Raw genomic sequence first — 50,343 nt, 5'->3', positions numbered from 1 at the left:
GGATGGACCCACCCACCTCCGCCGTTGCGGATCTCCCACAGGTTGAAGCTGTTCTTCGGCTGGGACGCCAGCGGCGTCTTGCCCGCCGGGTTCTTCAGGCTGGTGGACACCGTGGCCGGCTCGAACGGCTTGCCGTTGATGAGCCACTCCACGTCCGCGCCGGCGCTGCCGCGCTCGACCTCGAAGATGAGCCGGTTGTCCATCATCGACTGCCAGTTGCTCGGTAGCGGCGGCAGTGCCCGCATCAGTCGGTTCGGGGGCGGCATGATGCTGTTGTCGGGCACGGTGTCGCCGATGACGAACTTCAGCACCGGCACCTTGTAGGCCGGGTCCGACCCGAAGCGCGAGGAGTTGGCCCACTTGCGCCCGTCGGGCATCTTCATGACGTCCGTGAGGTAGATGACGTCGCCCTTGGTCGTCGGCGTCCCGTCGGCGTACTTCGTGAAGTCGATGATGACCTCGCGGCGCTTGGCCGGCCACAGCTCGAAGGAGCTGCGCGTGATCGGGAACGGCAGCAGGCCGCCGTCGGAGGCGATCTGCACGAACTTCATGCACTCCTGGCCGTCCGGGATGCGGTACTGCCCCTGCAGCTCGTCGCCCGAGTAGCCCAGCGACACAGACGACTTCGGTCCCTTGGTCGAGCTCATCAGCTTGAACTCGTAGATGCGCGAGACCGAGCAGTCCAGGAACCGGAACCGGTACTTGCGCCGCTTGACGTTGAGCACCGGGAAGGCCGTGCCGTTGACGGTGAAGATGTCACCGACGAAGCCGTGCGACGGGAAGTGCTTGAAGAACGTCTTGCCCCACCACTCCGGATGCGTCGCCGGGTTGTGGGCTGCCGGGTACTCGCCGAGCCCGTCGTGCACGTCCTTGTGGGTCGTGACACCGTCGTCCAGGCGCGCGTCGTAGAAGGCCAGCGGGATGTCGTAGTCGACGTCGAACGACCCGTCCGCGTGGTTCCGACGCACCCCGGGCAGCCGCAGGCCGTAGCGCTCGTCGCCCATGTCGAGGTTGTTCTTCGGGTCGTAGATCGGGTAGAGCCCGACCAGGCCCTTGTAGACGTTGGCGCCCGTGTGGTCCATCCGGTGGTCGTGGAACCAGAAGAAGCTCTGCTTCTCACGGTCGTCGTTGCCGGCCGGCCAGTTGAGGTAGAGGTTGTCGCACCACGTCTGCGGCAGGTACCCGTGGGTCTTCGGCCCGTAGTTCATCGAGTAGTGCGGGTTGCCGTCACTCTCCGGCGCGGTGTGCGCGTTGTGCAGGTGGGTCAGGAACGACCAGTCAGGGGCGCCGAAGTCCTGGCGGTCCAGGCCCAGCTCGTTCTCGTCGAGCCGGTTGATGAAGCGCACGAGCGCCGGCTTGCCGTACTCCGCGTTGATCATCGGTCCCGGGAACACCCCGTTGAAGCCGTAGATCGTGCTCGGCGGCAGGTCGCGGATCATTCCGGCGGCGTAGCTCTTGCCGGTGGCGTCGAACGAGACGGTCGGCTTGCCGGCTGCGTTGATGGGCAGCACCTTGGAGGTCGTGAACGAGTGCGGCCGCACCATCAGCTCGATCTTGTAGATGATCGGGTCAGGAGCGTTGATCGTCTTGGACCAGATCTGGTGCTGCTCATTGCTCATCGAGTTCTGTTGTCCCACACCGGGTCCGGGCGGCGATGCCCACGAGGTGAACTCGGACGCGGGCGTCGGCCGCAGTGCCTGCGGCACCGGCAAGTAGTCCTTGAACGGCGACATGATCAGCGGGCTCGTCGGATACGTCTCGACGTAGAAGAGCAGGTCGCTCAGCGCCGTCGACGTGCCGGCGAACGCACCGTCCGCGTTGAGCAGCCCACCCTTTTCAAGCCCTGGAACGGCAAAGACCTTCGTGCCGACAAATGCGGCCGTCAGCCCCCCGGCTGCCCCCAGCCTCAGCAGTGTCCTGCGCCCCAGTCCCCCTGCGTCTGCAGATGTTTGTGTGTCCATGACACAGATCCCCTCTTACCTGGTCGTGCGGTGGAACCTCCCCGCGCACAACGATGACGGCAGGACCTAGGGGTCTTCTGGGGTTCTTGAAAACTGGGGGCCGCGCGCGTCACGAATGTCCTGATGCGTGCCAAATGTCGTCCGAATTGCGTAGTGACACAATGGGGTCCGAGGGGGTACACGACACCCCCGGGGGTGTCGCGCCGACGCGCAGAGGGCTGCGCTCAGGCGTCGGGGCTCGAGGTCGCGTCGCTCGTCGCCCCAGGTTCGGGAGGCATCAGGCCAACCTCAGGTCCGTCGCTGCGGGTCGAGGCGTCGGCGATCAGCTCCTCGGGGCGCGGTGGCACCGTCTGGTCGTCTTCCAGGACCTCGAACTCGTGGTCGTGTGCCGCTGTATCGGACATCTGGGCCTCCTCGACCCGAGTCTAGGACGGAACGCCACCGCGGGCGCGGGCGAGGGCAACAGCGCACCGGCGCACACGACCACGTCGGCTCACGTGGTTTCGGGGCCCGACGATGTGGGGCTCAGAACCCCAGCCGCTGGAGCTGCTTGGGATCGCGCTGCCAGTCCTTGGCGACCTTGACGTGGAGGTCGAGGAAAACCTTCTGGCCCAGCAGCGCCTCGATGCCCTTGCGCGCGTTGGTGCCGACCTCGCGCAGGCGCGAGCCGCCACGACCGATGACGATGGCCTTCTGGCTGGAGCGCTCCACGAAGACGTTCACTCGCACGTCGAGCAGGGGCCGGTCGTCGGGACGGCCCTCGCGGGGCACCATCTCCTCGACGACGACCGCGAGCGAGTGGGGCAGCTCGTCGCGCACTCCCTCGAGCGCGGCCTCACGCACGAGCTCGGCGATCATGACCATCTCGGGCTCGTCGGTGAGCACGCCGTCGGGGTAGAGCTGCGGCGATCGCGGCAGGAACGACGCGAGCAGGTCGCGCACCTGCTCGACCTGCTCGCCAGACACGGCTGAGCACGGGATGATGGCGTCCCACGAGCCGAGCTGGTCGATCGCGATGAGGTGCTCGGCGAGACGCTCACGGTCGACGGCATCGGCCTTGGTGGCGATGGCCACGACGGGCCGGCGGCGCACCGTCCGCAGCTCGGTGAGCTCGTTGGCGATGAAGGCGTCACCGGGACCGATGCGCTGGTCGGACGGCAGGCAGAAGCCGATGACGTCGACCTCGAGCAGGGTCGCGCGCACCAGGTCGTTGAGCCGCTCGCCGAGCAGGGTGCGCGGCTTGTGCAGGCCGGGGGTGTCGACGAGGATCACCTGTGCCGTGGGCGTCGTCGCCACGCCACGGATCGTGTGCCGCGTGGTCTGCGGCTTCGAGCTCGTGATCGCGACCTTCTGGCCCACGAGGGCGTTCGTGAGGGTGGACTTGCCGGCGTTGGGCCGGCCCACGAGACAGGCGAACCCGGCGCGGTAGTCAGCACCGCCGGCGTCGATTTCGGCGGACCGCCCCGGGTCAGCGTCCTTGGTGCCCATGGGCGTCCTCCGTCTGGTGGTGTTCGGGTGCGGGTTCCGGTTCGGCGGCGCGGTGCACGATGACGGACGCGACGCGGTGCCGGCGTCCGGCCATGCGCTCGGCCGTCAGCTCCAGGCCAGCGACGGTACCGGAGGACCCGACGATGGGCACGCGGCCGATGACCTTCGTCAGCAGGCCGCCCACCGTGTCGACGTCCTCCTCGTCGATGGTCACGTCGAACAGCTCGGCCAGGTCGTCGATGTCCATGGTGGCCGGCACGCGCAGCGTGCCGTCCTCGAGCCTCTCGATGCCCGGCCCCTCACGGTCGTGCTCGTCGGCGATCTCGCCGACGATCTCCTCGATGATGTCCTCGATGGTGATGAGCCCGGCGGTGCCGCCGTACTCGTCGACGACGATGGCGAAGTGGGTCTGGTCGCGTTGCATCTCGCGCAGGAGGTCGTCGACCGGCTTGCTCTCGGGCACGAAGTGCATCGGCCGCATCACCTCGGTGGCCGGGTGGCGTCCGTCCTCGGGCGCCGCGTTGAGCCGGCGGGCGACGTCCTTGAAGTAGAGCAGTCCGCGCACGTCGTCGCTGTCCTCGCCGACGACGGGGATGCGGGAGAAGCCGGAGCGCAGGAAGAGCGACATCGCGCTGCGCAGCGTCTTGTCGGCGTCGAGGACGACCATGTCGGTGCGCGGCACCATGACGCCCCGCGCCAGGGTGTCGCCGAGCTCGAAGACGGAGTGGATCATCTCCCGTTCGTCCGCCTCGATGACCTCGGACTCTCCGGCCATGTCGACGAGGTCGCGCAGCTCGGACTCGGTCTGGAACGGCCCGTCGGTGTAGCCCTTGCCGGGCGTCACGGCGTTGCCGAGCACCACGAGCAGCTTGGCGACCGGCCCGAGCACCCGGCGCAGTCCCACGGCGAACGGGGCGCTCCACAGCGCCACCGTGTCGTAGTTCTGGCGGCCGAGCGTGCGCGGTGACACGCCGACGACGACGAACGAGACGATCGCCATGATCGCGATGCTGATGAGGGCACGGCTCCAGGTCGACTCGACCTGGCCCGCGACCGCGAGAGTCACGAGCACGGCGGCGGTGGCCTCGGCCACGACTCGCAGGAAGGCGATCACCGAGAGGTAGGCCGGCGAGTCGCCGACCACGGTCATCAGCGACTTCGCGCCGGACCGCCCCTCGTCGAAGAGCTCCTGGGCGCGCACCCGGGACATGCGGAAGATGGCGGCCTCGGCGGCCGACAGCAGGAACGCGGCGACGATGCTGACGAGGGCCGGGAGGGCGAACTGCGGGAACATCTCTGTCTCTCGCCCTCGCTCAGGCGCTGGGTCGGTTGCGGGTGGCGAGGAAGGTGAGGAGCAGCTGTCGCTGCAGCTCGAACATCTCTCGCTCCTCGTCGGGCTCGGCGTGGTCGTAGCCGAGCAGGTGCAGGATGCCGTGCGTCGTCAGCAACAGCATCTCCTCGATCGGCGCGTGACCGGCCTCGACGGCCTGCTTCGTCGCGACGGACGGGCAGAGCACGATGTCGCCGAGGGTGCCCTCCTCGGGCTCCTGGCCCTCACGGCCGGGGCGCAGCTCGTCCATCGGGAAGCTCATCACGTCGGTGGGCCCGGGCAGGTCCATCCACTGCACGTGGAGCACCTCCATCGCTGCCTCGTCGACGAGCTTGATGCAGAGGTCAGCCTGCGGGTGCACCCGCATCTGCTCCATGACGTAGCCGGCGCAGGCGAGCAGCTCGAGCTCGTCGACGTCGTGGTCGGTCTCGTTGAGGACGTCGATGCTCATGCCGGGTCCTCCTGTGCGACAGGCGAATCGACGACCGGGGGCGTATGCCGCTGGGCACCGTCGCGCTGGCCGACCGCACCGGTGGGGCTGTCCTTGTGGCGCTTGGCGCGCTTGCTGCCGCGGGCGTCGTCACGCTCGTAGGCGTCGACGATGGCGCTGACGAGGCGGTGCCGGACGACGTCGTGCGAGGTGAGCTCGGCGAAGTGGATGTCGTCGACGTCGCCGAGGATGTCGCGCACGATCTTCAGGCCAGAGCGCGTGCCCCCCGGAAGGTCGACCTGCGTGATGTCGCCGGTGACGACCATCTTGGAGCCGAACCCGAGACGGGTGAGGAACATCTTCATCTGCTCGCTCGAGGTGTTCTGGGCCTCGTCGAGGATGATGAACGCGTCGTTGAGCGACCGGCCACGCATGTACGCGAGCGGCGCGACCTCGATCGTGCCGGCGGCCATGAGCTTCGGGATGGTCTCGGGAGAGACCATGTCGTGCAGCGCGTCGTAGAGCGGGCGCAGGTAGGGGTCGATCTTGTCGTTGAGGGTGCCGGGAAGGAAGCCGAGACGCTCCCCCGCCTCGACGGCCGGACGGGTCAGGATGATGCGGTTGACCTGCTTTGCCTGCAGCGCGGCGACGGCCTTGGCCATGGCGAGGTAGGTCTTGCCGGTGCCGGCGGGACCGATGCCGAAGACGATGGTGTGCTGGTCGATGGCGTCGACGTAGCGCTTCTGGTTGAGCGTCTTCGGGCGGATCGTGCGGCCGCGGTTGCTGACGATGTTCATCGTCAGCACGTCGGCCGGACGCTCGAGGGTCTGGCTGCGCAGCATCGAGATGGAGCGCTCGACGGCATCGCGGTTGAGCGGCTGCCCGGTCTCGACGATGACGAGCAGCTCGTCGAGCAGCGAGTCGATGATCTCGAGCTCGCCCGCCGGGCCCGCGAACGTCATCTCGTTGCCGCGCACGTGGGTGTCGACGAGCGGGAACTGCCGTTCCATGGTGCGCAGCAGCTCGTCACGGGGACCGAGAAGAGTGACCATCTCGATCGGGGGCGGGATCTGCCGGGTCAGGACCGGGGCGTCCGCGCCGGAGCGGGCTCCACGGGAGCGCTCGGGCCGGTCGGTGCCGGCAGTGGTGGCGGTGCCGTCGGATGGTCGAGGTTGCGCGTCATTCATCGTGCTGCCGAGTCTACGTGTCGCCGACGGAGCTCCTCACCACGAATTCTGCGAGGTCCTTGCTCTGCTGCACCCGCGACGGCTCATGGACGTACATCATGTGCCCCGCTTCGTAGTAGGCGTGCTCGATGTTCGCCAGGAGTCCGTCCGGCAGCTGCAGGTGGGCGACGACGTCCTCGGCGGCGAAGTGCGGCGTGGCGCCGTCGTAGTAGCCGTAGGCGATGTGCACCTTGAGGTGCGGGTTCTGCCGCATCGCGCGCTCGAGCTTCGGTGACACGTCGATCGGCCTGCCCTCGAAGTCCTTGAACGACCAGGGGTGCACGAGGCGTGAGATCTGCTCGTAGTGCAGGTCGCTGCCATAGCCGAGCTCGTCGCGCACGTAGTGGTTCCAGGCTGCGGCATACGGACCGGTGATGGCGTCGTGCGACGGGTCGGCGTCCATGTTCTCGGCGAACCCGGTGGCGGCCGGCCCGGTGAACCGGGAGTCGAGGCGGCCCACCGAGAGGCGCTCGTCGCGGAGCAGCTCGGTGAAGTAGCGCCAGTGCTCGATGCGCAGGTCGACCCGGTCGACGTAGTCCTCCGTCAGCCCCGACAGCCTGGCCAGAGTCGCGACCGCCTCGGCGCGTTCGCCGGGACTCAGCCGGCTGCCGCGGGAGAGCACCCACGGGTAGTCGCGGGCGGCATACGCCTCCGCCTCGTCGAGGACGGTCCGCAGGGACTTCCGCCCGTGCTTGCCGTGGTAGTGGGCCACGGCGGCATACGTCGGCAGGTAGAGGGCATGCGCGCGGTCGTTGCGCTGGTTCTCGAAGTCGACCGAGCTGAGGTCGAGGACGCTGCTGATGAGGATGAGCCCGTTGAGGTACATCCCGTAGCGGGACTGGAGGTGCTCGGCGAGCGCCGCGCCGCGCAGCGTGCCGTAGGACTCGCCGGCGACGAGCTTCGGTGACATCCACCGCCCGTGGCGTGAGGTCCAGAGACGGATCAGCTCACCGACGGACTCGATGTCCTTCTGGTAGCCGTGGTACTCCCCCGGCTTGCCGCCTTCGACCGCGCGCGAGTAGCCGGTCGACATGGGGTCGATGAAGACGAGGTCGCTGACGGCGAGCAGGGACTCCGGGTTGTCGACGAGGTCGTACGGCGGCGGTTGGAGCGCGCCGACGTCGCCGCTGACCACACGACGCGGCCCGAGCAGGCCGAGGTGCAGCCAGACGCTCGAGCTGCCGGGGCCGCCGTTGAAGGCGAAGGTGACGGGGCGGGTGCGTGGGTCGGCGCCGTCGAGGACGTAGCTCGTCATGGAGAGCTCGGCGCGTGCCTTGTGTCCGCCGAAGGTGCCGTCCTTGTGCTGCTCTTCACGGAGCACGACGCGGCCGGTGGTCGCGGTGTAGGCGAGCCGGCGGCGCCCGACCTTGAGCACGTGCTGGGTCGTGACGAGGTCGTCGACGGGGTCGGGCTTCTCGTCCTTGCCCGGCGCGGTGGGGGTGGTCGGCTTGGCGTCGGCTGTGGCGGCGTGGCCCTCGTCTGTCTCTACGGCCGAGGCTGCTTCTGGGCTCTGGCTCACACCATCCGCCCCTCGGTGAAGGTGGCCCCCGCGAGCACGTGCACGTGCGCGTGGAAGACCGTCTGGCCCGCTGCGCTGCCGGTGTTGACGATCATCCGGTACGCGTCGGGAACGCCCTCCTGGTCGGCCACCTGGGCGGCGAGTCGGAAGACGTCTGCGAGATCCTCGTCCGAGGCGACGGCAAGCGCCCCGACCGTCGGCTCGTGCCGGCGGGGCACGACGAGCACGTGGACGGGCGCGGCCGGGTTGATGTCGCGGAACGCGATCGACCGGTCGGACTCGGCCACGCGGTCGCCGGGGATCTCGCCCGCGACGATCTTGCAGAAGAGGCAGTCACTGGGGGTCTGCGAGGTCATGTCTGCACCCTAGGCATGTCAACCTCCACGTGCACGTGTGCGTCATTTGTCCGTGAGAACGTTGGGTATGCCGACAGGCGAGGTGAGCGAGCCGAGGTCCGTGCGCGACGGTGGGGGCCCAGCACCCGCAGCGTCGCCGAGGGCGTATGCCGCCGCGGAGCTCCCGACTGACCCCGACGTCGCGATCACCGAGCTCTACCACGCGCACTGGCACCGGCTCGTGCGTCTGGCCTGGCTGCTGCTCCGTGACCAGCTGGCGGCCGAGGACGTCGTGCAGGACGCCTTCGTCGCCACGCACCGCAGCTGGGCGTCCATCCGCGACGGCGGACGCGTGGTCGGCTACCTGCAGACGGCGGTCGTCAACGGCTGCAGGTCGGTGCAGCGGCACAACGTGGTCGTCGACCGGCAGAACGCCCGCGACGCCGCAGCCGCGGACGCACCGGGCCGCGACGCCCTGGGCAGCGCCGAGACGCACGTGCTGCACGGCGCCGACCGCGACACCCTCGTCGACGCCTTGCGCACCCTGCCGACCCGCCAACGCGAGGTCCTCGTCCTGCGCTACTACGGCGGCCTGTCGGAGGCGCAGATCGCCCAGTCGCTCGAGATCTCTCCCGGCGCCGTCAAGACGCACGCCCACCGCGGGCTCACGTCCCTGCGGCACACCATCGACCCCATGGAGCTGTCATGAACACCGACCCGAGGCGCCCGGGTGGCCAGCAGCCCGACGACGAGCCGGTCGTCATCGGCTCTGGCCTGCGACCGGTCGAGGAGCGTCTGCGGCGTGCCCTCGACTCCGAGGCGCGGTCGATCACCCCCGGCGACCGGCTCGGTGCGATCCTCGCCGAGGCGCACAGCTCCGACCTGGGCGGCACGGGCCGGCACCACCGGTGGCTCGTGCCGGCGGTTGCCGCGGCGGCAGCGGTGCTCCTCGCCGGAACGGTCTGGGCGGTCAACCGCCCGACAGGCTCCACGCCGCCTGCCGCGGCGACGTCCAGCACGGCCGGCACCCCGTCGGCGAGCGCCACGAGCGGCACGAGCGGCACGCCCTCCACCGCACCCTCGAGCGTGCCCACCCAGACAGCCACCGGTCCGACCACCCCGGCCACCACCCCACCGACGAGCGCGGTCCCGCCCGTGACGATCCCGACATCGGCGCCCGTCTACTACCTCGGCCCCGTGCGCTCGGGGAGCGACCAGGTGCGGCTCTTCCGCGAGTTCGTCTCGGCTCCGGTCGTCGCGCCCGTCACCCCTGAAGGCAAGGCCCTCGCCGCCCTGCGGCTCGCGATGGGGTCGACGCCGAAGGGCTCGCAGTACGTCTCGGCCTGGACGGGTGTGACCCCGCAGTCCGTGACGGTCGCCGCCGACTCCATCCGAGTGCGTCTCTCATCGGGCAGCAGCGACAGCGCCACTCTCGCGACCGAGCAGCTGGTCTGGACGGTGCAGGCCGCGCTCGGCAGGTCGCTGCCGGTGCGCTTCGAGCTCGCCGACGGAGGTCAGGAGGTGTCGCCAGGACACCCTGCGTCGTCGACCTTCAACCGACCTACTGACCAGCTCGCCGTGCTCGAGCAGGTCGCCCCGATCTGGGTCGACGCCCCCGGCCGCGACGCGGTCGTCAAGGCCGGCTCGACGGTGACGGCCAAGGGTGTGGCCAGCACGTTCGAGGCCAACCTCGAGTGGGAGCTGCTCCGCGACGGCGTCTGGTTCGAGAAGGGTTTCACGACTGCGTCCGCAGGCGCCCCGGCCCGTGGCAACTACACCTTCTCGACGAAGAAGGCCCTGACGGCGGGCTCGTACGTGCTCCGGGTCTTCGAGAGCAGCGCCAAGGACGGATCGGTCGCGGCGGAGCAGCGCGTCCCCTTCACCGCCCGCTGAGAACCCTCGAGAAAGCAATCCGCCCGCCCAAACACCATCGAGAAAGCGATCCGTCCGCGCGCAAACACCATCGAGAAAGCGATCCGTCCGGCCGGATTGCTTTCTCGATCGGAGCGCGTGACGGAGCGTTCTTTCGATCGGGTTCTTCGAATGGGCTCTTCAATCGAGAGAACAGTCCGTCAGCCGCCCCGAGACACCGAGCGCGTGACGGAGTGTTCTCTCGATTGGTCGGGGAGGGTCAGAGCCAGCGGGTGCGGGCGCTGAGCACGGCGAGGGCTGCGGGACCGGCCGAGGACGCACGGAGGATCGTCGAGCCGAGCCGAACGGGCCGGGCACCTGCGGCGCGCAGGGCCTCGACCTCACGCTCGGTGATGCCGCCCTCCGGGCCGACGACGAGGAGCACGTCGCCCTCCGCCGGCAGCTCGACGGCCGCGAGCGCGTCGGTGGCGTCCTCGTGGAGCACGAGCGCGAGGGCCGACCGGCCCACCCGCTCGACGAGCGGCGCGAGCCCGACAGCKGGCGACGTCACCGGCATACGCGACCGGCGGGACTGCTTGGTCGCCCGAGCCACCACGGCCGCCCACTTGGCGAGGGACTTCGCGGCACGTTCGCCGCGCCAGACGACCACGGAGCGCTCGGCCTGCCAGGGGACGACCTCGTCGACCCCGAGCTCGGTCGCGGCCTCGATGGCCTGCTCGTCGCGGTCACCCTTGGCCAGGGCCTGCACGAGGACGAACCGCGTAGGTGGCGCCGGTTCGTCGGTGACCGACAGCACGGTGCCCCGCACCGACGACCGGTCGACCTCGGTGGCCTCGAGCAGCACGCGCCGCCCCGTGCCGTCGGCGACGAAGTAGCGCTCTCCCACGCGCAGGCGCACGACGGCGCCGGCGTGGCGGCCCTCGTCGCCGTCGAGCAGCAGCGACGCACCCTCGGTCGCCTCGGCGACAGCGGACGGCTCGCCGAGGAAGAGCTGGTGCGTCACCGGGCGCTCACGTGCGGGTCACTTCTCCTTGAAGGCGTCGCGCAGCTTGCCGAAGAGCCCTTTGTTCGCCGGGGCCAGGCGGCCCTCGGGCCGCTCCTCGCCACGCAGCGCCGCGAACTGGCGGAGCAGCTCCTGCTGCTCGTCGGTGAGACGCGTCGGCGTCATGACCGTGGCGTGGATGAGCAGGTCACCGCGCCCACCGTGGCGCAGGTGCGTCACCCCGAGCCCCCGCAGTGTCAGCACGTCGCCGCTCTGGGTGCCGGGCTTGATCTCGAGGTCCTGCATGCCGTCGAACGTCGAGAGCTTGAAGCTCGTGCCGAGCGCGGCGGCGGCCATCGGCAGCTCGACGCTGCAGTGCAGGTCGTCGCCTCGGCGGGTGTAGGTCTCGTGGTTGACGACGCGGATCTCGACGTAGAGGTCGGCAGCGGGACCGTTGCCGGGGCCGACCTCACCCTCGCCGGTGAGCTGGATGCGGGTGCCGGTGTCGACGCCGGCCGGCACCTTGAGCTTGAGCGAGCGCCGGGTGCGCACGCGGCCGTCGCCGGAGCAGTCGTGGCAGGGGTCGGTGAGGGTCGAGCCGAAGCCCTGGCAGTTGACGCAAGGGCGGGAGGTCATGACCTGGCCGAGGAAGCTGCGCTGGACCTGCTGCACCTCACCGGCGCCCTTGCAGATCGGGCAGGTCTGGCGGCCGGTGCCGGGCTCGGCGCCGTCGCCGTCGCAGCGGGTGCAGCCCACGGCGGTGTCGAGGGTCAGCTCCTCCTCGGAGCCGAAGACGGCCTTGGCCAGGTCGAGGTCGAGGCGCACGAGGGCGTCCTGCCCGCGCTGCATGCGCGGACGGGGGCCGCGCGTGCCGGCCGTCGCCCCTGCCCCGAAGAAGGCGTCCATGACGTCGCTGAACGAGAAGCCTTGTCCGGCACCGAAGCCGGCACCGCCACCGCTGGCGAACGGGTCGGCGCCCATGTCGAAGGACTGGCGCTTCTGCGGGTCGGACAGCACGTCGTAGGCCTGCGACACCCGCTTGAACTCCTCCTCCGCCTCGGCGCCGGGGTTCACGTCTGGGTGCAGCTTGCGGGCGAGTCGACGGTAGGCCTTCTTGATCTCCTCCTGGCTCGCGTCGCGCGAGACACCGAGGACGGCGTAGTAGTCGTTCAAGCTGGGATTCCTTCGGTACGTGGTGATTTGGGTTCGGCGCAGCGGTGCACCGGCAGCTGGTCGCGGGATCTGCAGGCCGGAACGGTCAGGTGGCCTTGTTGTCGTCGAGGATCTCGGAGACGTAGCGGGCGACCGCACGCACCGACGCCATCGTCGTGGGGTAGTCCATGCGGGTGGGGCCGAGCACCCCGAGGCTGGCCACGCGCTCGGAGCCGGACCCGTAGCCGACGGACACGAGTGACGTGCTCTGCAGGCCCGTCACGGGGTTCTCGGAGCCGATGCGCACCGAGACGAGGTCGGGGTCGTCGCCCAGCTGGCCGAGCAGGCGCAGCAGGGTCACGTGCTCCTCGAGTGCCTCGAGGATGGGCCCGATGGTGCGGGGGAAGTCGGCGCCGGCCCGGGCGAGGTTGGCCTGGCCGGCCAGCACGACGCGCTCCTCGCGCTCCTCGACGAGCGCGTCGCCGAGGGCAGAGACCACGGCTCGCATCGCGGCGCGGTCGGCCTCGTCGGTGTCGTCGACGAGGCGCCGCAGCTGCGCCGCGGCGACCGTGAACGGAACTCCGGCGGCGACGTCGTTGATGCGGGTGCGGATCGAGGACACGAGCGCCTCACCGTCGGGGTCCGACAGCACCCGGCCCGTGTCGACGACGCGCTGCTCGACGCGGCCGGTGTTGACGATGAGGACGATCATGAGGTGCGACGAGCCCAGCGGGACGAGCTCGATGTGGCGCACGGTCGACCGGGTCAGCGACGGGTACTGCACGACGGCGACCTGCCGCGTCAGGCTCGCGAGGAGGCGCACGGTGCGGTCGACCACGTCGTCGAGGTCGACGGCGCCCTCGAGGAACTGGCTGATCGCGCGCCGCTCGCCCGAGCTCAGCGGCTTGACCGCGCTGAGCCGGTCGACGAAGACGCGGTAGCCGGCGTCGGTGGGCACCCGGCCGGCCGAGGTGTGCGGCGCGTGGATGAGGCCCTCCTCCTCGAGCAGGGCCATGTCGTTGCGGACCGTCGCCGCGCTCACCCCGAGGTGGTGCCTCTCGACGAGCGCTTTGCTACCGACCGGCTCGGAGGTGTGCACGTAGTCCTGCACGATGGCGCGGAGCACCATCAGCCTGCGGTCCTCGCTCATCACGTACCTCCTTCACGGTTTCGGCCACCCGCGCGGCCCGGTGGGCCGGTGGTGGGCCACGGGCCTGCCACGGGTCTCTGCACCGGCGCCTCGTCTGGCACTCTCGCGCAGCGAGTGCCAAGTCTACGACGTGGCGCGCGGATCTCCGATTTCATCCAACCGCATGCCGCCCTGCCACCGTCTCGCCGCCCTCCGCGTGGCGCACGCGCCGCGGCCCACCCGGCGGCATACGCTCGCTTGTCGTGTCCCCCAACAACCGTTACGGATCCGACGTGCTGAGCGGCGACTGGCGCGCCCCGAAGCGTGGTCGGTCGACACCGACCCCCGCCGAGCCCGACCTTGTCGTCGAGGACGTCGAGACAGGCTGGGTGGGCGCTGTCGTGCGGGTCGAGAAGGCCGGCGGCATGCACGTCGTGCACCTCGAGGACCGGCGGGGCCGCACCAAGGCCTTCCCCCTCGGCCCCGGCTTCCTCGTCGACGGCTCCCCCGTCACCCTGACGCCACCGGTGGCCGCCTCGGGAGCAGCCCTGGCCGAGGCGCGCCGGGCTGCGTCGCGCACGGCGAGCGGCTCGGTGGCCGTGGCCGGCGCTCGAGCGAAGGTCGCCAGCGGCTCGCGCATCTACGTCGAGGGGCGCCACGACGCCGAGCTGGTCGAGAAGGTGTGGGGCGACGACCTGCGCGTCGAGGGCGTCGTCGTCGAGCTCATGGACGGCGTCGACGACCTGGCCGGCATCATCGCGGAGTTCCGGCCCGGCCCCGGGCACCGCCTCGGGGTGCTCGTCGACCACCTCGTGCCGGGCACCAAGGAGGCCCGCATCGTCGAGCAGGCCCGAGCCCTTCCGGGCCTCGCCCAGCACGTGAAGATCCTTGGCCACCCCTACGTCGACGTGTGGCAGTCGGTGCGTCCCGAACGGCTGGGCTGGCAGCGGTGGCCGGTCATCCCGCGCGGCACGTCGTGGAAGCACGGCATCTGCGCCGAGCTGGGCTGGGCACACGCGAGCCAGGCCGACATCGCGAACGCGTGGAAGCGGATCCTCGGCACCGTGCGCACGTACGCCGACCTCGAGCCCACCCTGCTCGCGAGCGTCGAGGAGCTCATCGACTTCGTGACGGAACCCGGCGCCTGACACCGGGTGCCCAGCCGCCGTTCACCAGCGCACGTACCCCTGGACGTCGACCTTCACGTATGCGGCCGCTGACGTCTTGACCCGGACGGCACCGTCGAGCCCCACGGGCACGACGACGGTGTTGGTGGCGGTACGGCCCGAGCCGTACTTGACCGTTGCGTAGGGCGTCTCGGCCGACCCGCTCGGGTAGGCAGTGAGATATCCGGCGGCCGTCGGTGAGACGACAGTGAGGGTGAGGACGGCCGCACGGACGCCCGTCGTCGGCACACCGCCCTTCCCGACGACGGTGACGACGGGGGCACTGCCGGCCGCGACGCGTCCGGCGACCGACCCGGCGGCGAGGCTGAGCCCGGTCTCGGTGTCGAGGACGCGCGTCGGACCCAGAGCGACCTGGTCCGCGCTCGTCGGCAGCCAGCCGAGGACGTCCACGAGCACGTCGGTCTGCGCCGTCGAGTGCAGCGTCACGGCTCCGTTCGCGCCGACCCGCGCCTCCACGAGGCCCGTGGCAGCGCCTGCCGCCTCGTAGTGCACCTGGGGTGCGGCCGGACGCGACGCGCCGCTCGGCCACGCGGTGAGCCAACCCGCCGCCGAGGGGGTCGTGGCACTGACGTCGAGCAGGACTGCGCCGACGCCGGTGGCGGGGATCCCGGCCCTGCCGGCGAGCGGCACGGTCAGCGCGCCCCCCGCTGGCACCCGCGCCCTGGGGGCGCCGACGCCCGACCGGGTGTCGACGACCCGCACGGGCGCGCCCCCTGACACGTAGCCCCCGGTCGGTGACCAGCCGACGATGTCTGCCGACAGGTCTGTCGTGGCCGAGGAGTAGAGCCGCACCTTGCCGTTCGAGCCGAGGCGGGCGAGCACGAGCGTCGTCGTGACGCCGCCCGCGGCGTACGAGAGGGCCCGCGAGGAGGGCTGGGTCGTGAGGTCGGCGTGGGCGGTGACGTAGCCGGCCGCGGCAGGGGCGGTCGCGTTGACGTTGAGCAGCACGGCGTCGACCCCGGAGGAGGGCACGCCGCCGCGACCGGCCACCTGCACCGTGACGGCCGTCCCCGCCTGGACCTTCGCGACGGGCGCACCCACGCCGGCCTTCGTGTCGAGGAGCCGCGCCGGGGCGGTGACCTGCCAGGCACGGGTGTCGCTGGCGACGGTCGGGCCATGGTCCTTGAGGTGGATGAACCCCTTGGGCCACCGGCCGCCGGTGAGCGTCACACGGCGCCAACGGAACTCGCCGCCCCAGTTGTCCTCGGAGATGATGATGTCGGATGCCGAGAGCACCTGCTCGACGTATGCGACGTGCCCAGTCGCCGAGAACGACGTGTCCCACCATGCGATGGACCCGACGGCCGGACTCGTGTTGGTCTGGGCCGGGAACGACGGCCCCCAGTTGGATGCGTTGCCGCTCAGGCTCGTCGGCTTGGTGTTGGGCAGTCCGTCCTGCACGAGCCGGTAGGCGACGTAGTTGGTGCAGTTGTGCCCGGTGGACTGGCGCCACCAGCTGGCCGTGGCGTTCGTCTTGTAGCCGGAGTTCGAGTGGCCGGCCGCCTGGCACGGGTCGTAGCCGGTGCACAGCACGATCCACTCGGCGGAGCGGGCCGGGCCGGCGAGCCCCACCGTCGCGATGACCAGCGAGACGACCGCGACGATCAGCGCCGCCGCCCTGGTCCGGGCGCTGCTCCGCGGCGTCGACGGGCGGCCGCCCTGGTCATGGAGGTGGCGCGCCAGTCGCATGTGGTCTCCCGTGATCGCCGTGGGTGCTCACGGAAATCTAGGACATTCGGGCTACACGATCACTGGTTTCCCAGAAATCCCTCGCGACACGCGGGGCGCGTTCCGCCACACGTCGAGATCGCTGTGCTAACGACACCGCTGTGATTCAGGGCCGACGGCTCGGTCAACGACGCCGACGACCCGGGGACACGACCCGGTCGATGACCTGCTCCTTGAACCGGGTGAACGGCGGCCGGATCCAGGTCGTCGTGTCGGGGCGCGTCGGCATCGTCAGCACGGCCTTGGCGTGGGAGAAGACCTCGACGGACCGCTCCCCGTGGTAGGCACCCATGCCGCTGGCGCCCACACCGCCGAAGGGCAGCTCGGGCACGGCCAGGTGCGCCAGGGGGATGTTGAAGCCGATCGCCCCCGAGGAGGTCTCGCGCACGAACCGCTCGCGCACCGTCGTGGAGGGGGTGAAGACGTAGAGCGCGAGCGGCTTGTCGCGCCGGTTCACCAAGGCGATCGCGGCGTCGAGGTCGGCCACCGTGACCAGCGGCAGGACCGGCCCGAAGACCTCGTCGCGCATGACGGCCTCGTCGGGGTCGTCCGGGTCGGCGACGTCGACGAGAGTGGGCTCCAGGTAGCGCGTGGCCGCGTCGGACCGACCGCCGGACACGATGCGGCCGTCATCGAGGAGGCCGGTGAGCCGCTCGAAGTGCCGCGAGTCGACGATGCGGCCGTAGTCGGGCGAGGTTGCCGGGTCGTCACCGAACGTCTCGCGAATCGCCTCCACGAGAAGGGGTTTCAGCTTCTCGTGGGTCTCTGCGCTCGCGATGACGTAGTCGGGGGCGACACAGGTCTGCCCGGCGTTGGTGAACTTGCCCCAGACCAGGCGCCGCGCCGTGACCGCCAGATCGGCGTCGTCGGCGACGTATGCCGGCGACTTGCCCCCGAGCTCGAGCGTGACGGGGGTGAGGTGCGCCGCGGCCGCCTCCAGGACGATGCGACCGACGGTGCCGTTGCCGGTGTAGAAGATGTGGTCGAACCGCTCGGCGAGCAGCGCGGTCGTCTCGGGCACCGCGCCCTCGACGACGTGCACCGCCTCCGGGTCGAGGTGCTGGGGCACGAGCCGCGCGAGCAGGGCGGACGTCGCCGGCGCGAGCTCGCTCGGCTTGAGCACCACGGCGTTGCCCGCGGCGAGGGCTCCGACGAGCGGCGCGAGGGACAGCTGCAGGGGATAGTTCCACGGGGCGATGACGAGCACCACGCCGAGCGGCTCACGCACCACCCCGGCCCGCCCCGGGGCGAGGGACAGCGGCACCGGGACGCGCCGGGGCGCGGTCCACGCCCTCAGGTGGCGCAGCGTGTGGTCGATCTCGCGGACGAGGAACCCGGTCTCGGTCACCCAGGCCTCGGTGGCGCTCTTGCCGAGGTCGGCGTGCAGGGCGCCCGCGATCTCGGCCTCGTGGTCGACGAGGAGCACGCGCAGGGCCTTGAGCTGGGCGGCTCGCCAGACCCGCGCCTTGGTGCGCCCGGTGTCGAACGCCCGGCGGGCGGTCGCCACCACCTCGTGCGGGGCGACCGGCTGTGCCTGGGACGGCGGGGTGACGTCTCGCTCGGTGGCAGAGGTCGCCACCGTCGCCTGCCCCGCCGCGGACGTTCCGGTGCTCTCGGTGGTGTCGCTGCTCGAGATGCTTCCGGCGCCGGCGGTGCCGCTCGTCGTCGTCGACATGGTCTCGCTCATCGTGCCCTTCCGGTCGGTGCTCCTGAGGACGCGAGGAGCCGGTGCACCACCGTGTCGGCGAGCAGGCGTCCCCGCAGGGTGAGGACGAGCCGAGAGTCCCGCAGGGCGGCCGGGCCGTCGAGCAGGCCGTCGGCGATCAGACCGGCCACGGCGGTGCGCCCTGATCCTTGCAGATCCGCGAGCGGAAGGCCGTCGACGAGGCGTGTGCCGAGCAGCACACGCTCGTCGTAGCGCTGCTCGTCGGTGAGCTCCTCCCGCGCGTGGGCCGGCGACTGCCCCGCACCCAGCCGGGCGGCATACGCGCTCGGGTGCTTGACGTTCCACCAGCGCACCCCGCCCACGTGGCTGTGCGCCCCCGGGCCGACGCCCCACCAGTTCGTCCCCGACCAGTAGGCGACGTTGTGCCGGCACCGCGCCTGCTCGGACCGCGCCCAGTTGCTCACCTCGTACCACCCGAAGCCAGCGGCCGACAGCAGCTCGTCGGCGAGCTCGTACTTGTCGGCCTCGTCGTCGTCCTCCGGCGCCGGCACGACACCGCGCCGCACCTGCGCGGCCAGCTTCGTGCCCTCCTCGACGACGAGGGCGTAGGCGGAGACGTGGTCGGGCTCGAGGGCGACGGCGGCCTCGAGGCTGCGCCGCCAGTCGGCCAGCGTCTCGCCCGGCGTGCCGTAGATGAGGTCGACGCTCACCTGCATGCCGGCGTCCCGCGTGGCCCTCACCGCTCGCGCCACGTTCTCGGGGTCGTGCGTGCGCTCGAGGGTGTGCAGCACGTGGGGCACCGCCGACTGCATGCCGACCGACACGCGCGTGAAGCCCCCGTCGGCGAGCTCGCGCAGCGACTCGGGCGTCACCGAGTCGGGGTTGGCCTCGGTCGTGGCCTCCGCATCAGGCGCCAGGCCGAACCGATCACGTATGCCGTCGAGCATCGCCACGAGGTCACGCGACCTCAGCATCGTCGGGGTTCCGCCACCGACGAAGACGGTCGAGACGGCAGGCGCCTCGGCACCGAGGACGGCGCGCGCCAGGTCGAGCTCGCGCAGGGCGGCGTCGGCGTAGGACTCGACGCCGATGCTCGCGCCCGGCCCTCCGAGCTCGGTCAGCGTGTAGGTGTTGAAGTCGCAGTAGCCGCAGCGGACCGTGCAGAAGGGCACGTGCACGTAGACGCCGAGGTCGGTCGTCGCCAGGTCGGAGAGCGCCGAAGCCGGCAGCTCTCCCGTGCTGGGAGCGGGGTCGCCGTCGGGAAGGGCGGAGGGCGGCATACGCCCATTGTCCCAGCCCGAAAGGGATGGCCGGTCCACGCCGGTGGGTGGGTGCAACGGGACGCCGGGCAGTCACCTAGGGTGCAAGGGTGTACCGCCCCAACTGGATCGAGCTCGACGGCGTCGTCAACATGAGAGACCTCGGGGGGATGGTGACCAGCGCAGGAGACGAGGTGCTCCCCCACCGACTGCTGCGCTCCGACAACCTCCAGGACCTCACGCCGCAGGCCGTCGAGGCGCTCGTGGGCACCTACGAGGTCTCCGACATCGTCGACCTGCGCACGCACGTCGAGGTCGCCAAGGAGGGGGAAGGTCCGCTGCTCGCCGTCGACGGCGTCACGCACCACCACCACACCCTGTACCGCGAGGACACCACCGAGTCGGGCATCCCGGCCGCCGAGCGCGCGCTGCCCTGGGAGACCGATGAGCGGCGCGAGGCCGCTGCGGCTGCGGCGGTGGAGGAGGAGCACCGGCGCAGCCACGAGCAGTTCTGGTCGGAGCACTACCTCGGCTACCTCGCGCAGCGCCCCGACTCGGTCGTGGCCGCGCTGCGCGCCATCGCCTCGAGCCGCGGAGCCGCGGTCGTGCACTGCGCGGCGGGCAAGGACCGCACCGGCACCGTCGTGGGGCTCGCCCTCAAGGTGGCCGACGTTCCCGACGAGCTCGTCATCGCCGACTTCGCCGCCTCGGCCGAGCGGGTCGCGGCGATCATGGGGCGCCTGCGGGCCAAGCCGGCCTATGCCGACAACCTCAAGGACAAGACGGTGGCGCAGCAGTCGCCGACCACCGAGACGATGCGGATGCTGCTCGCCACGCTCGACGAGCGCTACGACGGCCCGCTGGGATGGCTGGCCGCGCAGGGCTGGACCGCTGCCGACACCGACCGGCTGCGCCGCAAGCTGCTCTCGGCCTGACACTCAGGAGCGGGGGCCCTGTGAGCTTCGCGGGCTCACGTAGAGGTGGATCGTCCCCTCGACCGTGACGACGCCGTCTGCCCGTGTGGCCGTCACCGTGACAGGCACCTCGGACGGCGCGTCATCCGTGGCCGGCGACCAGGCCCCGGGCTCGGTCACCGCCGTGCAGGTGAGGTCGGTCGTCGACTTCGCGAGGTAGCGCACGTCCATCCCCCGCGGGATCCACCGGTGCGTGGGCGCGATGCTCGCCTCCGCCAGCAGGCCCATGGCCGCCTCCAGCCCGTTGCAAGCGGCGATGGCGTGCACGGTGCCGATGTGGTTCTGCACCCGTCGCCGCTTGGGCACGACGACTACGGCACGGTTGGGCGCCACCTCGACGACCCGGGGCCGCACGGACCGGAAGTACGGCGCCGCCGCGGTGAACGCGAGCCCGAAGACGCGCTTTCCCAGCGGCACGTGCTCGAGGCGACGGTAGAGCGCGTAGGCGTCGATCATGCCGTCAGGTTACCGGCCGGTAACCCGGCGTGCCACGCGGCCGTCCGGACGACGGTCGGATCGCTGCCCAGACGGCCACGCGTACGACGCACCCACACTCCGGCCGTGGTATCACGGTACGACCGTGAGCTGCCTTGTGCGCGTTACTTCTTCGTCTTGCCCGAGTCGCCGTCGCTCGAGAGGGCAGCCACGAAGGCCTCCTGCGGCACCTCGACCCGTCCGACCATCTTCATGCGCTTCTTGCCCTCCTTCTGCTTCTCGAGGAGTTTGCGCTTGCGGCTGATGTCGCCGCCGTAGCACTTGGCGAGGACGTCCTTGCGGATCGCGCGGATGTTCTCGCGGGCGATGATGCGCGAGCCGATGGCGGCCTGGATCGGCACCTCGAACTGCTGGCGCGGGATGAGGTCCTTGAGCTTGCTCGCCATCATCACGCCGTACGCGTACGCCTTGTCCTTGTGGACGATCGCCGAGAAGGCGTCGACGGTCTCGCCCTGGAGGAGGATCTCGACCTTGACGAGGTCGGCCACCTGCTCGCCGTCGGGCTCGTAGTCGAGCGAGGCGTAGCCGCGGGTGCGTGACTTCAGCTGGTCGAAGAAGTCGAAGACGATCTCGGCGAGCGGCAACGTGTAGCGCATCTCGACACGGTCCTCGGAGAGGTAGTCCATGCCTCGGAGGTTGCCGCGCTTCTGCTGGCACAGCTCCATGATCGCGCCGACGAACTCCGACGGCGCGAGGATCGTGGCGCGCACGACCGGCTCGCTCACCTCGCGGATCTTGCCGTCGGGGTACTCGCTCGGGTTGGTGACGTGGACGGCCTTGCCGTCGTCCATCATCACGTCGTAGACGACGTTCGGCTGGGTCGAGATGAGGTCGAGACCGAACTCTCGCTCGAGCCGCTCGCGGACGATCTCGAGGTGGAGCAGTCCGAGGAACCCGACGCGGAAGCCGAAGCCGAGCGCCGCGGACGTCTCGGGCTCGTAGACGAGTGCGGCGTCGTTGAGCTTGAGCTTGTCGAGCGCCTCGCGCAGGTCGGGGTAGTCGGACCCGTCGATGGGATAGAGGCCCGAGAAGACCATCGGCTTGGGGTCGCGGTAGCCGCCGAGGTCCTTCGTGGCGGGCTTGCTCGCGTTGGTGACGGTGTCGCCCACGCGAGACTGGCGCACGTCCTTCACGCCGGTGATGAGGTAGCCGACCTCCCCCACGCCCAGACCCTTGCTCGGCACCGGCTCGGGGCTGATGACGCCGATCTCGAGCAGCTCGTGCGTGGCCTTGGTCGACATCATGACGATGCGCTCGCGCGGGTTGAGGTTGCCGTCGACGACGCGGACGTAGGTGACGACGCCCCGGTAGGTGTCGTAGACGGAGTCGAAGATCATCGCGCGGGCCGGGGCGTTCGCGTCGCCCGTCGGCGCGGGCAGCTGGCGCACGATCGTGTCGAGCAGCGGCTCGACGCCCTCGCCGGTCTTGCCCGACACCCTGAGGCAGTCCTCGGGCTCGCCGCCGATGAGCTTGGCGAGCTCCTCGGCGTACTTCTCCGGCTGTGCGGCCGGCAGGTCGATCTTGTTGAGCACCGGAATGATCGTGAGGTCGTTCTCCATCGCGAGGTAGAGGTTCGCGAGGGTCTGCGCCTCGATGCCCTGGGCGGCGTCGACGAGCAGGACGGCGCCCTCGCACGCGGCCAGGGAGCGCGACACCTCGTAGGTGAAGTCGACGTGGCCCGGTGTGTCGATCATGTTCAGGGCGTAGGTCGTAGACGTTCCACCTTCGTCCTCCACAGCCCACGGCATGCGGACCGCCTGGCTCTTGATCGTGATGCCGCGCTCGCGCTCGATGTCCATGCGGTCGAGGTACTGGGCCCGCATCGCACGCGGGTCGACGACGCCGGTGAGCTGCAGCATGCGGTCGGCCAGCGTCGACTTGCCGTGGTCGATGTGCGCGATGATGCAGAAGTTGCGGATCAGGTCCGGCGGCGTTGCGTTGGGTGCCAACGCGGAGCGGGCCATGGGCGACACGTGGGACGAACCTCGCAAGAGTCAGGGGTCAGGTCAGGCGGAACGGTGGTGCTGAGTCGGGCACGACCGAGCGCGCGGTCGGTTCGCGGCACACCGCCGAGATCAGCACAGTCTCCCATGCTTTGCCGGTCCACCGCTCACACCCCTCGCGTGGAGGTGACGGACAATGGCGCCCATGCGTGCCCAACCCATGCAGGTCCTTCCCGTCGCCCCCGGATCCCACCTGCCCCTGCGGCGGCACGTGCGCCACCCGCGCGAGATCCTCACTCTCGTCGTCGCCTGCGTCATGTCGTTGCTGCTGCTCCTTGCGGCTTTCACCGAGGTGCTCGTGGCGTTCGACGAGGGCCGCACACCCGACGTGTACGCCCTGGCCCTGATCTTCGCGCCGGTGCTGGTGTGGTTCGCCCGCGGCCAGCTGTGGGCCATGCAGCGCCTCGGCGGGATCAGGCTCACGCCCGAGCAGTTCCCGGAGGCGTACGCGATGCTCCTCGACGCTGCGGGCCGCAGCGGGCTCTCGTTCGTTCCCGACGCGTACGTGGTTCTCGGCAACGGGGTGATCAACGCGGCCGCGTCGGGGCACGGCTACCGCCGGTTCGTCATCATCAACAGCGACCTGCTCGAGGTCGGCGGCGCTGCCCGCGAGCCCGACGCGCTGAGGTTCGTCATCGCGCACGAGGTGGGGCACATCGCGGCCGGCCACACGAGCTACTGGCGCATCCTCGGAACCTTCGCCTCGCAGTGGATCCCGTTGGTGGGCTCGACCCTGAGCCGAGCCCAGGAGTACACGGCCGACAACTACGGCCACGCCCTCGTGCCGCAGGGGGCTCGCTCGGCCATGGCGACGCTCGCCGGCGGCAAGTACCTGGGCCGGTCCGTCGACGTCGACGCGATGGCCGACCGGGCCGTGACCGAGCCGGGCTTCTTCGTCTGGGTCACCAACGCCGCTGCCAGCCACCCCGTGCTGCTCTGGCGCATGCACGCCCTGCGTGACCGGCGCCGGCCGGGCAGGCTGCTCTGGCGTCCACGTGAACCCTGGCTCTGGGGCCAGCCGGCAGCCCCCGGCACGTACGCGCTGCCGGCGCGGGTCGGCTTCACGCCGACGAGCCTCCCGGCTCCCCCCGAGCCGGCCGTCACGGGCGCGTACGCCTACGCCGCGATGTCGGACGACGGGATGTCGGACGACGGGATGTCGAAGGACGGGATGTCGCAGGACGGGATGTCGAACGACGGGATGTCGAACGAGGGGGCGGCGGTTCGACGTGAGGTCGGGGCGAGCGAACCGCTCCCGACCGACCCGACCAGAGAGGACGACCGGTGGAGACCCTGATCAGCCGCGCCGACGGGCGCGAGGACGGCGAGGACTGGACCGAGAACTACGAAGAGCTGCCCGGCGGCGCGGGCATCAGCATCATCCTCGAGTCGACGTCGCAGGAGGGCGTGGGCCCGCGGCTGCACCAGCACCCGTACGCCGAGACGTTCATCATCCGGCGCGGGTCGGCGACCTTCACGGTCGGCGCCGCCGACGAGGCCCGTGTCGTCGTCGGACGGGCCGGTCAGGTGCTGGTCGTCCCGGCCGGGACGCCGCACCGGTTCCGCACCGGGCCCGAGGGCTACGAGGCGGTGCACATCCACGCCAACGAGCGCTTCGTCACCGAGTGGCTGGAGTGACGGGAACCCGCTGGCCTGCCGGCGACGCGGCGCCGGCGCGGTCTCGACGCTCGAGGAGCGCCGACGCGACGGCCACCCCGACACCGAGCACCGCGAGGCCCGCCCCGACGAGGCTCGGCGCGCCGTAGCCCCAGCCTGCCGCGAGCACGAGCGAGCCGAGCCAGGCCCCGAGCGCGTTGGCGGTGTTGAGGGTCGAGTGGTTGAGCGCCGCAGCGAGCGACTGCCCCTCGTGGGCCACGTCCATCAGACGCGTCTGCAGGAGCGGCACGACGATCGAGGGCAGCAGGCCCAGCACGAAGACGAGGATCACCGCGAGCGACAGCGTGCGAGCGGCGAAGCCGAAGACGGCGAGCAGGACGGCGATGAGGCCGAGGGCGCCGATGATGCCCTTCAGCACGCCGACCCGGTTGGCGACCCGACCGCTCAGCACCATGCCCGCCACCATGCCGAAGCCGTAGGCCGCGAGCACCCAGGGGATGTAGCGCTCATCGAGGCCCGCGAGCTCGGTCATCGTCGGCGTGATGAAGGAGTACATCGCGAACATGCCGCCGAAGCCCACGACGCCGATCAACAGGGCGAGCCAGACCTGCACGCGTCGCAGCGCCCGCATCTCGGTGCGCATGGACTCCTCGCCGCTGGGCGGCTGGTGGGGCAGCCAGAGCGCGATCGCGCCGACGGTGAGGGCGGCGACGAGGCCGACGAGCAGGTAGGGCAGGTGCCACGAGAAGCGCTGTCCGAGCAGCGTCGCAACGGGCACGCCCACCACGTTCGCGACGCCGAGGCCGCCGAGGATCGCGGCGACAGCGGCGGTGCGGCGCTGGTGTGAGACCAGCGAGGCGGCCACGACGGAGCCGATGCCGAAGAACGCACCGTGCGGCACGCCGGCGAGGAACCTCGCGGCCATCACCGAGGGATACGTGTCGGCGGCGACGATCGCGACGTGTGCGACGGCGAAGAAGGCCATCAGCCCCATCAGCAGACCCTTGCGCGGCACCTTCGCGAAGCCGACGGCGATCAGGGGCGCACCCACGACCACGCCGAGGGCGTAGGCGGAGACGTAGTGGCCGGAGGTCGCGATGTCGACGCCGGTCCCCTCGGCGATCTGCGGCAGCAGGCCCATCGTCACGAACTCGGTGGTGCCGATGGCGAAGCCCCCGACGGCGAGGGCGAGGATGGCGAGGGTGGTGCGGCGGGCGGCGGGGCTCAAAGGGTGGTCTCCGGGTCTCGGCAAGTGGCGTCCAGCTCGGGCGCGGATGGGTGCGGATGGGCGCGCTCGACGCGGTCGTGCCCGGCGCCGGCGTGCTGGTCTGCTGTCCTGCTGGTGGTTGCGGATCGCCGTCGACCCGGTCGGACCCCAACGGTAACGGCCTCGCGGCTACGGTGATTCCCATGCCCACGACCTTCGAGCGTCTCCTCGGCCGGCTGCGCGGCCTGGTGCGCGGCACGTCGACGACCATGCCCACCCGGCCCGGCGGCACACCGACGGCCCGGCCACACGCCACGCCGCAGGAGCAGCCAAGGCCGTCCGCGGCCGACTATCCCGGCGACGCCACACGGGTGCCCGACACGACCTACGCTCCGAGGCCCGACGGACGACCCGACCCCGGCGAGATCGTGTGGACCTGGGTCCCCTACGAGGAGGACCACGCCCAGGGCAAGGACCGGCCGGTGCTGATCGTCGGGCGGGAGGGCGACTGGCTCGTCGGCCTCCCGCTGACGAGCAAGGACCACGACCGGGACGAGCAGCAGGAGCGTCGCTCAGGACGCGAGTGGGTCGACATCGGCTCGGGCGCCTGGGACCGGCAGGGCCGGCCGAGCGAGGTGCGCGTCAACCGGCTCGTGCGGGTCGATCCCGACGGCGTCCGCCGCGAGGGCGCGGTGCTCCCCCGCGATCGTTACGACGAGGTGGTCGCCGCCGTCCGCGCGCACCATCACGGCTGAGGCCAGGGCGCACAGCACTCCCAGGCGGCACGGAGGCGGCCCCGAGAGACACGACGGCCCGCCGGGACCCAACCCAGACTCGACCGAGGTGCAGATCGGGCCCGTCACCGTGGTGACGGGCCCGATCACGCGTTGGGTGGTGGCGTCAGAGCGCCGCGACCTTCTTCGCCAGCGCCGACTTCTTGTTGGCGGCCTGGTTCTCGTGGATGACACCCTTGGAGACAGCCTTGTCGAGCTTCTTCGAGGCGGTCTTGAGGGCGTCGGCAGCGGCGTCCTTGTCGCCGGAGGCGGTGGCCTCGCGGACCTTGCGGACCCAGGTGCGGAGCTCGCTCTTGACGGCCTTGTTGCGCTCGGTGCGCGTGCGGTTCGTCTTGATGCGCTTGAGCTGCGACTTGATGTTTGCCACGTGTGTGTACTTTCGTTCGGTCGGATGGTTGCCGTTAGAGGGCGGCAAAGCTGCTCGGGACCGGGCGTGGGGACACCCTGCGTGAGCAGCTCTGGGTGCTGCAGACGTGCGCGCACGACCTGAGCGCGCACGCGACGTCCAAAGTTACCAGCGGCGGGCGTGCTCGACCAAACCGGCCGTATGCCGCCCGGCCGTAACGCTCATCCCCTTGTCAGCGCGCGGCGCGGGCCCGCGCGATCGTCAGGATGGCGCGCTCGACGGCGTACACCGGGTCGCGCCCGCCACCCTTGACCTCGAAGTCGGCAGCCGCGACGGCCTGGACGGCGACCGCGAGGCCGTCGGCGCTCCAGTGGCCGACGGCGCGCCGCGCCTTGTCGATCTGCCACGGCGCCATGCCCAGGCTCTTGGCGAGCTGGCCCGAGCTGCCGCGCCCGGCCGCGCCGACCTTGATGAGCTGGCGCAGCTGCGAGGCGATCACGGCGACGATCGGCACCGGGTCGACACCGGTGGCTATGGCGTGCCGCAGCAGCCGCAGGGCCTCCCCGGAGTGCCCGGCGATCGTCGCATCGGCGACCCGGAAGCCCGTGGCCTCGACCTTGCCCCCGTGGTAGGTGTCGACGACGGTGTCGTCGATGGTGCCCTCGGTGTCGGACACCAGCTGGGAGCAGGCCGCGGCGAGCTCGCGGACGTCCTTGCCGACGGCCTCGACGAGGGCACGCACCCCCTCGCTCGTGATCTTTCGGCGCGCGGCCGCGAACTCCTTCATCACGAAGTCGGTCTTGTCGCGGTCGGTCTTGACGGCCGGGCAGTCGATGACCCGGGCGCCCGCCTTCTTCATCGTGTCGAGGACCTTCTTGCCCTTCATGCCCCCGCCGTGGGCGACGACGAGACCGACGTCCGGGTCGGGCGCGGCGAGGAGCGAGAGCAGGTCGAGCTGCAGCTCGTCGGGCGACTCGTGCAGGTCGCGCACGACGATGGTCTTGGCGCCGCCGAAGAGGGACGGGCTGGCGTGCATCTGGAGCGCCCCGGACTCGTAGGTCGAGGGGTCGATGCGGATGACCTCGGCGTCGGCCTCGCGGGCCGCGGCGAGCACCGAGGCGACGGCGCGCTCGACGAGAACGCCCTCCGGGCCGGTCACGAGCACGAAGGGCGGAACGGCCGGGTCGGTCATGGCGTCAACTGTGCCATGCGGGCCCGACAGCCGGGCCGCCCGTCCCCGTGGAAGTGAAGGTCATGTTCGCCCTCGTCCTCGCCCTCGTGCTCGCCGCCGTCGGTCTCGTCCTGCTCCGACTCAAAGACCACCCGAAGAAGCTGAGCCGGTATGCCGTCATCCCCTTCGGGCTCGCCCTCTTCCTCGTCGCGAGCGCCTCGTACTACCGCCTCGACGCCGGTGAGGCCGCGGTGACGAAGACCTTCGGCACGGTCGGTGACGAGGCCATCAGCGCGACGGGAATCCATCTCAAGGCGCCGTGGCAGGACCTCATCACCTTCGACATCCGCAACCAGACCATCGCGCTCGACGAAGACGGTGGCCGGGTCTCGACCGTGACGAGCGACAACGCGACCGTCGCCTACGACGTGACCATCCGCTACTCGCTCAACCCGGGCAAGCTGCCCGAGATCATCCGGCAGTACCCCGACCAGGAGACCTTCATCGCCCGCGCCGTGCTGCGGGGCGTCTCCTCGGTCACCCGCGACGCCCCGACCACCTTCGCGGCGGCCGCGGTCCGCCAGTCGCGCGGTGAGCTCGCCCTGCGCATCACCGAGGGCCTCGAGAAGCGCCTCGGCGAGGTGGGCGTCACGGTCGAGCAGGTCGACCCGCGCGCCATCACCCTCGACCAGAGCGTCCAGGCGAACTACGACAAGGTGCAGAGCTCGCTGGCCAACGCCGAGGCGGCCAAGGCCGACCTCCAGACCGCGCTCGCCAAGGCCGAGATCACCAAGACCGAGGCGCAAGCGACCTCCGACGCCGACCAGATCATCCGGTGCGGCGCTACCTCCACGCAGGTCAGGGAGGTCATCAACGGCAAGGAGGTCACGGCCGTCAAGGTCGTGCCGGTCGGCTCCGACAAGTGCCAGAACCGCCTCAACGAGCAGGTGCTCATGAGCAAGTACATCGACATGCTCAGGGAGCACGGCGACTCGCTCATCGTCATCCCGCAGGGCACGCAGAACCTGCTCCAGCTGCCGGCCGTCCCCGCCGCCAAGTCCGCAGCCAAGTCCCAGTAGCCGCGCCCGATCGAGAGAACGCGCCGTTCGCAGGACGGAGCGTTCTCTCGATCGCGGGCTGCGCGGCCCCCTCAGTCGAAGAGGGCGCCGGAGGCGAGCGAGAGCCCGAGCTGCTCGACCCTCGCCCGGATGGTCTCCTCGGGCAGCTCGAAGTGGTCGACGAGCTCGTCGAGCTGCATGCCGGACTCGGCGGCGTCGCGCAGCTCCTCGTCCTGCTCCTCGGTCCACGCGTGCCCCGACGTGACGGCGTTGCGGGTCGACGGCGCGACCGGCGGCGGGCCGGCCACCGGCCGGGGGTGCTCCGTGCCGTCGGCGTCGGCGCGGGCGCCGGTCAGGGAGCGCAGGGCCGGCTCCTCGACGGCGACCGGGGGTGGGGCCATCGCGTCGAGCCGCTCGAGCGCGGCAAGCACCATCTTCTTGTCGGTGGTCGGGTAGAACGGCGGCAGCGAGCGCTGGAGGAAGCCGGCATACCTCGCCGTCATCATGCGCGAGTCGAGGAACGCCACGACCCCGCGGTCGTCGGCACGCCGCACGAGCCGGCCGGCGCCCTGGGCGAGACGGAGGGCGGCGTGCGTCGCCGAGACGGCCATGAAGCCGTTGCCGCCCATGCGCGCGATGGCCTGCGAGCGGGCGGACGCGAGCGGGTCGTCGGGACGCGGGAAGGGGATGCGGTCGATGAGCACGAGCTGGCACGACGAGCCGGGCACGTCGACCCCCTGCCAGAGGGTCAGCGTGCCGAAGAGACAGGTGCGCGGGTCGCGCGCGAACTGCCGCACGAGCGTCGTGATCTGGTCCTCGCCCTGGCAGAGGACTGGGATGTCGTCACCGAAGCGGGCCCGCATCACCTCCGCCGCGGTCTGCGCCGCGCGCATCGAGGAGAACAGGCCGAGCGTGCGCCCCCCGGCCGCCCGGACCAGCTGCTCGATCTCGTCGAGGGTGTCGTCGCCCGCACCGTCGCGACCCGGTGGCGGCAGGTGCGCCGCGACGTAGGCGATGGCCTGCTTGGGGTAGTCGAACGGGCTGCCGACGTCGAGTCCCTGCCACTTCGGCGCCCCCTCGCCGCGCAGCCCGATCGTGCCGGCGACGGCGTCGAACGTGCCGCCGAGCTCGAGGGTGGCCGAGGTCAGCACGACGGTGCGCTCCTCGAAGACCTTGTCGCGCACCAGCATCGCGACGCTCATCGGGGCCACCCGCAGCACGGGGCCGCGGCGCGGGTCGCGGCCCAGCCACACGACGTCGAGATCGCGCTCCTCGAGGATGCGCTCGGCGTTCTCGTGCACCTCGTCGACGGCGGCACGGGCGACCTGGCGTGCCCCGTCGGACTCCTGCCCGGGCGGCGGCTTGAGGTCGCTCTGCACGACGCGTGCGGTGTCGCGGACCCGGGCCAGCGCCAGCCCCACGGAGTCGGGCACGCCGAGCATGCGGCCCTCCTCGAGCGGCTCGAGCGCCTGGGCGAGCAGCTCCCCTGCCTCGTCGAGCGCAGCCGTGTTCTCCGACATGCGCCCGGCCTTCTTCGCTGCGGTCATGACCATCGTGCCGGTGAGCTCGTCGGTGATGGTGGCAGTGACCCTGTCGACGAGCTCGTGGGCCTCGTCGACGACGAGCACGTCATGCTCCGGGAGCATCTGGCGGCCCTCGAACGAGTCGATCGCCATGAACGAGTGGTTGGTGACGACGACGTCGACGTCCTTCGCCGCCGCACGCGCCCGCTCGACGAAGCACTCGGCCACGAGCGGGCACTTGCCGCCCATGCACTCGTGAGCCGACACGGACACCTGGCGCCAGGCCCGCTCGGAGACGCCGGGCACGAGCTCGTCGCGGTCGCCCGAGTCGGTGGCCCCGGCCCATTCGCGCAGCCGCACGACCTCCTGCCCGAGGCGGCCGACGCTCGCGTCCACCTGCCCGACCGACAGCAGGCCGTCCTCGTCGTCGGGGAACCCGCCCTCGAGCTTGTTGAGGCACACGTAGTTGCGGCGCCCCTTGACGAGGGCGTAGGTGGGCCGCCGGCCGAGCACGGGCGCGAGGGCGTCGGCGACCCGAGGCATGTCACGGTCGACGATCTGCCCCTGGAGAGCGAGGGTCGCGGTCGCGACGACCGCGGGCTTGCCGGCCGCGAAGGCGTGGGCCACCGCGGGCACGAGGTAGGCCAGCGACTTGCCGGTGCCGGTGCCCGCCTGCACGAGCAGGTGCTCGCCGCTGTCGACCGCCTTCGCGACTGCCCGGGCCATCTCGACCTGGCCGGGCCGCTCCGCGCCACCGACTCCCGAGACCGCGGCGTGGAGGAGTTCGTCGAGCGCAGGTCGCTGGGCCATCGGGTCAGCGTATGCCGCCCGGTCGCCCGCTCGTGCGCGGTGTCCCCCACGTGTCGCCCTTAGGCGCCGGAACGACCGTCCAGGGACGTCGCGAGTGGTCGCTCGGCCGGTACTAGTACCAAGGGACAGTGACCGAGACCCTCGGCCCCGCCCTACCCTGAAGACGTCAGTGAACCCGATGCTCCGCTGGACCTCGAGGGAGATGACGCGATGGCAACGTCACCGACAGACGACCCTGACCCACCCGGCCCGCTCGGCGCGATCGGCGCGACCGACGCAGTTACCGACGGGCTGATCGAGCAGCAGGCCTCCCGTCCCTGACGCCCCACGTGCGAGCTCGGCCCCTCGGAGCTCGGACCTCCCCGGCACTCCTCGAGCCGTCCCCCCAAGGCTCGCTCCCCCGGTGAAGTGCCGGAGAACGGTGCCGGTTCCCGACCACCCCCCGCGGTCGGGAGCCGGCACTCGTCCGTGGCCCGCGGGTGGGACCGATGTCACGCAACCTCCTGCGCCGATCGTGCCCCGAGGGCGGTCGGTCAGGAGTTCCATCGAGGTATGAACGCAAAGATGCCCTCCGACCTCGACATCGCGACCGCGGCGACCCTGCGGCCGCTCGTCGAGGTGGCCGCCGACCTCGGCGTGACGGAGAACCACCTCGAACCCTGGGGCCGCGACGTCGCCAAGATCGACCTCGGCGTGCTCGACGAGCCGACCCAGGCGCACCGTGCGCGGTACGTCGTGGTCACGGCCATCACCCCGACGCCGCTCGGCGAGGGCAAGACCACGACGTCGGTCGGTCTGGCGCAGGCGCTCGGCCGAACAGGCCACCGGGCCGTCGTGTGCCTGCGCCAGCCGTCGATGGGTCCGACCTTCGGCATCAAGGGCGGTGCGGCGGGCGGCGGCTACAGCCAGGTCGTGCCGATGGAACGGCTCAACCTCCACCTCACGGGCGACTTCCACGCGGTGACAGCCGCGCACAACCTGCTCGCGGCGATGATCGACAACCACCTGCACCAAGGCAACAAGCTCGGCATCGACGTCCGGAACATCACCTGGCGGCGGGTGCTGGACGTCAACGACCGGGCACTGCGCACGGTCATCGTGGGCATCGGCTCACGCGAGGACGGGCTCGTGCGCCAGACCGGCTTCGACATCACGGCAGCCAGCGAGGTCATGGTGCTGCTGACCCTGGCGACCTCGCTCGAGGACCTCCGGCTGCGGCTCGGGAGGATCGTCGTGGCCTACACCGTCGAGGGCAAGAGCGTCACCGCGGACGACCTCGGCGCGGCGGGAGCGATGGCGGTCATCCTGCGTGACGCCCTCAAGCCGAACCTGCTCCAGACCCTCGAGGGCGGGCCGGCCGTCATCCACTGCGGGCCCTTCGGGAACATCGCCACCGGCACGTCGTCCGTCATCGCCGACCTCGTGGGCGTGCGTGGCAGCGACTACGTCGTCACCGAGGCCGGCTTCGGCGCCGACATGGGTGCGGAACGCTTCTTCGACGTCAAGTGCAGGGTCAGCGGCCTGGTGCCGGACGCGGCGGTGCTCGTCGCAACGGTGCGCGCGCTCAAGGCCCACTCGGGCCACTGGACGATCAAGCCGGGCCGGCCGCTCCCCGAAGGCCTCCTCGACGAGAACCCACGGGAGGTGGAGGCGGGCCTGTCCAACCTGCGCAAGCACATCGAGATCATCCAGCGGTTCGGCATCCGACCCGTCGTCGCCGTCAACGCGTTCCCGACCGACCACGCCTCCGAGCACCAGGTCGTGCGCGCACTGTGCGACGAGCTCGGGGTGCGCTGCGCGGTGACGACGCACGTGGCCGACGGCGGGGCCGGGGCACTCGAGCTCGCTCAGGCCGTCGTCGAGGCTGCCGACGAGCCCTCGGACTTCCGCTTCCTCTACCCGCTGGACCTGCCGCTCACCGACAAGATCGAGAGGGTCGCCACCGAGATCTATGGAGCCGACGGGATCGAGGTGAGCCCTTCCGCCGCCAAGGCCCTCAAGGAGTACGAGCGGCTCGGCTTCGGAGAGCTGCCGGTGGTCATCGCGAAGACGCACCTGTCCCTGTCGTCGGACCCCTCCCGCAAGGGCGCGCCCACCGGGTGGCGGCTGCCCGTGCGCGAGGTCCGGGCAGCGGTCGGCGCTGGGTACGTCTACGCGATCTGCGGCGACATGAGGACCATGCCCGGCCTGCCCAAGTCGCCCAACGCCGAGCGCATCGACATCCGAGAGGACGGGTCGACCACCGGACTGTCCTGAGTGGTGGGACCGCCGCGGGCGGGTGTGGCTCAGCGGAGCGGGCCTCCGTCGACGCGGCGGGCCATCGCGACGTCGTCGCGGTAGTCGGTCGGGCCCAGCCGCAGCCCCCGGGGGACGCGCCCGACCTCGGTCCAGCCGGCTCTCTCGTAGAAGTCGCCGAGCCCCAGCCCGTCCCGATAGTCGAGCCGGAGCAGCTCGACCCACGGGAGGTCGCGGCGCGCGACGCCGACCATGGCGCCGAGGAGGATGCGACCGAGGTTGCGTCCCTGCGCCGAGGGGTCGACCATCAGCCGTTTGAGCCCGGCCACGTGGTCGTAGGGGAAGCCGCGCGAGTGCTCCCAGAATCCCAGGCCACGCAGCTGCCCGGCCGCCGCGCCCACATCGTCGGGGTCTCTCCCGCCACCTCGCGCGTCCCCTCCCACGGCGCCCGCCTGGACGACCGGGTCGACCAGCACGCACAGGAGCGACCGTCCGGCGCGGACGTCGTCGAGGTGCCGGTCGAGGGCGGCCGCGACGTCGACGGCGGCAGCGCCGGGCAGGAACCCGACCGACCCACCGTCGTCGTTGACGCGGACCCACAGGTCGACGATGGCCTCACGAAGGCCCTCTGCATCGACGGCCGGCACCACCCGGACCTCCGGCGCCTCGAAGTACGCCATCGGCTCGCTGTCGAGGTCGTCCTTGGACGACCGGGTGCCCACCTGCACGAGCCCTGAGCGCGTGGCCGTGCGCAGTGACGCCGCGTTGACCGTGTCGACCATGGCGGTCACCACGGCCTCGGGGCGGTGCTCGACACCCCACGCCACGAGGGCCCTGGAGATCTCGCGCCCGAGCCCGGAGCCCAGCCTGTCGTGCGCGAGCCGGTAGTACAGGTTCAGCGCGGTCGCGTCGGAGTCCTTGTGCCGCAGACCCGCCCACCCGATCACGTCGCCCGATGCGCGGTCGACGACGGCGGCATACCCGAGCCCGGACGCCTCCCAGTCGGCGAGGTCGGCGGCCAGCCGGTCGCGGCAGCGCTCTGGCGTCGGCATGGTTGCGGGCGCATGGGCGTAGGTGCGGGGGTCGGTGTGGAGACGGACGTAGTCGTCGAGGTCGTCGGGCCGCGGCGGGCGCAGCAGCACACGCTCCGTCGTGACCCAGACGTCCGGCCGGCCGGTGGGTGCGGTCACTGCGACTGGCGCTCAGGAGCGCGAGTCCCACAGACGGCCTGCGGGGCTCCGTCGCAGCACGGCTCGATGTAGAGGCAGGCGGGGCAGCGGTTGTGCGCCTGCTCGGCGTACATCTGCGTGCCGCAGTAGGGGCAGGGGATCTCGAGGGCCATGACCCCATCCTTTCCGACAGCACCGACGCCCGGCGGGTGACCCGCCGGGCGTCGTGTCTGGAGGCGTGGCCCCGTGGGGCGCTCGCGGTGTCAGCTCGTGACGACGACGTATGCCGTGAGGTCGGCCTCGATCGTCGGCGTGACCTTCGCTCGCACCCGGGTGCCGTCGGCGACGTGCTCGCTCTCGAGGATCTCGGCCTCGTCGTGCAGGCGCGAGATGAGGTCACCGCGGTCGTAGGGCACCAGCACCTCGACCTCGATCTCGGGCTTGGGCAGCTCGTGGGCGATGAGGGCACGCAGGTCGGCAAGGCCTTCGCCCGTGCGGGCCGACACCGTGACGCAGTGCTTCTCGTGACGTCGCAGCCGGTCGAGCACCTCCGGGTCGGCGATGTCGGCCTTGTTGACGACGATGATCTCCTTGATCTGGTCGCCACCGACCTCGGCGAGCACGCCGCGGACGGCCGAGATCTGGCCCTCGGGGTCGGGGTGCGAGCCGTCGACGACGTGCAGGAGCAGGTCGGAGTCGCCCACCTCCTCGAGGGTCGAACGGAACGCCTCGACGAGCTGGTGCGGCAGGCTGCGGACGAAGCCCACGGTGTCGGCGAGCGTGTAGACGCGGCCGTCCTCGGTCTCGGTCCGACGCACGGTCGGGTCGAGGGTCGCGAAGAGCTGGTTCTCGACGAGCACACCGGCGCCGGTGAGCCGGTTGAGCAGCGAGCTCTTGCCGGCGTTGGTGTAGCCGGCAATGGCGACGGACGGGACGCCCCCGGCCCGACGCGAGTGGCGACGCGTGTCGCGGCTCGTCTTCATCCCCTTGATGTCGCGGCGGAGCTTGGCGATCTTCGTGTTGATCCGACGACGGTCGAGCTCGATCTTCGTCTCACCGGGTCCACGGGATCCGATGCCCTCACCGCCGGCGACGCGGCCACCGGCCTGACGGGACATCGACTCACCCCAGCCGCGCAGGCGCGGCAGGAGGTACTGCAGCTGGGCCAGCTCGACCTGCGCGCGGCCCTCGCGGCTCTTGGCGTGCTGGGCGAAGATGTCGAGGATCAGCGCGGTGCGGTCGATGACCTTGACCTTGACGACGTCCTCGAGCGCTCGACGCTGGCTCGGTGCCAGCTCGCCGTCGCAGATGACCGTGTCGGCGCCCTCGGCGACGACGATGTCGCGCAGCTCGACCGCCTTGCCTTTGCCGAGCCAGGTGGCGGGGTCGGGTCGCTGACGACGCTGGATGACGCCCTCGAGCACCGTCGAGCCGGCGGTCTCCGCGAGCGCCGCGAGCTCGCGGATGGAGTTCTCGGCGTCGTCGGCGCTGCCCTCGGTCCAGACCCCGGCCAGCACGACGCGCTCGAGGCGCAGCTGGCGGTACTCGACCTCGGTGATGTCCTCGAGCTCGGTGGACAGGCCCTGGACGCGTCGGAGCGCCGCGCGCTCCTCGCGCTCGAGCTGGTCTCCGTCGTAGAGGGGGTATGCCGCCTCGTCGGGCTCGTGGTCAGTGGCGGCCAGCGCTGTGGCGCGGGTGCCGAAAAGGTCGCGCTCGCGGTCTGCGCCGCGAGCGGAGTCGCCTGTGTGGTTGCTGTGGTTGCTCGTCATGTTCTCCCTATGGTTCCAAAGGTCCAACGCCACGGGCCACTCGTTTGTGCCCGGCGGTGTGCCGGGGGTGCCGATACGGTGGCCGTGATGAGCGAGCCGACCGACCACTACTTCAGCGCCGAGCCGGCCTCACCGGAGGAGCGTCGCACCATCGACGTGACGCTCGAGGGGCGACGCCTGTCGCTGACGACCGCTCGCGGCGTCTACTCCCCCGACCGCCTCGACCCCGGCACCGCCGTCCTCCTCGCCGGCGCCCCCGCCCCGAGCCCCAGGGGCGACCTGCTCGACATCGGCTGCGGCTGGGGCCCGATCGCCATCACGCTGGCGCTCCGCTCCCCCGGCGCACGGGTCTGGGGCGTCGACGTCAACCGCCGCTCCCTCGACCTCGCCCGCACGAATGCGTTGGCTGCGGGCGTCGACGCCGTCAACTTCTGTGAGCCCGACGAGGTGCCCGACGACCTCCGGTTCGCGACGATCTGGTCGAACCCGCCCATCCACGTGGGCAAGGCCGCCCTGCACGCCCTGCTCGAGCGGTGGCTCCCCCGCCTCGCCGACGACGGCGTCGCCCACCTCGTCGTGCAGAAGCACCTGGGCAGCGACTCGCTCCAGAGGTGGATCAACGCCCAGGACTGGGGCCTGACCTGCAGCCGGCTCGCTTCGGCGAAGGCGTTCCGCATCCTCGAGGTGCGGCGTGCCTGAGGTCGCTCTCGCCGTTGAGGATGCCAAAGCCCTTGTCGTGCAGTGGTTCCCGGAGGCTCGGGCGGCATGGCTCGGTGGAAGTGTCGTGCTCGGTCAGGCGACCCCCGGGTCGGACCTCGACGTGACCGTGCTGCTCCCGGGGCCCCCGGCCCCGTACCGGCACTCCCGTCGCTTCCGGGGCTGGCCGGTCGAGCTGTTCGTGCACACCGAGACCTCCCTCGGTCGCTACGTGCGGCGTGAGGTGGCTGCCGGTCGACCGGTGCTGGCGCGGCTCGTCGGCTCGTCGGAGATCCTCCTGGACACCGACGGCTCCGCGGCACAGTGGCAGGCCACCGCACGCCGGCTCCTGGAGGCCGGGCCGCCGCGCCTCACGGGCGACGACCTCGCCACCCTGAGGTATGCCGTCACGGACGGCGTCGACGACGTGACCCATGCGCACGACGCCCACGAGCGCCTCGTGACCGCCACCGTGCTCGCCGACGACTCGGCGCACCTGCTCCTCCACGGTGCCGGGCACTGGTGGGGCCGCGGCAAGTGGGTCGTGCGCGAGCTGGCCGACCTCGACGCACGCGACGGCAGCGACTGGCGCTCCCGCCACGAGAGGGCGCTCATCGCCGTGGCAGGAGGCGACGCGTCGCTCCTGCTCACGTTCGCCGACGACGTGCTCGCCCTGCACGGCGGTCCGCTCTTCGAGGGCCACCGCCTCGACGGTGCCGACCCGGGCGCGGCAGGGTCCCGGCCCACTCCGGATCCGGCCCACGACCCGGCCTGACCACCCGCCCGCCGGACGGCATACGGCGTCGAGCGGATCGGGACGCAGGGGTCAGAGCGGGAAGTCGCCGTCGGCGACGAGGGCGGCCGGGCCGGCGAGCTCGACCCGCTGACCCGGCAGGGGGGTCACGGTCAGGCGGCCGCCTGGCACGTCGACCGTCCAAGGGCTGAGGTCCTCGACGCCCGACCAGAAGCGCGTCGCGAGGGCTGCAGCCGCAGCCCCCGTGCCGCACGATCGCGTCTCACCGACGCCGCGCTCGTGGACGCGCATCGCGATGTGTCCGGGGCCGACCGCCCGGACGAACTCGACGTTGCAGCCGTCGGCGGGCTGGGGGTGCAGCTGGGGCGCCTCGCCGAGGTCGAGGTTGTCCAGGGTGATGCCCTCGGGGAGCATGACGACGGCGTGCGGGTTGCCGATGTCGAGCGTCAGCGCCGGCACCGGCTTGCCGTGGCGCGGCTTGACCATGACGTCGAAGCCGTCACGGCGAGCACCCTCCTCGTCGCCGAGGCGCCACGGACCGAGGTCGACGGCATACCCCTCGTCGACGACCCGCACGGTCTTGACGCCGGCACGCGTGGCGATGGCGAACGACGAGCCGAAGGCGAGTCCCTCGCGGCGGAGGTACTCGGCGAACACCCGCGTGCCGTTGCCGCACATCTCGGCGAGGGAGCCGTCGGCGTTGCGGTAGTCCATGAACCACTGCGCCTCGTGCGCCTGGGCGCGCACCGACTCGTCGGTCGAGAACGCCGTGCGCACGACCCGGATGACGCCGTCGGCGCCGAGACCGGCGTGCCGGTCGGCGATGCGCTGCACCTGGGCAGGGGTCAGCTCGAGCGTTCCCTCCAGGTCGGGGACCAGCACGAAGTCGTTCTCGGTGCCGTGGCCCTTGGTGAAGCGCGTCATGCCGGCCATTCTCCGGTATGCCGTCCGGCCGTGCTCGCGGGGTCCACCCGGTCGGCCCCGGGTGGGGTCCCAGACGGATCGTGGGCGACGCGTGCGGCGTGCACGCGCGCGTGCTCGATCGCGCCGGGCGTCGTCGCGAAGAGGTGCTTCTCGTGCGCCAAGCCCTCGTAGACCCCGAGCTCGCGGAGGATCCGCTCGTGCTCGGGCCGCACCCCCGAGAGCAGCACCGAGACGCCGCGCGCCTCGAGCCGCGAGATCGTGTCGGCAAGCACGGTGGCACCCGTGGCGTCGATGACGGTCACTCGCGACATCCGCAGGACGACGACGCGCACGTCACTCACCTCGGTGAGCTCGAGGAGGAAGTCGTGCGCGGCCCCGAAGAAGATCGGCCCGTCGATCCGGTAGGCGACGATGTGCTCGTAGAGCAACGCGCGCTCCTCGTCGCCGTGGTCGCGCTCGTCGAGGGGAACCTCTTCGAGCCGGGCGGAGGCGGCGGCCTGCTTCAGCACGAAGAAGCCGGCCATGATGAGCCCGAGGAGCACCGCCATGACGAGGTCGAACAGGACCGTCGCTGCAGCCGTGCCGATGAGGACGACGGCATCCCCCCGCGAGGAGCGCAGCAGGGCGCCGAGGCTCGAGACACGGACCATCTGCACCGCGGTCGCGACGAGGACTCCGGCCAGGGCAGCGGTGGGGATCATCGCCACCCATCGGGAGGCCACGAGCACGATGACGAGGAGGACGGCCGCGTGCGTGAGGGCCGCGAGCCTCGACGCCGCCCCTGATCGCACGTTGACCGCCGTGCGCGCGATGGCCGCGGTGGCCGGTATGCCGCCGAAGAGCGGCGCTGCGAGGTTGGCGAGACCCTGCCCGACGAGCTCACGGTCGGAGTCGTGCCGCTGCCCCACGCTCATCGCGTCCGACACGGTGGCGGAGAGCAGGCTCTCGAGCGCGGCGAGGGCTGCGACCGCGACGGCGGGGAGCACGAGCGAGCCGAGGTCGGACACCGCCGCCGACGGTAGCGAGGGAGCGGGCAGGCCGGCGGGTACCGCGCCGATGGTGGCGATCCCGAGGTCGAGCACCGAGTCGGCGACGGTCGCGAGCACGACGACGACGAGCGCCCACGGCAGGCCCGGACGCAGGCGCGCCAGCCCGAGCACCCCGGCCACGACGGCGGCGGCGACGGCGAGCGAGGGCCAGGCCGGGTGGGACGCCCAGTCGCCGACTGCGCCCAGCGCCTGGCCGAGCACCTTCTCCCCTGCCGCGTGCACGCCCAGGGCCGCAGGCACCTGCTGGAGCAGATGATCGCCGCGATCCCGAGGGTGAAGCCCTCGACGACCGGCACGGGCACGTAGCGGATGTAGCGGCCCGTACCCGCGTAGCCGAGCGCGACGAGCACGACACCGGCCATGAGCCCGACGACGAGGACGCCGTGCGGACCGTACGTCGCGATGATGGGGACGAGGACGACAGTCATCGCACCGGTCGGCCCACTCACCTGCACCCGGCTGCCCCCGAAGACCGCCGCGACGGCGCCCGCGACCACGGCCGTCACGAGTCCAGCCGTGGCTCCCATCCCGGAGCTCACCCCGAAGCCGAGTGCGAGCGGCAACGCGACGAGGCCGACCATCAGCCCAGCAGGCAGGTCCCGCCCGAGCCGCGTCGAGGTCCAGTCGGACCTGCGCGGAGCCAACGCCTTCACCCGTCGCGCCTGCCGCGCGGTCCAGGCTCGGACCCCCTGGACGTCCAGCTCGAGGGTCATGAGCCCGCCGCCGGGCTCAGCTCGGACTCGAGCTCTCCCTGGGCGGCGATGATGCCCGAGAGGATGCGCCGTGCGGCGAGCAGCAGGTCACGCACCTCCGGGACGCTGACCGAGTAGACCACCTCACCGCCGACCCTCGTCGAGGTGACAAGCGACGTGCGCCGCAGGACGGCGAGCTGCTGCGACAGGCTGCTCGGCTCGATGTCGATGTGGTCGAGCAGCTCGTGCACGGCATGGTCCCGCTCCGAGAGCAGCTCGAGGATCCGGATGCGAGCCGGGTGTCCGAGCGTCTTGAAGAACTCTGCTTTCGCCTGGTAGAGCGGCACACTCATGGGACGACCCTTCGATGCGGACCTTTTCAGTTGCACACTTTATCAAGTCATGAGGTGCGCTCGAGCACGGCCGTCTCGAGAGACGGCAGGACCCGGTCGGTGCGCGCCGGCCGGTCAGGACACGCGGAGCACGCGGAGGGCTTCGTCCAGCACCCTGGCCCCGTCGCCGTCGGTCGCGTCGAGCCAGACGATGCGGGGGTCGGGCCGGAACCACGACTCCTGCCTCCGGGCATAGCGTCGCGTGGCCTGGGCCGTCTCGGTGCGTGCCGTGGCCTCGTCCATCTCGCCGTCGATCACGGCGATGGCCTGGCTGTAGCCGATGGCGCGGCTCGCGGTCACGCCGTCACGCAGGCCGCGCGCGAGCAGCGTCTCGGTCTCGGCGCGCAGCCCCTGCTCCCACATGCGCTCGACTCGTAGGTCGATGCGGTCGACGAGCAGGTCACGGTCGAACCGCAGGCCGAGCATCACTGCAGGAGAGACGAACTCGCGGGTCGGCATGGTCGCGCTGAAGGGCCTGCCGGTGAGCTCGATCACCTCGAGCGCCCGGATGACCCGGCGCAGGTTGCCGGGCAGGATCCTGGCTGCCGACGTCGGGTCCAGCTCGCGCAGGCGGGCGTGGAGCGCGTCGCCGCCGATCGTCTCGGACTCCGCCTCGAGGCGGCTGCGGACCGCGGAGTCGGTCGGCGGGATGTCGAGCCGGTCGAGCGCCGCCCGGACGTAGAGTCCCGACCCTCCGACAAGCAACGGGCGGTGGCCACGTTCCCGGATGGCGGCGATGTCGGCACGGGCGGCGGCCTGGTAGCCGGCGACGCTCGCCTCCTCGGTCACCTCGAGGACGTCGAGCTGATGGTGCGGGATGCCTCGTCGCTCGGCCGGGACCAGCTTGGCGGTGCCGATGTCCATGCCGCGGTAGAACTGCATGGCGTCGGCGTTGACGACCTCGCCGCCGAGGCGCTCGGCGAGGTCGAGGGCGAGGTCGGACTTGCCGGTGGCTGTGGCGCCCACAACGGCGACGATCGGCGGCCCTGCCGCCTGGTCGGGCTCAGTGCTCACCGGGACTGCCGAAGGAGCGAGGTGTCGGATGGACGGACCACCGAGGGCCTCAGCCGATGAGCTCGTCGGCGTGCTCGTCGCTCTGGTCCTCGTCGTGGCCGAAGGGGTCGCTGTCGACGCCGGGGTGCCACGAGCTGCCGGGCTTGCCCCAGCCGTTGCGCTTGACCGCCTTGCGCGCCTTCTTCGACTGGCGCTCGTCGAGCCGGTCGACGTAGAGGGTGCCGTTGAGGTGGTCGTACTCGTGCTGCATGCACCGCGCGAACCAGCCGGTCGCGTCGAACTCGACCCGGTTGCCATCGAGGTCGAGCCCGACGACATGGGCCCGGTCCGCCCGCTTGAGCGGGAAGGCCTCACCGGGCACCGAGAGGCATCCCTCGGTCTCTTCGTCGGGGTTGGGCCGCTCCTGCGGGATCTTGGACGTCGTGACGGTCGGGTTGATGACGTGGCCCTGCTCGGGCACGCCGTCCTCGTTGGCCATCTTCCAGACGAAGACCCGGAGCCCCACCCCCACCTGGGGCGCCGCGAGGCCCACGCCGTTCGCGGCGACGTTCGTCTCGTACATGTCCTCGACGAGCGTCCGGAGGGCCTCGTCGAACTCGGTCACGAGGGCGGCCGAGCGGTGCAGGACGGGCTCACCCGTGATGACGATGGGGCGCACAGACATGCGCCAAGTCAAGCATGAGGGCTCGAGCGATCCCGAATCGGCTCAGGTGGTCGAGCACCCGGGCGCGACCGGCGCCACGGTCGGGCGGCCGATCGACGGCATACCGAGGCTGACGGCCGGCTTGCCGGTGCCCTGCGGGGCGTCCTGCAGCGCCGCCCACGCGTCTCCGCCGGGTGTGCGCCGGACGGCATACGTGCCGCCCTCGACCCCGGAGTCGGCGACGAGGTGGTGCGGGGCGCCGTAGGTCACGGCCACGGTGACCATGTCGCCCGGGCGCGGCACCTCGGCGCCCTCGGGCACTGCGAAGTGTACGAGCCGGTTGTCACGCGCCCGACCCGAGAGGCGCTTGGTCTCGGCGTCCTTGCGGCCCTCGGACGGCGCGACGAGCACCTCGACCTCACGACCCTCGAACGTGCGGTTCTCGGCCCAGCTGACCTCCTCCTGGAGCGCGATGAGGCGGTCGAAGCGGTCCTGGACGACAGCCTTGGGCACCTGGTCGGCCATCGTCGCGGCCGGTGTGCCGGGCCGGATGGAGTACTGGAAGGTGAAGGCACTCGAGAAGCGGGACTCGCGCACGACGTCGAGCGTGCCCTGGAAGTCCTCCTCGGTCTCGCCGGGGAAGCCGATGATGAGGTCGGTCGTGATCGCGGCGTCGGGGATGTGCCGACGGACGTTCTCGATGATGCCGAGGAACTTCGTGCTTCGGTAGGAGCGGCGCATGTCCTTGAGCACCTTGTCGGAGCCGGACTGCAGCGGCATGTGCAGGCTTGGCATGACGTTGGGGGTCTCAGCCATCGCGAGGATGACGTCGTCGGTGAAGGCGGCCGGGTGGGGGCTGGTGAAGCGGACCCGCTCGAGGCCCTCGACCTCGCCGCAGGCGCGGAGCAGCTTGCCGAAGGCGAGCCGGTCACCGAACTCGACGCCGTAGGTGTTGACGTTCTGGCCGAGCAGCGTCACCTCGACCACGCCCTGCGCCACGAGCGCCTCGATCTCGGCGAGGATCTCGCCCGGGCGCCGGTCCTGCTCCTTGCCCCGCAGGCTCGGCACGATGCAGAAGGTGCACGTGTTGTTGCAGCCGACGGAGATCGACACCCAGGCGCTGTAGGCCGAGTCGCGACGGGTCGGCAGCGTCGACGGGAAGACCTCGAGGCTCTCGAGGATCTCGACCTCGGCGCGGCGGTTGTGCGCGGCCCGGTCGAGCAGGGCAGGGAGCGAGCCGATGTTGTGCGTGCCGAAGACGACGTCGACCCACGGTGCACGCTGCACGATGGCGCCACGGTCCTTCTGGGCCATGCAGCCACCGACGGCGATCTGCATGTCGGGGTTCTTCTGCTTGGCCGGTCGCAGCTGGCCGAGATTGCCGTAGAGCTTGTTGTCGGCGTTCTCGCGCACCGCGCACGTGTTGAACACGACGACGTCGGCCACCTCGGGCCGCTCCCCCACAGGGAGGCTGGCGAGGTCGACGTAGCCGGCGGTCTCGAGGAGCCCGGCGAGGCGCTCGCTGTCGTGGACGTTCATCTGGCACCCGTGGGTGCGCACGTCGTACGTCCTGCTCCCGGTGCTGGCGGGCTTCTGCGCGGAGGTCTGCATAGTCATGGCACCGACAAGGGTACGGCGTGCGCCGGTGGGTGGCCGCCAGGCAGAGGGCCGTCGCTCGAGACGCCGCGATCCCTCGGGAATAGCGCCCCCGAGAGCTCGGTTGACCACACTGCTTGACAGTTCAACCATTTTCCGGCAACATAGTCATTGAACATTTGACCACCCCCTTCGTAAGGACGCTCCCCATGGGTTTCTTCAACCGCACCAAGGCCGAGGCCGCCACCGAGACCGTCGAGGCCACCTCGGTCGCCGTCTCCGACATCTCCGGTGACTACACCCTCGACGCCAGCCACACGCGCATCGGCTTCTCGGCCCGTCACGCGATGGTGACCAAGGTCCGCGGCAACTTCGAGCAGTTCGAGGGCTCGGCCACGGTCGACACCGCGAACCCGGCCAACTCCTCGGTCAAGGTCGTCATCGAGGCCGCCTCGGTCACGACGCACAACGAGCAGCGCGACGGCCACCTCAAGACGCCCGACTTCTTCGACATCGAGAACTACCCGCAGATCACCTTCGTCTCGACGGACGTCGAGCGCGACGGCTCCGAGTGGGCCATCACCGGCGACCTGACGATCAACGGCGTGACCAAGCCGATCACCGTCCCCTTCGAGGAGACCGGTTCGGCCAAGGACCCCTTCGGCAACATCCGCGTCGGCTTCGAGGGTGAGACCACCATCGACCGCACCGACTGGAACCTCTCCTTCAACGCGGCCCTCGAGACCGGTGGCGTCCTCGTGAGCGAGAAGGTCAAGCTCGAGTTCGACATCTCGGCGATCGCCGTCGTGCCCGCGCAGGCCTGAGCCTCCCGCAGCACACCCGAAGGGGGTGGGGACCGAAAGGTCCTCGCCCCCTCGTGCTGTCCCCCGACGCCCGCGGGCCAGGCAGGTCAGTCGCGCTGGTGCTCGGGCAGGCCGTCGACACCCGCGCGGATGACGGGCCACGCCACCTCACCGGAGTAGCCCTTGCGCGCCAGCATGCCGGCCAGCCGCCGGGCCTGGACCTCGGGGGGCAGTCCCCTCATGGACCGCAGCTTCTTGGCCACCAGCTGCTCGGCACGCACGCGCTCGTCGCCCACCCCGACCTGGCCGAGGGCCTCGTCGGCCACCTCCTGGTCGATCCCCTGCTGGCGCAGCTCGTGGGCCAGCGCGCGTCTGGCCAGCCCTTTGCCGGCCTGGCGGGCTCGCACCAGCATCTGGGCATAGGCCTCGTCGTCGACGAGCCCGACCTCGGTCATCCGGTCGAGGACCTTGGCGGCGATCGCGTCGTCGCACCCGCGTTGGCGGAGCTTCCTCTCGAGCTGGACCCGGCTGCGGGGCGCCATGCTCAGCTGCCGCAGCACGATGGCCCGCGCCACCGACTCGGCTTCGGCCTCGGGAACCGCGGCCTCGGTGTCGTCTGGTGGAGGCGCCCAGGCCAGCGACTCTCCCGAGGCCGATGGGACGCCGGCCGCCCCCGCTCCCGTCTCCTGAAGGGGCAGGGCCCAGTCAGGACCGTCGCCCGGGTCGGTGGCGGCCCATCCGGAACGCGACGGGGCGCCACGCTCGCGACGTGAGGCCGCGCGGCGAGGACGCGCCTCGGACGTGGGTACAGCGCCGTCGGGTGCAGCGCCCGCGCGCCGCCGCGGGGAGCTCGCCCCCTCCGACGCGGCGGCCCGCACCTCGACGACACCCTGCGCCTCGGCGAGGGCGGCCGCGGCGCGGGCCAGACGGTCCTCGGTGGACTCGTGTGCGGGACCAGCCACGATCAGAAGTCGACGGGCACGTCCGAGACCTCGGCGGGCTTGTCGACGCGCGGCCCGACGCCGAGCTTCTCCTTGACCTTCTTCTCGATCTCGTCGGCGAGGTCGGGGTTGTCCTTGAGGAAGTTGCGGGCGTTCTCCTTGCCCTGGCCGAGCTGGTCGCCCTCGTAGGTGTACCAGGCGCCGGCCTTGCGCACGAAGCCGTGCTCGACGCCCATGTCGATGAGCCCACCCTCGCGAGAGATGCCCTGACCGTAGAGGATGTCGAACTCCGCCTGCTTGAAGGGCGGCGAGACCTTGTTCTTGACGACCTTGACGCGGGTGCGGTTGCCGACGGGGTCGGTGCCGTCCTTGAGCGTCTCGATGCGGCGGACGTCGAGGCGGACCGAGGCGTAGAACTTCAGCGCCTTGCCACCCGTCGTCGTCTCGGGCGAGCCGAACATGACGCCGATCTTCTCGCGGAGCTGGTTGATGAAGATCGCCGTCGTGCCCGTGTTGTTGAGGGCTCCGGTCAGCTTGCGGAGCGCCTGGCTCATGAGGCGGGCCTGCAGACCCACGTGGCTGTCGCCCATCTCGCCCTCGATCTCGGCACGGGGCACCAGGGCCGCCACCGAGTCGATGACGATGATGTCGATGGCCCCGGAACGGATCAGCATGTCGGCGATCTCGAGGGCCTGCTCACCCGTGTCGGGCTGGGAGACGAGCAGGGCGTCGGTGTCGACGCCGAGCTTCTTCGCGTACTCGGGGTCGAGCGCGTGCTCGGCGTCGATGAACGCCGCGATGCCGCCACCCTTCTGCGCGTTGGCGACCGCGTGCAGGGCCACCGTCGTCTTGCCCGAGGACTCCGGGCCGTAGATCTCGACGACTCGACCGCGGGGCAGCCCGCCGATGCCGAGGGCCACATCGAGCGCGATGGATCCGGTGGGGATCACCTCGATGGGCGGGCGGACGTCGTCACCGAGACGCATCACCGCGCCCTTGCCGTAGCTCTTCTCGATCTGGCCCATCACCGAGGAGAGCGCCTTGTCCTTGTCCATCCCCTTGGCCTGAGTGGCTGCCATGTCGGGCTCCTGTTCTGCCGTCTGCGCTTCGGTCGCCTACCTGCGACCCGGGTGACGGATCATCCGAGGAGATCCGCTGTCGGGTCAGACGCTAGGGCCCGGCGCCGACATCGGGTGGACCACGAGACGGCCTGTGGATGATGCGGTTGGTGGCGCAGGACCTGTGGAGAACACTACCGAACAGGTGTTCGATGACGCGTCGACACGCCGGGTTGCGCGAGAACGCGTGTCAGGAGTTCTCGCGAAGGTCCGCGAGAGCCACCTGGAAGTCCGCGAGGACCTCGCGCGAGAACAGCCAGAACCGTGCCTCGCGCACGGTCTCGTGGCGGTCCAGCGACTCGGCGAGGGCGGCGATCGCGACTCTCGCGGCGGCGTCGACCGGGTAGCCGTAGACGCCGCACGACACGGCAGGAAAGGCGACGACCGCGCACCCGGAGGCGTCGGCGAGCTGGACGCACCGCCGGTAGCAGGAGGCGAGCAGCTCAGCCTCCCCGTGGCCTCCCCCGCGCCACACGGGACCGACGGTGTGGATGACGTGCCGCACCGGCAGCCGTCCCGCCCCGGTGATCTTCGCGTCACCCGTCTCGCACCCGCCGAGCCGCCGGCACTCCTCGAGCAGCTCGGGACCGGCAGCCCGGTGGATGGCCCCGTCGACGCCACCGCCGCCCAGCAGCGACGGGTTCGCCGCGTTGACGATCGCGTCTGCCGACGCGTCGGCCGTGATGTCGCCCCGCCGCAAGGTGATGCGCGCGACGCCGGGACCCGACGGGGTCACCTGCCGACCTGACCGCCCTGTGCGCCGCGAGCAACCCGGATGTCGCGGCCCAGCCGGCGCTCGGGGGGCACGTCCATGTCGATGCAGAGCGCCTCCCACACCGTGCGCGGCGCCTCGCCGTCGGCGAGCGCCTGGACCACCGTGCGGTTGCCGAGCGCGCCGAGCACGTGGTCGCGCGCGAGCGACCCGGCATACGCCGCGCCGAACTCGTCGTCCATCAAGGTCCAGAAGTGACTGATCCGCACCCCTGCAGTCTGCCACCCGTGCCGCCGGAACCGGTCGCGCCGGAACCGTCGTCGGAGCGTTGTCACAACCGCCAGCGGCGATGCCGTGTGACCGGTATCGTCCTCACGTCCCGAGCGCCTAGGCAGGGACCTCGACACTTCAGGGGAGCCATCAATGACCGAGCCCACCAGGCCCGACGGGCCGGACGCCCAGCCGGGCGACGACGCCACCCGACCGATCCCGGCCGACGCGACGACGCCCGTCCCGCAGTACACCTACCCCGTTCCCTCGGGCAGCCCGGCCGTCCCGGTCTCGAGCGACGGGGCCAGCGCCACCGGCGCCACCGGCGCCACCGGCGTCGCCCTCGCCGACGACCCGTCCGCCCCCGCCCGGGGCGGCCACAAGCGCACCGGCCTCATGGTCGGTGCCCTCGCCACCGTCCTCGCCCTCGGCGGCGCCGGCGTCTTCGCCGCGCAGACCCTGAGCGGCAGCGGCGCACAGCCGTCCGACGTGCTCCCCGGCGACGCGTACGCCTACCTCCGTGTCGACATCGACCCCTCCGCCGGCCAGAAGATCGCGGCGGTGCGGTTCCTCGGCAAGCTCGAGGCCGTCAAGAACACCCTCGGCAGCGACGACCCGCGCAAGAAGCTGTGGGAGATGGCCACCAAGGACGCCGGCAGCGACTGCCTCAAGAAGTTCGCCTACGCCAAGGACATCGAGCCGTGGCTCGGCGACCGGGTCGGTGCGGCGGTCCGCCCCGGCGGCACGTCTGACACGCCGAACGTCGCGATCGCGATCCAGGTCAAGGACGAGACCCTCGCGAAGGACACACTCACCAGGCTGTTCGCGTGCGACACGTCGTCGAAGACCGACGTCCGCACGAAGGACGGCTACGCCATCGTCACTCCCGCCGGCACTGGTGACGCCACCCTCGCCGCGGTCGACAAGGGCTCGCTCTCGCAGAACGCGAACTTCACCGGCGACATGGGCGCCCTCGGCGAGCAGGGCATCGTGTCGGCCTGGTTCGACATGGCGACCGGCCTCAAGGAGCTGCCCAAGCTGAGCGGCGGCCAGGCGGGCATCGACACCGCTGCGCTGGCGAGCGCCAAGGGGCGCTTCGCTGCCGCCGTACGATTCGACGCCGACTACGTCGAGCTCGCGGGCGTGGTGCGCGGCTCCGACGCGACCAAGGTCGTCAAGGGTGACGGCAGCGAGCTAGCCAACCTGCCCGCCAACACGATGGCGGCCCTTCACGTCTCGGGCGCCGACCAGATGCTCGACGGCGCCTGGCCGCAGCTGAAGAAGCAGATCGACAGCCTCGCGGGCGCCGGCGGCCAGGACGACACCATCTCGATGATCGAGCAGCAGCTCGACGTGAAGCTGCCCGACGACCTCAAGGTGCTGCTCGGCCGTTCGTTCACGATCGCCATGCCCGACCAGGACCTGACGGGCGACTCGCTCACGGTCGGCGCGAAGCTCGTGTCGAGCAACGCCAAGCGCGCCGACGAGATCATCGGCCGGCTGGTCCAGATGTCCGGCGCCAGCAGCGACGTGCTGACGCACAAGGTCGAGGGCGACAAGGTCTACGTCGCCACGACGCCCGACTACGCCGACGACCTCAAGTCGGGTGGCAAGCTCGGCGACAGCGACGCCTTCAAGCTCGCCGTCGGCGACGCCACCTCGTCGAACAGTGCCCTGTTCGTCGACCTCGACAAGCTCGAGAAGGTCTACCTCGGCCAGGTCAAGGGCAACGACAAGACGTTCCTAGAGTCGCTGCGCGCCGTCGGCGCCAACGCCACCACGACCGGCAACGGCGAGGGCACCTTCACCCTCCGTGTCCTCGGCAACTGACCGACACGAGACCGGCACGATGAAGGGCCCCGCCGTGGCGGGGCCCTTCGTCGTATGCGGCCGAGGCCAGTCCTCAGGCAGGTCGGGCGAACCCCGAGATGCCGAACCCCGCGGTCGATGCCAGGTGGACCTCGTTGCCGGAGTAGGTGATTCCACCGACCACCGGCGAGTCGACCGACCACCAGGCGGCGTCGAGGTCGCTCACAGCGGTCGTCGGCTCTGCCGCCACGACGGCCGCGGCCGCCGCGACCCCGACGTGGCTCTCCATCATCGAGCCGACGATGGTGCCGAGCCCCGCCTCGTGGGCCCGCCGCAGCATGTCGCGCCCGACGGTCAGCGACCCGCACTTCGCGAGCTTGACGTTGACGAGGTCGGCCGCGCCCAGGCGGATGATCCGCTCGAGGTCGTACGGGCCGTAGCAGGACTCGTCGGCCATCAAAGGGAGCCTGACGCGCTCGCGCACCCAGGCGAGCC

The 50,343-nt window shown here is 71.2% G+C and carries 47 protein-coding genes and 1 pseudogene (1 of these 48 running past the window's edge); 13 read left to right on the top strand and 35 right to left on the bottom strand.

The features are described 5' to 3' along the window. The 8 genes from AC1DE0_RS05005 to AC1DE0_RS04970 form a co-directional block, all read right to left on the bottom strand. Window positions 1-1,961: multicopper oxidase family protein (locus AC1DE0_RS05005; protein WP_478097714.1), on the bottom strand; the 1,961-nt coding region annotated here is incomplete at its 3' end. Between the two features lie 224 nt (window positions 1,962-2,185). Further along, a complete protein-coding gene (locus tag AC1DE0_RS05000) occupies window positions 2,186-2,365 on the bottom strand; it encodes a hypothetical protein (RefSeq protein WP_478097712.1) in 180 nt (59 codons plus the stop codon). A gap of 121 nt (window positions 2,366-2,486) precedes the next feature. After that, the gene (gene era, locus AC1DE0_RS04995; RefSeq protein WP_478097710.1) at window positions 2,487-3,449 is read right to left on the bottom strand and encodes a GTPase Era; all 963 of its coding nucleotides are present in this window, start codon (window positions 3,447-3,449) and stop codon (window positions 2,487-2,489) included. Then, on the bottom strand, window positions 3,430-4,743 hold the full coding sequence (locus AC1DE0_RS04990) for a hemolysin family protein (protein ID WP_478097708.1): 1,314 nt from the start codon (window positions 4,741-4,743) through the stop codon (window positions 3,430-3,432). Before AC1DE0_RS04990 ends, era begins: the two co-directional genes overlap by 20 nt. 19 nt (window positions 4,744-4,762) lie before the next feature. Then, the gene (gene ybeY, locus AC1DE0_RS04985) at window positions 4,763-5,230 is read right to left on the bottom strand and encodes an rRNA maturation RNase YbeY (protein WP_442291473.1); all 468 of its coding nucleotides are present in this window, start codon (window positions 5,228-5,230) and stop codon (window positions 4,763-4,765) included. Next, window positions 5,227-6,396, bottom strand: a complete 1,170-nt coding sequence (locus AC1DE0_RS04980) for a PhoH family protein (protein ID WP_478097705.1) — start codon at window positions 6,394-6,396, stop codon at window positions 5,227-5,229. Before AC1DE0_RS04980 ends, ybeY begins: the two co-directional genes overlap by 4 nt. 13 nt (window positions 6,397-6,409) lie before the next feature. Continuing rightward, window positions 6,410-7,954 carry a S10 family peptidase gene (locus tag AC1DE0_RS04975; protein ID WP_478097703.1) on the bottom strand — a complete coding sequence of 515 codons (1,545 nt, stop codon included), beginning with the start codon at window positions 7,952-7,954 and terminating at the stop codon, window positions 6,410-6,412. Next, window positions 7,951-8,310: a histidine triad nucleotide-binding protein gene (locus AC1DE0_RS04970; protein WP_478097701.1), complete on the bottom strand. Its 360-nt coding sequence runs from the start codon at window positions 8,308-8,310 to the stop codon at window positions 7,951-7,953. The genes AC1DE0_RS04975 and AC1DE0_RS04970 overlap by 4 nt, the downstream gene beginning before the upstream one ends. 67 nt (window positions 8,311-8,377) lie before the next feature. Here AC1DE0_RS04970 and AC1DE0_RS04965 point away from each other — a divergent pair, with 67 nt between their 5' ends. Continuing rightward, complete coding sequence (locus AC1DE0_RS04965; RefSeq protein ID WP_478097699.1) at window positions 8,378-8,998, top strand: SigE family RNA polymerase sigma factor; 621 nt, start codon at window positions 8,378-8,380, stop codon at window positions 8,996-8,998. Next, window positions 8,995-10,182: a Gmad2 immunoglobulin-like domain-containing protein gene (locus AC1DE0_RS04960; protein WP_478097697.1), complete on the top strand. Its 1,188-nt coding sequence runs from the start codon at window positions 8,995-8,997 to the stop codon at window positions 10,180-10,182. Before AC1DE0_RS04965 ends, AC1DE0_RS04960 begins: the two co-directional genes overlap by 4 nt. Before the next feature lie 238 nt (window positions 10,183-10,420). Here the strand turns inward: AC1DE0_RS04960 and AC1DE0_RS04955 are convergent, their stop codons facing one another. The 3 genes from AC1DE0_RS04955 to hrcA all read right to left on the bottom strand — a co-directional run bounded on the left by AC1DE0_RS04955 (window position 10,421) and on the right by hrcA (window position 13,445). Beyond that, window positions 10,421-11,164, bottom strand: a complete 744-nt coding sequence (locus tag AC1DE0_RS04955; protein WP_478097695.1) for a 16S rRNA (uracil(1498)-N(3))-methyltransferase — start codon at window positions 11,162-11,164, stop codon at window positions 10,421-10,423. Window positions 11,165-11,182: 18 nt separating this feature from the next. Then, window positions 11,183-12,316, bottom strand: a complete 1,134-nt coding sequence (gene dnaJ, locus AC1DE0_RS04950; RefSeq protein ID WP_478097693.1) for a molecular chaperone DnaJ — start codon at window positions 12,314-12,316, stop codon at window positions 11,183-11,185. 85 nt (window positions 12,317-12,401) lie between these two features. Beyond that, the gene (gene hrcA, locus AC1DE0_RS04945; protein ID WP_478097691.1) at window positions 12,402-13,445 is read right to left on the bottom strand and encodes a heat-inducible transcriptional repressor HrcA; all 1,044 of its coding nucleotides are present in this window, start codon (window positions 13,443-13,445) and stop codon (window positions 12,402-12,404) included. A 242-nt stretch (window positions 13,446-13,687) separates the two neighbouring features. On the opposite strand from hrcA, the gene AC1DE0_RS04940 reads away from it, so the two are divergent. After that, window positions 13,688-14,572 carry a DUF3097 domain-containing protein gene (locus AC1DE0_RS04940; RefSeq protein ID WP_478097689.1) on the top strand — a complete coding sequence of 295 codons (885 nt, stop codon included), beginning with the start codon at window positions 13,688-13,690 and terminating at the stop codon, window positions 14,570-14,572. A 21-nt stretch (window positions 14,573-14,593) separates the two neighbouring features. On the opposite strand, the gene AC1DE0_RS04935 is transcribed toward AC1DE0_RS04940, so the two are convergent. The 3 genes from AC1DE0_RS04935 to hemW all read right to left on the bottom strand — a co-directional run bounded on the left by AC1DE0_RS04935 (window position 14,594) and on the right by hemW (window position 19,285). Next, window positions 14,594-16,300: a CHAP domain-containing protein gene (locus AC1DE0_RS04935; protein ID WP_478097687.1), complete on the bottom strand. Its 1,707-nt coding sequence runs from the start codon at window positions 16,298-16,300 to the stop codon at window positions 14,594-14,596. Window positions 16,301-16,463: 163 nt separating this feature from the next. Then, the gene (locus AC1DE0_RS04930; RefSeq protein WP_478097685.1) at window positions 16,464-18,026 is read right to left on the bottom strand and encodes an aldehyde dehydrogenase family protein; all 1,563 of its coding nucleotides are present in this window, start codon (window positions 18,024-18,026) and stop codon (window positions 16,464-16,466) included. Continuing rightward, entirely contained in the window at window positions 18,023-19,285 is a 1,263-nt protein-coding gene (gene hemW, locus AC1DE0_RS04925; RefSeq protein WP_478097683.1) for a radical SAM family heme chaperone HemW, read from the bottom strand. The genes AC1DE0_RS04930 and hemW overlap by 4 nt, the downstream gene beginning before the upstream one ends. A gap of 89 nt (window positions 19,286-19,374) precedes the next feature. Between hemW and AC1DE0_RS04920 the strand changes: the two genes are divergently transcribed. Next, window positions 19,375-20,199, top strand: coding sequence for a tyrosine-protein phosphatase (locus AC1DE0_RS04920; RefSeq protein WP_478097681.1), 825 nt, complete (start codon window positions 19,375-19,377; stop codon window positions 20,197-20,199). Between the two features lie 3 nt (window positions 20,200-20,202). On the opposite strand, the gene AC1DE0_RS04915 is transcribed toward AC1DE0_RS04920, so the two are convergent. Then, on the bottom strand, window positions 20,203-20,694 hold the full coding sequence (locus tag AC1DE0_RS04915) for a hotdog fold domain-containing protein (protein WP_478097679.1): 492 nt from the start codon (window positions 20,692-20,694) through the stop codon (window positions 20,203-20,205). A 143-nt stretch (window positions 20,695-20,837) separates the two neighbouring features. Then, window positions 20,838-22,697, bottom strand: a complete 1,860-nt coding sequence (gene lepA / locus AC1DE0_RS04910) for a translation elongation factor 4 (RefSeq protein WP_478097774.1) — start codon at window positions 22,695-22,697, stop codon at window positions 20,838-20,840. Between the two features lie 184 nt (window positions 22,698-22,881). On the opposite strand from lepA, the gene AC1DE0_RS04905 reads away from it, so the two are divergent. Beyond that, window positions 22,882-24,033 (top strand): M48 family metalloprotease, encoded by a 1,152-nt coding sequence (locus AC1DE0_RS04905; protein WP_478097677.1) that lies wholly within the window; start codon window positions 22,882-22,884, stop codon window positions 24,031-24,033. Then, window positions 24,021-24,374, top strand: coding sequence for a cupin domain-containing protein (locus AC1DE0_RS04900; RefSeq protein ID WP_478097675.1), 354 nt, complete (start codon window positions 24,021-24,023; stop codon window positions 24,372-24,374). Before AC1DE0_RS04905 ends, AC1DE0_RS04900 begins: the two co-directional genes overlap by 13 nt. On the opposite strand, the gene AC1DE0_RS04895 is transcribed toward AC1DE0_RS04900, so the two are convergent. Continuing rightward, on the bottom strand, window positions 24,355-25,581 hold the full coding sequence (locus AC1DE0_RS04895; RefSeq protein ID WP_478097673.1) for an MFS transporter: 1,227 nt from the start codon (window positions 25,579-25,581) through the stop codon (window positions 24,355-24,357). The two genes, AC1DE0_RS04900 and AC1DE0_RS04895, sit on opposite strands and share 20 nt — an antisense overlap. A 182-nt stretch (window positions 25,582-25,763) precedes the next feature. Here AC1DE0_RS04895 and AC1DE0_RS04890 point away from each other — a divergent pair, with 182 nt between their 5' ends. After that, complete coding sequence (locus AC1DE0_RS04890; RefSeq protein WP_478097671.1) at window positions 25,764-26,315, top strand: type II toxin-antitoxin system PemK/MazF family toxin; 552 nt, start codon at window positions 25,764-25,766, stop codon at window positions 26,313-26,315. Between the two features lie 145 nt (window positions 26,316-26,460). Here the strand turns inward: AC1DE0_RS04890 and rpsT are convergent, their stop codons facing one another. Both rpsT and holA read right to left on the bottom strand, forming a co-directional pair. Beyond that, a complete protein-coding gene (gene rpsT / locus AC1DE0_RS04885; protein WP_478097669.1) occupies window positions 26,461-26,721 on the bottom strand; it encodes a 30S ribosomal protein S20 in 261 nt (86 codons plus the stop codon). A 211-nt stretch (window positions 26,722-26,932) separates the two neighbouring features. Next, window positions 26,933-27,892 (bottom strand): DNA polymerase III subunit delta, encoded by a 960-nt coding sequence (gene holA / locus AC1DE0_RS04880; RefSeq protein ID WP_478097667.1) that lies wholly within the window; start codon window positions 27,890-27,892, stop codon window positions 26,933-26,935. Between the two features lie 62 nt (window positions 27,893-27,954). Here holA and AC1DE0_RS04875 point away from each other — a divergent pair, with 62 nt between their 5' ends. Then, a complete protein-coding gene (locus AC1DE0_RS04875; protein ID WP_478097664.1) occupies window positions 27,955-28,950 on the top strand; it encodes an SPFH domain-containing protein in 996 nt (331 codons plus the stop codon). A 71-nt stretch (window positions 28,951-29,021) separates the two neighbouring features. Here the strand turns inward: AC1DE0_RS04875 and AC1DE0_RS04870 are convergent, their stop codons facing one another. Then, complete coding sequence (locus AC1DE0_RS04870) at window positions 29,022-31,262, bottom strand: ATP-dependent DNA helicase (RefSeq protein WP_478097662.1); 2,241 nt, start codon at window positions 31,260-31,262, stop codon at window positions 29,022-29,024. A gap of 552 nt (window positions 31,263-31,814) precedes the next feature. On the opposite strand from AC1DE0_RS04870, the gene AC1DE0_RS04865 reads away from it, so the two are divergent. Beyond that, window positions 31,815-33,518 (top strand): formate--tetrahydrofolate ligase, encoded by a 1,704-nt coding sequence (locus AC1DE0_RS04865; RefSeq protein WP_478097660.1) that lies wholly within the window; start codon window positions 31,815-31,817, stop codon window positions 33,516-33,518. Window positions 33,519-33,547: 29 nt separating this feature from the next. Here AC1DE0_RS04865 and AC1DE0_RS04860 read toward each other — a convergent pair whose 3' ends face one another. The 3 genes from AC1DE0_RS04860 to hflX all read right to left on the bottom strand — a co-directional run bounded on the left by AC1DE0_RS04860 (window position 33,548) and on the right by hflX (window position 36,435). Beyond that, window positions 33,548-34,687 (bottom strand): GNAT family N-acetyltransferase, encoded by a 1,140-nt coding sequence (locus AC1DE0_RS04860; protein WP_478097658.1) that lies wholly within the window; start codon window positions 34,685-34,687, stop codon window positions 33,548-33,550. Further along, entirely contained in the window at window positions 34,684-34,839 is a 156-nt protein-coding gene (locus tag AC1DE0_RS04855; protein WP_478097656.1) for a hypothetical protein, read from the bottom strand. The genes AC1DE0_RS04860 and AC1DE0_RS04855 overlap by 4 nt, the downstream gene beginning before the upstream one ends. A gap of 90 nt (window positions 34,840-34,929) precedes the next feature. After that, on the bottom strand, window positions 34,930-36,435 hold the full coding sequence (gene hflX / locus AC1DE0_RS04850) for a GTPase HflX (protein ID WP_478097654.1): 1,506 nt from the start codon (window positions 36,433-36,435) through the stop codon (window positions 34,930-34,932). A gap of 87 nt (window positions 36,436-36,522) precedes the next feature. On the opposite strand from hflX, the gene AC1DE0_RS04845 reads away from it, so the two are divergent. Next, complete coding sequence (locus AC1DE0_RS04845; protein WP_478097652.1) at window positions 36,523-37,134, top strand: class I SAM-dependent methyltransferase; 612 nt, start codon at window positions 36,523-36,525, stop codon at window positions 37,132-37,134. Then, complete coding sequence (locus AC1DE0_RS04840; RefSeq protein WP_478097650.1) at window positions 37,127-37,906, top strand: nucleotidyltransferase domain-containing protein; 780 nt, start codon at window positions 37,127-37,129, stop codon at window positions 37,904-37,906. The genes AC1DE0_RS04845 and AC1DE0_RS04840 overlap by 8 nt, the downstream gene beginning before the upstream one ends. A gap of 51 nt (window positions 37,907-37,957) precedes the next feature. On the opposite strand, the gene dapF is transcribed toward AC1DE0_RS04840, so the two are convergent. The 7 genes and pseudogenes from dapF to miaB all read right to left on the bottom strand — a co-directional run bounded on the left by dapF (window position 37,958) and on the right by miaB (window position 44,216). Then, window positions 37,958-38,809: a diaminopimelate epimerase gene (dapF, locus tag AC1DE0_RS04835; RefSeq protein ID WP_478097648.1), complete on the bottom strand. Its 852-nt coding sequence runs from the start codon at window positions 38,807-38,809 to the stop codon at window positions 37,958-37,960. Then, the gene (locus tag AC1DE0_RS04830) at window positions 38,806-39,333 is read right to left on the bottom strand and encodes an STAS domain-containing protein (protein WP_478097772.1); all 528 of its coding nucleotides are present in this window, start codon (window positions 39,331-39,333) and stop codon (window positions 38,806-38,808) included. The genes dapF and AC1DE0_RS04830 overlap by 4 nt, the downstream gene beginning before the upstream one ends. 117 nt (window positions 39,334-39,450) lie before the next feature. Continuing rightward, window positions 39,451-40,439, bottom strand: a pseudogene (locus AC1DE0_RS04825) (SulP family inorganic anion transporter); the annotation flags it as partial. 128 nt (window positions 40,440-40,567) lie between these two features. Beyond that, entirely contained in the window at window positions 40,568-40,903 is a 336-nt protein-coding gene (locus tag AC1DE0_RS04820; RefSeq protein WP_478097647.1) for an ArsR/SmtB family transcription factor, read from the bottom strand. A gap of 114 nt (window positions 40,904-41,017) precedes the next feature. Next, window positions 41,018-41,956 (bottom strand): tRNA (adenosine(37)-N6)-dimethylallyltransferase MiaA, encoded by a 939-nt coding sequence (miaA, locus tag AC1DE0_RS04815; protein ID WP_478097645.1) that lies wholly within the window; start codon window positions 41,954-41,956, stop codon window positions 41,018-41,020. A 49-nt stretch (window positions 41,957-42,005) separates the two neighbouring features. Next, entirely contained in the window at window positions 42,006-42,620 is a 615-nt protein-coding gene (gene def / locus AC1DE0_RS04810) for a peptide deformylase (protein WP_478097643.1), read from the bottom strand. Between the two features lie 42 nt (window positions 42,621-42,662). Continuing rightward, a complete protein-coding gene (gene miaB, locus AC1DE0_RS04805; RefSeq protein ID WP_478097641.1) occupies window positions 42,663-44,216 on the bottom strand; it encodes a tRNA (N6-isopentenyl adenosine(37)-C2)-methylthiotransferase MiaB in 1,554 nt (517 codons plus the stop codon). A 188-nt stretch (window positions 44,217-44,404) separates the two neighbouring features. Here miaB and AC1DE0_RS04800 point away from each other — a divergent pair, with 188 nt between their 5' ends. After that, window positions 44,405-45,019: a YceI family protein gene (locus AC1DE0_RS04800; protein ID WP_478097639.1), complete on the top strand. Its 615-nt coding sequence runs from the start codon at window positions 44,405-44,407 to the stop codon at window positions 45,017-45,019. 86 nt (window positions 45,020-45,105) lie between these two features. Here the strand turns inward: AC1DE0_RS04800 and AC1DE0_RS04795 are convergent, their stop codons facing one another. From AC1DE0_RS04795 to AC1DE0_RS04780, 4 genes are all read right to left on the bottom strand, one after another. Next, entirely contained in the window at window positions 45,106-45,960 is an 855-nt protein-coding gene (locus AC1DE0_RS04795) for a regulatory protein RecX (RefSeq protein WP_478097637.1), read from the bottom strand. A 2-nt stretch (window positions 45,961-45,962) separates the two neighbouring features. After that, window positions 45,963-46,994: a recombinase RecA gene (recA, locus tag AC1DE0_RS04790; RefSeq protein WP_478097770.1), complete on the bottom strand. Its 1,032-nt coding sequence runs from the start codon at window positions 46,992-46,994 to the stop codon at window positions 45,963-45,965. A 253-nt stretch (window positions 46,995-47,247) separates the two neighbouring features. Beyond that, window positions 47,248-47,793: an O-acetyl-ADP-ribose deacetylase gene (locus AC1DE0_RS04785; RefSeq protein WP_478097635.1), complete on the bottom strand. Its 546-nt coding sequence runs from the start codon at window positions 47,791-47,793 to the stop codon at window positions 47,248-47,250. Then, window positions 47,790-48,038 carry a DUF3046 domain-containing protein gene (locus tag AC1DE0_RS04780; RefSeq protein WP_478097633.1) on the bottom strand — a complete coding sequence of 83 codons (249 nt, stop codon included), beginning with the start codon at window positions 48,036-48,038 and terminating at the stop codon, window positions 47,790-47,792. Before AC1DE0_RS04780 ends, AC1DE0_RS04785 begins: the two co-directional genes overlap by 4 nt. Before the next feature lie 154 nt (window positions 48,039-48,192). Between AC1DE0_RS04780 and AC1DE0_RS04775 the strand changes: the two genes are divergently transcribed. Beyond that, complete coding sequence (locus tag AC1DE0_RS04775) at window positions 48,193-49,869, top strand: DUF3352 domain-containing protein (protein ID WP_478097631.1); 1,677 nt, start codon at window positions 48,193-48,195, stop codon at window positions 49,867-49,869. Between the two features lie 73 nt (window positions 49,870-49,942). Here the strand turns inward: AC1DE0_RS04775 and AC1DE0_RS04770 are convergent, their stop codons facing one another. Next, window positions 49,943-50,343, bottom strand: the final stretch of a protein-coding gene (locus AC1DE0_RS04770) for a mandelate racemase/muconate lactonizing enzyme family protein (protein ID WP_478097629.1). Its footprint extends 706 nt past the window's final position; the window shows 401 of its 1,107 coding nt (coding positions 707-1,107); its start codon lies beyond the right edge, outside the window; its stop codon occupies window positions 49,943-49,945.

This window comes from Terrabacter sp. 05T424, from assembly GCF_056396225.1.
Note: the sequence above shows the minus strand (reverse complement) of the source record. Positions and strands in the feature narration are given on the sequence as shown.

What these genes read in the sequence shown, in the direction of transcription:
- AC1DE0_RS05000 (WP_478097712.1), bottom strand. Translation starts at nt 2,365, where the DNA reads ATGTCCGATACAGCGGCACACGACCACGAGTTCGAGGTCCTGGAAGAC.
- era (WP_478097710.1), bottom strand. Translation starts at nt 3,449, where the DNA reads ATGGGCACCAAGGACGCTGACCCGGGGCGGTCCGCCGAAATCGACGCC.
- AC1DE0_RS04990 (WP_478097708.1), bottom strand. Translation starts at nt 4,743, where the DNA reads ATGTTCCCGCAGTTCGCCCTCCCGGCCCTCGTCAGCATCGTCGCCGCG.
- ybeY (WP_442291473.1), bottom strand. Translation starts at nt 5,230, where the DNA reads ATGAGCATCGACGTCCTCAACGAGACCGACCACGACGTCGACGAGCTC.
- AC1DE0_RS04980 (WP_478097705.1), bottom strand. Translation starts at nt 6,396, where the DNA reads ATGAATGACGCGCAACCTCGACCATCCGACGGCACCGCCACCACTGCC.
- AC1DE0_RS04970 (WP_478097701.1), bottom strand. Translation starts at nt 8,310, where the DNA reads ATGACCTCGCAGACCCCCAGTGACTGCCTCTTCTGCAAGATCGTCGCG.
- AC1DE0_RS04965 (WP_478097699.1), top strand. Translation starts at nt 8,378, where the DNA reads ATGCCGACAGGCGAGGTGAGCGAGCCGAGGTCCGTGCGCGACGGTGGG.
- AC1DE0_RS04960 (WP_478097697.1), top strand. Translation starts at nt 8,995, where the DNA reads ATGAACACCGACCCGAGGCGCCCGGGTGGCCAGCAGCCCGACGACGAG.
- hrcA (WP_478097691.1), bottom strand. Translation starts at nt 13,445, where the DNA reads ATGAGCGAGGACCGCAGGCTGATGGTGCTCCGCGCCATCGTGCAGGAC.
- AC1DE0_RS04935 (WP_478097687.1), bottom strand. Translation starts at nt 16,300, where the DNA reads ATGCGACTGGCGCGCCACCTCCATGACCAGGGCGGCCGCCCGTCGACG.
- AC1DE0_RS04930 (WP_478097685.1), bottom strand. Translation starts at nt 18,026, where the DNA reads ATGAGCGAGACCATGTCGACGACGACGAGCGGCACCGCCGGCGCCGGA.
- hemW (WP_478097683.1), bottom strand. Translation starts at nt 19,285, where the DNA reads ATGCCGCCCTCCGCCCTTCCCGACGGCGACCCCGCTCCCAGCACGGGA.
- AC1DE0_RS04915 (WP_478097679.1), bottom strand. Translation starts at nt 20,694, where the DNA reads ATGATCGACGCCTACGCGCTCTACCGTCGCCTCGAGCACGTGCCGCTG.
- lepA (WP_478097774.1), bottom strand. Translation starts at nt 22,697, where the DNA reads ATGGCCCGCTCCGCGTTGGCACCCAACGCAACGCCGCCGGACCTGATC.
- AC1DE0_RS04905 (WP_478097677.1), top strand. Translation starts at nt 22,882, where the DNA reads ATGCGTGCCCAACCCATGCAGGTCCTTCCCGTCGCCCCCGGATCCCAC.
- AC1DE0_RS04890 (WP_478097671.1), top strand. Translation starts at nt 25,764, where the DNA reads ATGCCCACGACCTTCGAGCGTCTCCTCGGCCGGCTGCGCGGCCTGGTG.
- holA (WP_478097667.1), bottom strand. Translation starts at nt 27,892, where the DNA reads ATGACCGACCCGGCCGTTCCGCCCTTCGTGCTCGTGACCGGCCCGGAG.
- AC1DE0_RS04875 (WP_478097664.1), top strand. Translation starts at nt 27,955, where the DNA reads ATGTTCGCCCTCGTCCTCGCCCTCGTGCTCGCCGCCGTCGGTCTCGTC.
- AC1DE0_RS04870 (WP_478097662.1), bottom strand. Translation starts at nt 31,262, where the DNA reads ATGGCCCAGCGACCTGCGCTCGACGAACTCCTCCACGCCGCGGTCTCG.
- AC1DE0_RS04865 (WP_478097660.1), top strand. Translation starts at nt 31,815, where the DNA reads ATGAACGCAAAGATGCCCTCCGACCTCGACATCGCGACCGCGGCGACC.
- AC1DE0_RS04855 (WP_478097656.1), bottom strand. Translation starts at nt 34,839, where the DNA reads ATGGCCCTCGAGATCCCCTGCCCCTACTGCGGCACGCAGATGTACGCC.
- hflX (WP_478097654.1), bottom strand. Translation starts at nt 36,435, where the DNA reads ATGACGAGCAACCACAGCAACCACACAGGCGACTCCGCTCGCGGCGCA.
- AC1DE0_RS04845 (WP_478097652.1), top strand. Translation starts at nt 36,523, where the DNA reads ATGAGCGAGCCGACCGACCACTACTTCAGCGCCGAGCCGGCCTCACCG.
- dapF (WP_478097648.1), bottom strand. Translation starts at nt 38,809, where the DNA reads ATGACGCGCTTCACCAAGGGCCACGGCACCGAGAACGACTTCGTGCTG.
- AC1DE0_RS04830 (WP_478097772.1), bottom strand. Translation starts at nt 39,333, where the DNA reads ATGGCCGGCTTCTTCGTGCTGAAGCAGGCCGCCGCCTCCGCCCGGCTC.
- AC1DE0_RS04820 (WP_478097647.1), bottom strand. Translation starts at nt 40,903, where the DNA reads ATGAGTGTGCCGCTCTACCAGGCGAAAGCAGAGTTCTTCAAGACGCTC.
- def (WP_478097643.1), bottom strand. Translation starts at nt 42,620, where the DNA reads ATGTCTGTGCGCCCCATCGTCATCACGGGTGAGCCCGTCCTGCACCGC.
- miaB (WP_478097641.1), bottom strand. Translation starts at nt 44,216, where the DNA reads ATGACTATGCAGACCTCCGCGCAGAAGCCCGCCAGCACCGGGAGCAGG.
- AC1DE0_RS04800 (WP_478097639.1), top strand. Translation starts at nt 44,405, where the DNA reads ATGGGTTTCTTCAACCGCACCAAGGCCGAGGCCGCCACCGAGACCGTC.
- recA (WP_478097770.1), bottom strand. Translation starts at nt 46,994, where the DNA reads ATGGACAAGGACAAGGCGCTCTCCTCGGTGATGGGCCAGATCGAGAAG.
- AC1DE0_RS04775 (WP_478097631.1), top strand. Translation starts at nt 48,193, where the DNA reads ATGACCGAGCCCACCAGGCCCGACGGGCCGGACGCCCAGCCGGGCGAC.